Origin of the sequence: Streptomyces sp. ADMS, assembly GCF_033441795.1 — a bacterium.
GTDB lineage: Bacteria > Actinomycetota > Actinomycetes > Streptomycetales > Streptomycetaceae > Streptomyces.
In genome coordinates this window covers 1-42,513 of sequence record NZ_JAVFVX010000069.1, presented here as the reverse complement: position 1 = coordinate 42,513, position 42,513 = coordinate 1, and the positions used below count along the sequence as shown (strand labels likewise).

Sequence of the window (42,513 nt, the reverse complement as noted above, 5' to 3'; positions counted from 1 at the left end):
TGGACTGCACTCCGCGACCTGCGGCGACGCGGCCGTGCTCGGTGCTCCGGGCGGCGGTTCCAGCGGATCCAGCGAATTGCGCAGCAGAGTCACCGCGCGGACCAAAGAACCGCGAGAGCAACAGGACCCCGAGAGCAACAGGACCCTCAGAGCTACGAGTGTCCGAGCTCCGCCGTGTCCTCGTCGGCCCCGCCCACCGACACCGACCCGGAGTCCGCCGCGGGTCGCAGCGGGAACGGGTCCACGATCGTCTCGTCGATCACGTGCGGCGGCGGAACCGGCGGCTTCGGCATCACCGCTGCCTCCGAGTGCCCTCCGCAGCCGTACGCCAGGGACACCACACGACCGTCCGCCGGGGCGAACTCGTTCGTACACACGCCGAACGCCTGCCCGAGCGACCCTCCGATCGCCACGAGGAACCCGCAGCTCACGCAGGCCGCCGGTGCGGCCTGGGCCATGGGCGTCTTGGGGCCGTAGGCGTCCTCCCAGCGGTCGGCGGCGCTGTGGAGGCCGTACCGGGACAGGACGCGCGCCCGGCGCATGCCCAGTTCCTCGGCCACCGCCGCGATCGAACCGCGGGCCGGTACGACCGTGAAGTCGGCCGGTGAGCCCGCCGTGATGTCCGCGTCCTCGGCGTCCGCCAGATCCGCGGCCAGCGCCACCGTCTCCGAAGCCGCCACGGACGACGCGAGCACCGAATTCGGCAGCGGCTCGTCCTCGCCCGAGTAGCCGGGCTCCAGACGCAGGTCCTCCGCGTCCGTCGGCAGCAGATCCCCGGGTCCCATGTCCCCGGGGCGCAGGCGCTCGCTCCACGGCACCCATTCCGGCGCCTGGAGGGCGTCGGGGCCCGGGAGGAGCACCACCTCGTCCAGGGTGACCAGCTTGGCCCGGGACGCCCGGGCGACCGTCACCGCCCAGCGCCAGCCCCGGTAGCCGAACTCCTTGCACTCGAAGAAGTGCGTGACGACGCGGTCCCCTTCTGAGACCACGCCCGCGTGTTCACCCACCACTCCTGGTGCCGCCGCCTCCTCCGCCGCGGAAAGGGCGAGGTCGACGGCCTCGGCGCACAGGCGGTCGGGGGTGCGGCTTCGCGTTGTCGCTGCGCTCACAGGTATCGCTTCTCTCCTACGCCGTCTCACGAGTGCGCCCGTCCCGACGGGGTGCGAACGGTTGCGAACGGAGCGGACCAGAGGGCCGCGTCAACGTCCGCGCCCGATCACGCTCGGGCGCACCTACGTCATCCATTCTGCGGGATGGCCGAGAGGCGCGCGGCCGAGAACAACCGCCACTGCGCGCTACGCACGCTACCTTCTCCAGCGCCCGGGGCCCACACCGACGGGACGGTTCGCGACGACCGACATCCAACTGTGCCAACTCCGACCCCCCTCCCGCTCGCCCCTCACCCCACTCTTCCCAGCCCTCGATGGCCGGAAAACACCCCGCCCGAACCGTCCGCGAGACCCGCCCGGCTCCCTCCCCCCGGCCCCTCCCCACGCCACTCGGCCCCATACGCGCGGTAACCGCACTACGTACGTCCTTCTCGGGGCACTATTGCGGGGTGGCAACCGAGAGGTCGCCCCACGGCACCACCGGGGCCGGTGGGGCCCAGGGGAACAACCGGAGCGGCACCGGCACCAAGAGCGGCCGGCGCGGCGTACGGGACCGGGTGAACGGGTCCGTGCGCGCGGTCGGGCGTGCCCTGCACTTTCCTGTGACCGGTACCGCCCGGGGCATCCGCAAGGCCACCCACGCGCACGGGGCCGGTGAGTCCGGGCTCGGAAAGCTCATCGAACTGCACGCGGTGAACGGCGCCGGCGACGTCATGATCACCATCGCCCTCGCCTCCACCGTCTTCTTCTCCGTCCCCACCGACGAGGCACGCGGGCGCGTGGCCATCTACCTCGGCATCACCATGGCGCCCTTCACCCTCCTCGCCCCCGTGATCGGCCCCCTCCTCGACCGCCTCCCGCACGGCCGGCGCGCCGCGATGGCCGGCGCGATGCTCGCCCGCGCCCTCCTCGCCCTGCTTCTCGCCGGAGCGGTCACCACCGGCAGCATCGAGCTGTACCCGGCCGCGCTGGGCGTCCTGGTCGCCTCCAAGGCGTACGGCGTGGTCCGCAGCGCCGTCGTACCCCGCCTCCTGCCACCCCGCTTCTCCCTGGTGAAGGCCAATTCGCGGGTCACGCTCAGCGGGCTGCTCGCCACCGGTGTGGCCGCGCCCATCGGCGCCGGGCTCCAGGTCCTCGGTCCGCGCTGGCCGCTCTACGGCGCCTTCGTGATCTTCATCGCTGGTACGTTCCTGTCCTTCTCGCTCCCGCCCAAGGTGGACTCCGCCAAGGGCGAGAGCACGGCCCTGCTGGCGGCGGACGCGGAGCATCTGCACGGCCCGCACCGTCGCGAGACCCTGCGCCGCCCGGGCCTGCGCACGGTCGGCACGGCCGTCACCCACGCCCTCGCCGCCAACGCCGCCCTGCGCTGCCTGTCGGGCTTCCTGACCTTCTTCCTCGCCTTCCTGCTGCGCGAGCATCCGCTGACAGGCGAGAGCGCCGCGTGGTCGCTGGGCATGGTCGCCGTCGCGGCGGGCGTCGGCAACGCGCTCGGTACGGCGGTCGGGGCGGCCCTGAAGCAACGCGCGCCGGAACTGATCGTCGTGACGGTCGTCGCCGTGGTCCTCGGCGCGTCGATCGTCGCCGCGATCTTCTTCGGAGCCGCCCTCGTCGCGGGTCTCGCGGCGGTCGCCGGGTTCTGCCAGGCCCTCGCCAAGCTGTCCCTGGACGCGCTGATCCAGCGGGACGTCCCCGAACTCGTCCGCTCCTCCGCGTTCGCCCGCTCGGAGACGCTGCTCCAGATGGCGTGGGTGCTCGGCGGAGCTGTCGGTATCGCGCTGCCGCTGGTCGGCGGGCTGGGCCTCGGGGTGGCCGCCGCGATCGTCGCCACGGGCTGGCTGACCACCGTCAAGGGCTTGATCGGCTCGGCACGGCACGGGGGCCGAGCCCACCCCCGGGCCGCCTGACACCACTCAGCGGGGCCTACCGGGGCCCGGCACGCCGTACCCGCGTGACGACCGTGCCGCGGGTGCCCGATAGCCTTCGGCCATGACCTCGTTGCGTTCCGCTTCCACTGCGCGCCGTCGCCGCGCTGTTGCCGCCGTCGGCGCCTTTGGTGCCGGACTGCTCGTCCTGTCCGCCTGCGACAAGCCGACACCGATCGCCACGATCACCGTCGGCAGTTCCTCGGTGAACTCGGAGGCCTCCTGCTACGACGGCGGCAAGGAGCTCAAGACCGCCGCCGTGGCCGAGTGCCTCAAGGACACGGACATCAAGAGCATCACGGTCGACCCGGACGAGACCGTGCGTTTCGGTGTCGACCCGGAGATCGCCGACAAGGGCTGGACGATCCTGATGAACGGTCAGCCGCTGACCGACGCCAGCACCAAGACGTACCGCACGATCCCGGGCAGTGTCTTCTTCAACGCCCAGTACGGCGCCCAGGGGAACTCAACGCTCGTCTCCATCAAGGAGGGCGAGAACGAGGTCAACGGCCTGTGGTCGTTCCGGCTGAAGAAGGACTCCTGACGACGTCAGGGGTACGAGTCCTCGTAGCCACCGCGGTCCCCGTCGAGCGGGACGCGGTGGCACAGGCGTTCGATGCCGCTGACGGCGCCGGCAGCGGACCCGTCGACATCATCGCCGTGGGAGTCGGCCCCGCCGCCTCCGCCGCGTCCGTCGCCTCGGCGCTCACCACCGCCGCCCTGCGCGGCATCCCCTACGGCCTGGTCGTCTCGGCGGGCATCGCCGGCGGTTTCCAGCCTCAGGCACCCGTCGGCTCGCTGGTCGTCGCCGACGAGATCACCGTCGCGGACCTGGGCGCCGAGACGCCGGACGGGTTCGTGCCGGTCACCGCACTCGGCTTCGGCACCGTCACCCACCGTCCGCCGGAAACACTCGTACGAGACGTCACTGCCGTGACAGGCGCCCGCGCCGGCGCCGTACTGACCGTCTCCACCGTCACCGGCAGTGCCCGACGCGCCGCCGAACTGCGCGCCCGGCACCCGAGTGCGCTGGCCGAGGCGATGGAGGGCTTCGGCGTCGCCGAGGCCGCCGCCGCGCACGGTGTGCCGGTGCTGGAGATCCGGGCCGTGTCCAACCCCGTCGGGCCCCGCGACCGCGCCGCCTGGCGCATCGGCGACGCACTCACGGCCCTGACGGAGGCCTTCGGGAAGCTCGCGCCGGTACTGGAGAGTTGGAACCCCCATGAGCACCCACATGAACCCGCAGACTGAGCGGACCGGACAGCCACTGCGGATCGCGTACTCGCCCTGCCCGAACGACACCTTCGTCTTCGACGCCTGGGCCCATGGCCGGGTGCCGGGCGCGCCCGCGCTCGACGTGACCTTCGCGGACATCGACATCACCAACGGCATGGCCGAGCGCGGCGAGTTCGACGTGCTGAAGGTGTCGTACGCCGTGCTGCCCTACGTCCTCGACGAGTACGCGCTGCTGCCCTGCGGGGGCGCGCTGGGCCGGGGCTGCGGGCCGCTGGTGCTCACGCGGGAGGCCGGGGCCGACCTGACCGGCCGTACGGTCGCGGTGCCGAGCGAGCGGTCGACGGCGTACCTGCTGTTCCGCCTCTGGGCGGCCGAGACGGTTCCGGGCGGGGTCGGCGGAATCGTCGTGATGCCGTTCCACGAGATCATGCCCGCCGTGCGGGACGGGAAGGTCGACGCCGGGCTGGTCATCCACGAGGCACGCTTCACGTACCGGGACTACGGGCTGCACAAGCTCGCGGACATGGGCGAACACTGGGAGCAGACGACCGGGCTGCCGATCCCGCTCGGCGCGATCATCGCCAAACGGTCGCTGGGAACCGGCACGCTGGAACTGCTGGCCGAGGCCGCCCGGACCTCCGTACGCGCCGCCTGGGACGACCCCGAGGCCTCCAGGGCCTATGTCCTGGAGCACGCGCAGGAGATGGACCCCAAGGTCGCCGACCAGCACATCGGGCTGTACGTCAACGAGTTCACCGCCGACCTCGGCGAGGACGGCTATGCGGCGGTCCGGGGGCTGCTGACACGCGCGGCAGCCGAGGGGCTGGTGCCGGCGCTCGGCCCTGAAGCCCTCTCGTTTCCCTGATCCGGCCCACCCCGCAGCCGCCGGACCGAGTCCGGCGCAGCCGCCAGCCGCCCGCGAAGCGGTGCGAGGACGGCAGAAAAAGATGCCGCGGCGGCCAGGGGGGCTGCTCACACGCGCTGCGGCCGAGGGGCTGGTGCCGCCCCTCGGCCCGATCGCACTCAATTTCCCCTGGACATCTCCGGAAACCCCTACACGTCCAACTGGTCGGCGACCGCCCGCAGGAGGCCCGCGATCTTCGCGCCGGAGGCCTTCTCGGGGTAACGGCCCCTTTCCAGCATCGGCGTGATGTTCTCCAGGACGGTCGTCAAGTCCTGGACGATGGATGCCAGTTCGTCGGGCTTCTTGCGCTGCGCCGCCGCGACCGACGGAGTCGGGTCCAGGATCACGACCGAAAGTGCCTGGTCACCGCGTTGCCCGGCGACAACTCCGAACTCCACGCGCTGGCCCGGCTTGAGGGCATCGACTCCGGCGGGCAGGACCGAGGAATGGACGAAGACGTCACCGCCGTCGTCGCGGGAGAGAAAGCCGAAGCCCTTCTCACTGTTGAACCACTTGACCTTGCCGGTGGGCACGTCTGTTCCTCGTCCTCATACTCGTCGGAAATTGCTTCGGGCGGTTGGGAACTGCTGCGAACGGCTACGAACTGCTGGCAGGAAAACGGGTCTTGATAGCACGTGGGCGGGTCGCTGGACCCGCCGGTACCAAGGCTAATGGTCCGTAGGCAGGTGACAAGACGTCGCCGGGTTGTTCCTTCGGGCAGGGAACTACCCTGGTCGAGTGCGTGACAAAACCCAAACGAATTCCGCCGCGGCCGGAGATCGGCTGATCCGCGTCGGTGCCGTCGTGTTCTTCGTCGGCGCGGTGGCCACTTTGGTCACCGTGGCCCCTTTCCTCCTCGGTACGACGCCATTCCCGACGTACATGTTCGGCTTGAGCATGCTGATGGGCGTCGGCTTCCTCGTCGCCGGCGCCGGTGTGCTCCAGTCGGTCGCCGAGGGCCGGCGTCAGGCGCGGGCGGCCGTCGCCCCCGAGCAGCCCGAGTAGGAGGCCAGCCAGGCCGGGAAGTGGGTGAGGTCGTCGAGGACGACGTCCGCGCCGGCCGCGCGCAGCTCAGCGGCGTCGCAGGGCCCGGTGGGCACGGCCACGGACAGGGCACCGGCGGTGCGGGCGCCGCGTACGTCTCCGACGTGGTCGCCGACGTACACGCTCGCGCCGTGCTCGCGCAGCGCCAGCGCCTTCTGCTCGGCCCACAGGTCGCCGATGAGCTCGTCGGGCTCGATGCCGAGATGCGCGAGGTGGAGCCCGGCGTTCGGCTCGTACTTGGCGGTGACGACGATCGCCCGCCCGCCGGACTCCCGTACGGCCGCCATCGCCTCGCGGGCACCGGTCATCGCGGGGGTCGCGGTGATGGCTATGGCCGGATACATCGCACGGTAGAGGTCGCTCATGGCCTCGATCTGATGGGCCGGAAACCAGTGCACCAGTTCCTCCGCGAGGGGCGGCCCGAGCCGGGTGACGGCGAGATCGGCGTCGATGAACGTGCCCGTCCGCTCCGCGAGCGCCAGATAGCAGGCGTGGATGCCGGGGCGGGAGTCGATGAGGGTCATGTCGAGGTCGAACCCGACGGTGAGCGCGCCGGAGGCCATGGATGTCATATGCACCATTGTGCGGGAGCGGGCGGCGGAGGCGGGGGACAGTGCTCAGCGCGGACGCTGGGAGCGCCAGACCAGGAACAGGGCCGAGGCGATCGCGGCGCCCCGTACGACCCACGGCCAGGTCTCGCTGAGGGCCTCGTTCATGTGCCCCTCGGCGATGGGGTCGCCCCAGCGGCCCTGGGTACGCCCCCACAGCCACCCGGCACCGGCCGCGACCGCCGCTCCCGGCAGATACACGACCGCCCACTTCGTCTCGCCCTGGGAGAGCCGGCGCGAGGCGTAGGCGATGGCCCAGCCGACGAGGAGGGCGTACAGGTTGCCGAGGGCCGCTCCCGAGACGAGGAGTCCGGCGGCGAGGAGGAGGAGCGGGTTGATCCAGCGGCCGGAGGGGAGGGGGAGCCGCAGGCGGGGGCGCCGGCGCGGGGCGGATTCCGCCCCGGCGGCTCCTTCATCGCCTTCATCGCCTTCGGCGGTCTCGGCGGCCTCGGCGGCGGGTTTCTCCTTCTCCCTGGCCTTCTCCCTGGCCTTCTCCGGCCTGGGCGGCGGCTTGAGCAGGTCGGGGATCTCCACACCGCCGACGAACCCGGCGGGGAGGCTGTCCGTGTCGGTGAGCACGCCCCTGCGGCCGGCCAGCCACCAGTCCGCGTCCCCGAGTTCGTCCGTACCCGCGAGATGGGGCGGGGCGGGGTCGCCGTCCGAGGGAAACGGAGCGAACGCCTCCGGCGCCCTCACCGCCTTCGCGGTGTCCGTCTCCGCCGGACGCGGGCGCGGTACGAGGCGACCGAGGCCCTTGCCCTTGCGCTGCGGCTCCTCGCGGTCACGCTGTACGGGTACTGCGGCGCGCGGCGCCTCGGGCGCACCGGCCTCGGCGCCCGCGCCGGCCACGACCTCGTCCGGGGTGCCGATGCGGTCGAGGATGCGGCGTACGGAGGCGGGGCTGTCGACCGGGGTCCTGGCGCGGCGGCGGTCGATCTCCTCGCGCAGCCCGGAGACGAGGCGCATCCGGGCGCCGGACGGCAACTGCCGCTGCTGGGCCAGGTCTCCGACCCTGCTCAGATACTCGTAGACGACCTGGTCGCTCTCGATACCCACGAAGTCAGACGTTACCGGCATCTCCATCAAGCACGGGCGGTACCTCCTCAGCACCGGCGGTACCCCTCCAGCACCGGCCCGCACCCTCAGCCCGTCCGGCGATTGAGGACAAGGCCCGTTCAGGGCCGGAGCGGGGGTCTGGGGGCGCAGCCCCCCGTGACGCCCGCGCCGACTCCCCGCGCCGACGGAAGACACCTCACCGCACCCACCCGCTACCGTGGGCGGGATGAGCACCGAGGAGACACCGGCGCCGCGTTCTCTCGCGGAAGCGCTTCGTACGCGGGACGACGCGTCGCTCGCCGCGCTGCTGCGCAGCCGTCCGGACCTCATCACCCCCGTCCCCACCGACCTCACCCAGCTGGCCACCCGTGCCGGCACGCGCGCGTCGGTCGTGCGCGCCCTGGAGCGCCTGGACCGGTTCACGCTCCAGACGGCACAGGCGCTGGCCGTGGCCCCGGACCCGGCGGGGTACGAGGATCTGCTGGCCCTTCTCGCGGGTGACGACGCCGATCCCGCGGTCGTCGCCGCCCTCCCCCGTGCCCTCACCGTGCTGCGCGAGCAGGCGCTGGTGTGGGGCGGGACGGACCGGCTGCGTCTCGTCCGTACCGCCCGTGAGCTGCTCGCGCCCTCGCCGCAGCATCCGTCTCCGACGGGGCTCGGTCCGACGGTCGCGGAGGCGACGGCGGGGATGTCGCCGGGGCGCGTCCAGGAGATCGTGGCGGCTGCGGGGCTCACGTCGACGCACGACGCCGTGAGCGCGGTGGCCTCACTGACCGCCCTGTTCACGGACCGGAAGCGGATGGCCGCGCTGCTCGACAGTGCCCCCGCGGACTCCGTCGACGTACTGCGGCGCCTGGTCTGGGGCCCGCCGTACGGCCAGGTCACCGCCGACCCGGCCGCCCATCTGCGCTGGCTGCTGGACCGGGGCCTGCTCCTGCCCACGGCGCCCGGGACCGTCGTGCTGCCGCGTGAGGTGGCCCTGCATCTGCGCGACGGCCGGGCGCACCGCACGACGGAGCCGTTGCCGCCTGGTGTCGAGTCGACGGCGTCCCATCGTCCACAGGTTGTGGACAACGCGGCGGCCGGACAGGCGTACACGGCTCTCGCGACCGTCGAGGAGCTGCTGAAGGACTGGGACGAGGGCGGCCCCGTGGTGCTGCGGGCCGGCGGGCTGAGTGTCCGTGACCTCAAGCGGACCGCCGTCGCCCTGGACCTGTCCGAGCCGGTGGCCGCCTTCTGGGTCGAACTCGCCTACGCGGCAGGCCTGCTGGCGCCGGACGGGGAGGCCGACGAGCGGTACGCGGCGACCCCGGCGTACGACGAGTGGCTGGAGCAGCCCGCCGCCACGCGCTGGGCGCGGCTCGCGGAGGCGTGGCTGACGGCGACCCGGACGGCCGGAGTGATCGGCGGCCGGGACGCCAAGGACCGTACGCTGTCCGCCCTCGGCCCGGGCCTGGACCGGTCGGCCGCGCCGGAGGTACGGCACCGGGTGCTGACCCTGCTGGCCGCCCTCCCGGAGGGCACGTCGCCGACCGTCGAGTCCGTGCTGGCCCGCCTGCACTGGGAGCGTCCGACGCGCGGCCCGCAGCAGGACCGCGTCGGCGACGAGGACCTGCGCACCAGGCTCGCCCGCTGGACCCTGTCCGAGGCCGAGTCGCTGGGCGTCACCGGCCGGGGCGCACTCTCCGCCCAGGGCCGGGCCCTGCTCGGCGCCCCCGCCGCGCCGGCGAAGGCGCCCGAGCCGACCGGCCCCGGTGACAAGCTCCCGGTCCACCACCGCGAGCACCCCGCCCCCGAACCCCTCAGCGCCCCCGAGCAGGCCACCGCCTCGGCCACCGCCGCCCGTCTGCTCACCCCGCTCCTGCCCGAGCCGCTCGACCACGTCCTCCTCCAGGCGGACCTGACTGCGGTGGCCCCGGGCCCCCTCAGGCGCCCCCTGGCCGACATGCTCGGCGTGCTCGCGGACGTCGAGTCGAAGGGCGGCGCGACGGTCTACCGCTTCACCCCGGGCTCCGTGCGCCGCGCCCTGGACGCCGGCCGCTCCGCCTCCGACCTGCACGACTTCCTCACCGCCCACTCCCGTACGCCGGTCCCGCAGCCCCTCACCTACCTCATCGACGACGTGGCGCGCAGACACGGCCACCTGCGGATCGGCGCGGCCTCGGCGTACGTGCGCTGCGACGACGACTCGGTGCTCAGCGAGATCCTCGCCGACAAACGGTCCGCGAACCTCCGCCTGCGGCGCCTGGCGCCCACGGTGCTGGCCGCGCAGGCCGACCCGGCGACGCTTCTCGACGGTCTGCGCACGATGGGTTTCGCGCCGGCCGCCGAGTCCGCCGAGGGCGACGTCGTGATCACCCGCGCCCACTCCCACCGCACCCCGCCCCGCACGGCCCCGGACCCGGTGCCGGACGGCCCGCCGGCCCCCGACGCCACGCTGCTCTCGGCGGCGATCCGGGCGATCAGGGCGGGTGATCTGGCCTCGACGGCCCCGCGCAAGCCCACGGAGACCCCGGCCGCGCACGGCGACCTCCCGCGCACCGGTTCCGCCGAGACCCTGGCCACCATGCAGGCCGCCGTGATGACCGGCGAGCCCGTGTGGATCGGGTACGTCAACGCCGAGGGCGCCGCCAGTCAGCGCGTCATCGCCCCGATCCGGGTGGAGGGCGGCTTCGTGACGGCGTACGACCACACGGCGGACGAGGTACGGACGTATCCGCTGCACAGGGTCACGGGCGTGGCGGAACTGGCGGACGACCAGCCGTAGGCGAGCCCCCGGAAAGTCATGGGCAAGTCATGGGCAAGCCACGGGCACCTGGGTCACTCGCACGAGTGGCGGCCCGCGTTCATGCGCGCCACGCCGGAGACTTCCCACGCACGAGGGAGCCTCGGGCCGGCTCCGCATTCCGGAACGGGCCGCTGGGCAGCCACGGGACGTCCTGATCAAGCGCGGTGAAAGGAAGTCCCCTCCCATGCGTGCCGCCCGTCGTGTCGCCACCCTTCTGGCCGCCACCGCCCTGCTGCTCGGCGCCTTCACCACCCAGGCCGCGGCCATCGGCATCGCCGGCGTCGTCATCAAGACCCCGCCGATCTGACCCGCCCCGCGCACACCACACGACGCGACACCTCGGACCGCGCCCGGCGCCCCCCGGGTCCGGCCCGCCCCGGATCACTTCCGTCTCATCCCCGTCTCATGCTCATCACAGCCCGGACACACCACAGCCCGAAAGGCCCCCGGCGTCCCCATGCGTGCCAAGTTCCCCGCCCGCACCCGTTCCGTCGTCGCCCTGTCCGCCGCCGTACTGCTCTCCGCGGCCGCCCTCGTCGTCGTACTCACGCCCGAGTCCTCGGCCTCTCCGTCGGCGCTGCCGCTGCCTCTGCCGCTGCCCGTGAGCGGCGTCGAGTCCCTCGTCACGGAGGGCGTCACCGTCGAAGGACCGCTGGTCAACAACCTGAATCTGCCGCAGCTGAGGTAGCCGGCCGGTCAGCAGGCCGCGACCCGGGCGTCCTCGGGCAGGCCGAAGTGGGAGCGGGCGGCGGCCTCCAGGACGGTGGACGACATGGTGTCGTCGGCGTCGGACTCGGCGAAGCGGCCGAAGTGGTCCTCCGTCCACTCCCCGTAGCCCGCGCCGTCCGGCGGCTCCTCCTGCGACAGGACGCGGTAGCCGCCGTCCGCCGCTCGCTCCAGCCGCACGACCTGCGGATACCGGGCGCCGCCGCACTCCACCAGAGCGCCCCCGCGAACCCCGTACTCCATGCACAGGGTGTTGACGCCGGCCCGTACGACGCCGTCGTCCCCGCGACCGAGCTCCAGAGCCTCAGCCCGGCAGAACCACCGCGCCCTGAGGCCGGCCACCGTCTCCCCGTACCCGCTCCCCCGCGATTCGGCCACGAGCCGGGTCTCGATCACCGGCCGCACCTCACTCCACAGACGGGCATCCACGCCCGTCGGCCACAGCACCCACGCACCCGTCGCCATCAGCACCGCCACGGCCCCAAGCCCCGACGCGTATCTCCCCACCGACTGCACCGCGAGCTCCTCACCGCGCCGCGCCACCGCGCCGCTCCCGCAGGTTCAGACAGGGATCGAGGGCCCGGGGTTGCCCCCCGAGGCCCGTCGACCGGGATCCGCTGTGACCCGCACCCCGCCGTGACCATCCGCCGGTAAGGCACACTGGACGTTTGGCCGTAGGCCGTACGGAAGGGATGTGTACGTACGTGAATGGTCCACTTATCGTCCAGTCGGACAAGACCCTGCTCCTTGAAGTCGATCACGAGCAGGCGGGCGAATGCCGTCGGGCCATCGCGCCGTTCGCGGAGCTGGAGCGGGCGCCGGAGCACATCCACACCTACCGGGTGACCCCGCTGGGCCTGTGGAACGCGCGGGCGGCGGGACACGACGCCGAGCAGGTCGTCGACGCGCTCGTGCAGTACAGCCGCTATCCCGTCCCGCACGCGCTGCTCGTCGACATCGCCGAGACGATGGACCGCTACGGACGGCTGACCCTCTCCAAGCACCCGGCGCACGGCCTGGTCCTCACGAGCACCGACCGTCCCGTCCTCGAAGAGATCCTGCGCTCGAAGCGGATCACTCCGCTGGTCGGCGCCCGGCTCGACCCGGACACCGTGGCCGTGCACCCCTCCGAGCGCGGGCAGATCAAGCAGGTGCTGCTGAAGCTGGGCTGGCCGGCCGAGGACCTCGCCGGGTACGTCGACGGCGAGGCGCACGAGATCGAGCTGGCCGAGGACGGGTGGGCGCTGCGCCCGTACCAGCAGCAGGCCGTGGAGAACTTCTGGCACGGCGGGAGCGGAGTGGTCGTCCTGCCGTGCGGGGCGGGGAAGACGCTGGTCGGGGCCGGGTCCATGGCCCAGGCGAAGGCCACCACCCTCATCCTCGTCACGAACACCGTCTCGGCCCGGCAGTGGAAGCACGAGCTGGTGAAGCGGACGTCGCTGACCGAGGAGGAGATCGGCGAGTACAGCGGGACGCGCAAGGAGATCCGGCCGGTCACCATCGCGACGTACCAGGTGCTCACGACCAGGCGTAAGGGCGTCTATCCGCACCTGGAGCTGTTCGACTCCCGCGACTGGGGACTCATCATCTACGACGAGGTGCATCTGCTGCCCGCGCCCGTCTTCAAGTTCACCGCCGATCTGCAGGCCAGGCGGCGCCTCGGTCTGACCGCGACCCTCGTGCGGGAGGACGGGCGCGAGTCGGACGTGTTCTCGCTGATCGGGCCGAAGCGGTTCGACGCGCCCTGGAAGGAGATCGAGGCGCAGGGCTACATCGCGCCCGCCGACTGTGTCGAGGTGCGCGTCAACCTGACCGGGTCGGAGCGGCTCGCCTACGCCACCGCCGAGACCGAGGAGAAGTACCGCTTCTGCGCGACCACCGCGACCAAGCGCAAGGTGACCGAGGCGATCGTGCGGCGCTTCGCCGGGCAGCAGATCCTCGTCATCGGCCAGTACATCGACCAGCTCGACGAACTGGGCGAGCACCTGAACGCGCCCGTCATCAAGGGTGAGACGCCCAACTCGCAGCGCGAGAAGCTCTTCGACGCGTTCCGCCAGGGCGAGATCAGCGTGCTGGTCGTGTCCAAGGTGGCGAACTTCTCGATCGACCTGCCGGAGGCCACCGTCGCCATCCAGGTGTCGGGCACGTTCGGGTCGCGTCAGGAGGAGGCGCAGCGGCTGGGACGGGTGCTGCGGCCCAAGGCCGACGGCCACAAGGCCCACTTCTACTCGGTGGTCGCCCGGGACACCATCGACCAGGACTTCGCCGCGCACCGGCAGCGGTTCCTGGCGGAACAGGGATACGCGTACCGGATCATGGACGCGGACGAGCTGCTGGCGGAGGGCGTCGAGGGCACCGAGGGCTGACCGGGACGCCGCTCATTTGCGACGCACGCCTGCCTCCTCGCCGTACTCACCGAGGAGTACGACGCTCAGGGCGGCACCCGCGAACACCTTGACGGCGCGCACGGCGTCGCCGAAGGGGTGGCGGTGGCCGCCCCGCAAGGGGGTGGCGCCTGAGCGGACGGAAGCCACGGAGGCCACGGACGCGGGGATGAAGGCTGCTGCGCTCATGTATCCATGGTCGCGCCCGGGGCCGCCGATGCCATCGGCCTGCGGGTCGAACCTCCGTCGTCTCCCCGTACGACTCCGGGTGGACGTCTCCCCCACAGGAAGGTGGAGCCCGCCCCCTAGGGGACTACGGACGCCGTACGTGCTGCCGTGCGTGCTGGCGTACGTGCTGCCGTGCGCCGGAATTGATTGGCCTCCGCCTCCTCCCGTCCCCTAGGATCTCCGCTCTTGCCCGCCTCCCGTCGTGGAGCGCCGCCGCCCGGACGGAAACCGGTCGGCTCTCGACGTCACACCCGAGCAGCAGACCCGCGCATCTGCGCGCAGGTATCCGGAGGCACTCCCTTGTCCAGCCCCATCTCCGACCCCGTTTCCGACGACCCCCTCGGCCGTGAGCGCTCCCATCTCTCCGCCTCCCGGGCGGCCCTCCGCGCGATGCGTGAGGACGCGGAGTCCCTCGACATCACGGACGTCACCGCGAACTGGGTCAACGCGGAGGTCCTCTCCCGCCAGATCGGGGAGCGGATCAAGGCCCTCGCCGACCTCAGCCACACCCCGCTGTTCTTCGGCCGCCTCGACTACCTGCACGCTCCCGGCGTCGAGCAGGCCGAGGGCGCGGAGGGGGAGCAGTTCTACATCGGGCGCCGGCACGTCCACGACGCCGACGGGGACCCCATGGTCATCGACTGGCGCGCCCCGGTGTCCCAGCCGTTCTACCGGGCGTCCAAGAAGGACCCGCTGGATGTCGGCCTGCGCCGCCGGTTCGGATACACCGGCGGGGACCTCACGGCGTACGAGGACGAGCACCTCTCCGACCCCGCCGAGGCCGCGGCCACCAGCAAGCTGCTCCAGCAGGAGATCGAGCGCCCGCGCGTGGGCCCGATGCGCGACATCGTGGCGACCATCCAGCCCGAGCAGGACGAGATCGTACGCAGCGGGCTGGGCGGCTCGGTGTGTGTGCAGGGGGGTCCCGGCACCGGAAAGACGGCCGTCGGTCTGCACCGGGTCGCGTATCTCCTCTACGCCCACCGCGACCGGCTGGCCCGAACCGGCACCCTCGTCATCGGGCCGAACAGGTCCTTCCTCCATTACATCGAGCAAGTGCTGCCCGCCCTCGGTGAGTTGGAGGTCAAGCAGGCCACCGTGGACGACCTGGTCGCCCATGTCGAGGTGCGCGGCACGGACGACGCGGCGGCAGCGGTCGTCAAGGGTGACGCAAGGATGGCGGACGTCCTCCGGAGTGCCGTCTACTCCCACGTGACCCTGCCCACCGAGCCCGTGATGGTCGTACGAGGATCACGGCGCTGGCGCGTCCCGGCGTACGAACTGGAGCGCATCGTCCGGGAGTTGCTGGACCGGGGCATCCGGTACGGCGCCGCCCGCGAGGCCCTGCCGCAGCGCATCGCGCACGCGGTGCTGGTGCAGATGGAACGGTCGGGCGAGGCGCCGGACGACCGTGTGCAGGACGCCGTCGCACGCAACGCGGCGGTGAAGGCGGCCGTGAAGACGGTCTGGCCGCCCGTCGACCCCGCGAAACTCGTCCTGCGCCTCCTCACCGACGCCGACTTCCTCGCCGCGCACGCGGCCGGAATCCTGGACGCGGACGAGCAGAAGGAGATCCTCTGGGCGAAGCCGGTACGGTCGGTGAAGTCGGCCAAGTGGTCAGCGGCGGACGCCGTGTTGATCGACGAGACGACCGACCTGGTCCAGCGCACGCACTCGCTCGGGCATGTCGTCCTGGACGAGGCGCAGGACCTCTCGCCGATGCAGTACCGGGCGGTGGGCCGGCGCTGCACGACCGGCTCGGCGACCGTCCTCGGCGACCTCGCGCAGGGCACCACGCCCTGGGCGACGCGGAGTTGGGACGAGGCGCTCGGCCACCTGGGCAAGTCGGACGCCGTGATCGAGGAGCTGACGGCCGGTTTCCGCGTCCCGACGGACGTCATCACCTACGCCTCCCGGCTGCTCCCGCACATCGCCCCGGGCCTGACTCCGGTGGCGTCGGTCCGCGAGAACCCGGGGTTCTTCGACGTACGGAAGATCACCGAGACGGATTCTCCGGACTCTCCGGATGCTCAAGTGGTCGCCGCCTGCGAGGAGTTGCTGCGCAACGAGGGGTCGACGGGTCTGATCGCGGCGGACGCCCGCATCCCCGCCCTCGCGGAGGCGCTGACGGCGGCGGGGATCGGCTACCTCTCCCCGGGTGAGGAGACGACGCACGAGACCCGGCTGACCCTGGTCCCCGCCTCCCTGGCGAAGGGTCTGGAGTACGACTACGTGGTCCTGGACGAACCCCGGGCCGTCGTGGACGGCGAACCCGACGAACGCACCGGCCTGCGGCGCCTGTACGTGGCGCTGACGCGGGCGGTGTCGGGGCTGATCGTGACCCACGCGGCGCCGCTGCCGGGGGAACTGGACTGACAGGACGTTTCCAGGGCGACGCGGGTGCGGATCAGGCCCCGGTTTCCTACCCACCCACCCGTTTGCCGCATCCGTCCAGCGCGGGCCGAGGCGTCCCAGCGCGTCCGGCGGTCGAGGAGAAGGCCCGTTCAGCCAAGCTTCGTTCCCACCCACCCGCCCGCACAGCTTCTCCAGCCACGCCGAACCCCTGCAGCACCCGCCCACCCCCAGCCCGTCCGGCGTCTGAGGACAAGACCCCGTCCAGCGCCAGCATCTCTCCCACCAGCACCGGCCCGCGCCGCCAGCCCGTCCGGCGCCTGAGGGAAGCCCGTCCAGGGCCGTAGGGGGGCTGGGGGCGCAGCCCCCAGGGATGGGACGGGTAGGGGCGGCGGGGGCGAGAAACGCCTGCCCTCAGCCCGCGTCCAACGCCCCCCGCCACTCCGCCACCGCCGCAACCGACACCGGCCTCCCCCACCCCTCCGGCCTGGCCGCACCCCCGATATGGAACGCGTCCACTCCAGCCGCACGCAGCCGCGGCACATGCTCCAGCCGCAACCCACCCCCCACAAGAAGCCGCTGCTCGTACCCGGGCTCCCCCCGCCGCGCCGCCTCGGCGAGGAGCGTGGGAAGCCCGTCGTCGACGCCCGCCGCCGAGCCGGCGGTGAGGTAGGTGTCGAGGCCGGGGAGCCCGTCGAGCTGCTTGCGCAGGGCGTCCCGGTCGACGGCATGGTCGATCGCGCGGTGGAACGTCCAACGGCAACCGTCGAGTTCGGCGACGATCCGCTCGACGGCGACGAGATCGACGCCACCGTCGGCCCCCAGGAACCCGAGCACGAACTCATCGGCGCCCACGCCCCGCAGTCTCCGCGCGAACCGGACCAGCCGATCGACGTCACCGACGGCGAACCCGTCCGCCAGCCGCAGCATCACCCGCAGCGGAATGTCGACGGCGGCACGGATCCCGGCGAAGGCCGCCACTGTCGGAGTGAGCCCGTCGGCGGCCATGTCGGTGACCAGTTCCAGCCGGTCCGCCCCTCCGTCCCGGGCGGCGACGGCGTCCTCGACACCGAGGGCGATCACCTCCAGGACTGCGCGCTCACTCATGGGTCCCCATTCATCGACGCCGACACACGGCTACAGGTCTAGTCCAATTCTAGAGTACGCCCGCGAGCCCCGGCCCCGCCCCTCACCCGCCGAACATGTTCAGCTCCCCCTCCTCGACCCCCGCCAGCTCGTACGCCCTCGCCCCTGCCACCGACCGCCCCGCGTACAGCCGTACGAGGGTGGCGGCATCCCCGATGTACCGCCCCGGCGTCCGCTCCCCCGACACGTCCCCGAGCTTCAGCGGCTCGTCCAGTTCGTCGACGTCGGCGTGCAGCGGCACCAGCCCGCGTTCGCGGCTCAGCCGCGCGAGCAGGGGCAGCGCGTACGGCAGCCCGGCTCCCGCGTAGGCCCCCGGCTCCCCGAGGGCCTCCCGTACGTCACCGGCATGCACCCACTCCCCGAGCGCGGCCCCGTCCAGCCTCCCGCCGGCCCTGGCGATCACACCCCCGGCCTCACCCATCACCTTCTCCAGCTCGTCGACGACCTGCGCGTTCGTCAGGTCGCCCCGCTCGGTGATGTCCCGGTTGTTCGACTCGGGCGAGAACGCCCCCTTCTCCAACCTCCCCTCCACCACCCTCAGCAGCACGGCCGAACAGTGCGCGAGCACGTCCCGCACGGTCCACTCCGGACACCCGGCGGTCACGATCCCGAAGTCGGCCTCGGACCTGACCCGCAGCATCGGTATGAGCGCGTCACGCTCGATGGCGAGGAGCCGCCCGGGCAGCTCGGGGTCCCGTACGCCGTTCACTTCAGCAGGAGTAGTCATGCTTCCCACGCTAGGGGCCGACGCGACCGGACGGGAGAATGCCCGCATGCCCGACCGAGCCGACCTCGACGCCCTCCGCACCCGCTGGACCCAGGCCCTGGAAGCAGCCCGGCCCGGCGACGCCAAGAATCTCCCCGACCCCACCCCCTACGCCGACAACCTCCTGACCCGCTACCAGGAACCCCACCGCCGCTACCACACCCTCACCCACCTCTCCGCGGTCCTCGACCACATCGACGTGCTGGAGCGGGCCGGAACACCCGCCCCCGACCCTGCCCTCGTCCGCCTCGCCGCCTGGTTCCACGACGCGGTGTACGCCCCCGACCGCTCCGAGAACGAGGAGCGCTCCGCGCGTCTCGCCGAGCGCGCGCTTCCCGAGGCCGGAGTCTCAGCGGCGGGCACGGCGGAGGTGGCCCGCCTGGTCCGCCTCACCGTCACCCACGCACCCGCGCCCGGCGACCGCAACGGCGAGGTCCTGTGCGACGCGGACCTCGCGATCCTGGCCGCCCCCTCGGACACGTACGCCGCCTACACGGCCGCCGTCCGCGAGGAGTACGCCTTCGTGCCCGAGGACGCCTTCAGGGCGGGCCGGGCAGCGGTACTGCGCCAACTCCTCGCCCTGCCAAAGCTGTTCAGGACGCCGTACGGGACGGAGTGGTGGGAGGAGACGGCGCGCGCCAACATCACGTCGGAGCTGGAGCGACTCCAGTCAGACCCGGGGCCGCTTTAATCCCTGTCCGCCCCCGCACCTCACCCCCTATCCTCGCCGCATGCTGAGCATGGGCGGGAACGAAGTGGACGAGGCTGTCGCGAGCGTGGTGGCGCTGCTGCGGCCGGCGGTCGACCGGGACTGGGCGGAGATCAACGCGGGTCGGCTGGAGTGGAGTTGCCGACGGACGGCCGAGCACGTGGCCAGCGACCTCATCGCGTACGCCGGCCAGCTGGCGGGGCGGGCGAAGAGCGCGTACGTCCCCTTCCAGATCACCATCGACGGCCGTGAGAACGGTCTGGGCCCCGCCGACAACGAGGGCATCCTCGACGTCATCACGGCGACCGGCGCCCTGCTCACCGCCGCCGTCCGCACCGCTCCCCGCGACGCACGCGGCTTCCACCCGTACCCGTTCCGCAGCGCGAACCGCGAGGGTTTCGCCGCGATGGGCATCGCCGAAGTGCTGCTGCACGCCGACGACATGGCCGAGGGCCTGGGGCTGTCGTACGAACCGCCCGCGCACCTGGCCGAGTTCGTACTCACCCGGATCTTCCCGCACGTCCAGCCCGGCCCCGACCACTGGCAGACCCTCCTCTGGGCGACCGGCCGCGCCAACCTCCCCGGCCGCGCACCCATCGCCGAGTGGCGCTGGAGCAACAACCACGTCCTCGACACCGAACGTCTCCGGCTGGAGGGCGTCAACCCGGCCGCCGCCGCCGACCTGAGCGCGGGCGGCACGGGCGGCTTCGACTGGATCGAGGGCGGCCCGTTCGAGGGAACGCGCGAGGCCGCCGGGCTGGTGACCAAGGCGTACGAGGCGGGCGTACACCGCCCGGAGTTCGGCCTGTACGTCCTCGTGCGCCGGGAGGACGACCGCGCGGTCGGCGGCATGGGCTTCCACGGCGCCCCCGACGAGGAGGGCAAGGCCGAGGTCGGCTACGACCTCGTGGAAGGCGCCCGCGGCAACGGTTACGCGACGGAGGCCCTGCGCGTGCTGTCGGAGTGGGCGCTGGTCCGGGACGACGTACGGTCCCTGTACGCGACCATCGAGCCGGACAACGCCCCGTCCCAGGCGGTGATCGCCCGCGCCGGATTCGTGCCGGTGAGCGAGGAACTCGACGACGAGGGGCTCCAGGCCTACGAGTTGCGCGGCTGACGATCCCCCGACCTGCTCGCCCCGCCCGACCGATCCGCCCTGTCCGCCCGGCCCGGTTCCTTGCGCCTGCGCAACCCTGCCCCGTGCAGCAGCCGCACCACCTCGCGGCTGCTGACCTCCACCGCCCCGGCCGCCACCACATCCCCGTACCGATGCGACGGAATGTCGTAGTGGTCGCGCTCGAAGGCCCGCCGGGGCACCCCCAGCCCATCGGCGAACGCGTGCAGTTCGTCGTACGAGACATCGCTCACGAGGTGGGACCACACGTGGCCGTGGCCGGGCCAGACGGGCGGGTCAATGTAGATGGTCACGAGGACGACGTCCCGCCGTGCGCCGCGTCCAGTGAGCCCACCGCCGCCACCCGCACCCCCGCCTTGTGGCACACCCACTGCGGGTCGGGCCCCAACTCCGGTTCCACCTCCAGGGCGTGCGGATCGCCGACGCCGCAGACCGGGCAGATCGGCCAGCGGCCGTACTTCTCCAGCAGCGCGTCCTGCACGTCCTGTGCCACCAGCCCGGCCACGAAGTCCACGCCGTCCGGCCACTGCTCGACCCACCACCGCCGCTGTACGACGGACTCCTCGACCATCGAGACGACATCCGCCTCGGCGACCTCGCCCGCGACCAGGTCGGCGAGCACGAGGGCGCGTGCCGCGTGCAACGCCTGCTCCAAGGGGGTGATGGGGGCGCTTGGGTCGCCGGTGGGGGTCATGCACCCATTGTGCGCACTCTTGACCGTACGCCCGAACGGAAAATATCTTTCATCATGTGACCCAAGACGTGAAGGAAAGTTTCGGAGCAGCGGGCGCGACCGCCACGCCCAGCGGCATCTCGGGTGTCACCCCGCCCGCGCCCGCCGCCCTCGCGGCCAAGGTGCGGACGCTGGCGCCCTCCATGACCCGCTCCATGCAGCGCGTCGCCGAGGCGGTCGCCGCGGACCCGGCCGGCTGCGCGGCCCTCACTGTCACCGGCCTCGCCGAACTCACCGGCACCAGTGAGGCGACGGTCGTCCGTACCGCCCGCCTCCTCGGCTACCCCGGCTATCGCGACCTGCGCCTCGCGCTCGCGGGCCTGGCCGCCCAGCAGCAGTCGGGGCGCTCCCCCGCCGTGACCGCCGACATCGCGGTCGACGACCCGATCGCCGACGTCGTGGCGAAGCTGGCGTACGACGAGCAGCAGACCCTCGCCGACACCGCCGCCGGGCTGGACATGGCCCAGCTGTCCGCGGCCGTCAGCGCGCTGGCCGCCGCCCGTCGCATCGACATCTACGGCGTCGGCGCCTCCGGGCTGGTCGCCCAGGACCTCACCCAGAAGCTGTTGCGCATAGGGCTGATAGCGCACGCCCACAGCGACCCGCACCTCGCCGTCACCAACGCCGTGCAGCTGCGTGCGAAGGACGTCGCCGTCGCGATCACGCACTCGGGGTCGACCGGGGACGTCATCGAGCCGCTCCGCGTCGCCTTCGAGCACGGGGCCACGACCGTCGCGATCACCGGGCGGCCCGACGGGCCCGTCTCGCAGTACGCCGACCACATCCTCACCACCTCCACGGCCCGCGAGAGCGAACTGCGCCCGGCGGCCATGTCCTCGCGCACCAGCCAACTCCTCGTCGTGGACTGCCTGTTCATAGGTGTGGCCCAACGGACGTACGAGACCGCCGCACCCGCGCTCTCCGCCTCCTACGAGGCCCTGGCCCACCGCCACACCCCGCGCAACAACACGACATCACGCCGCTAGGCCCGCGCGCGCCCGGATCCTTCCCTGTCCGGGCCGCACACCGGCAGCCATGACGCCGAACAGGCGTGACACCGGACAGCCGTGACCCGAACGGCCGTGACACCGATGGACGCAACACCGGTAGGCACAGCCGTACCGGAAGATCGGAAAGAGCCGCACGCCATGACCTCCACCGCTGACGCCTCCTCCAACTACCGTGCACTGAAAGAGGAGTTGGAGACGCTGACGACCGAGGCGTTCCGCCCGGAGCTGGCCGAGATCGACCAGCTTCCCACCCTCGACATCGCCAGACTGATGAACGCCGAGGACACGACCGTCCCGGCCGCCGTCGCCGAACGGCTCCCGGAGATCGCCGCCGCGATCGACGCCCTGGCGGCCCGGATGGCCCGCGGGGGCAGACTGGTCTACGCGGGCGCGGGTACACCGGGCCGCCTCGGCGTGCTGGACGCCTCCGAGTGCCCGCCCACCTTCAACACCGACCCCGCGCAGGTCACGGGCGTGATCGCGGGCGGCCCCGAGGCCATGGTCACCTCGGTCGAGGGTGCCGAGGACTCCAGGGAGCTGGCGGCCGGCGACCTCGACGCGCTCGGCGTCACCGCCCTGGACACGGTGGTCGGCATCTCGGCGTCCGGCCGTACGCCGTACGCGATCGGTGCCGTCGAACACGCGCGCACGCTGGGCGCGTTGACGATCGGCCTGTCCTGCAACGCGCACAGCGCGCTCGCGGCGGCGGCCGAGCACGGCATCGAGATCGTCGTCGGCCCCGAGCTGCTGACCGGCTCGACGCGTCTCAAGGCGGGCACGGCCCAGAAGCTCGTCCTCAACATGCTGTCGACGATCACGATGATCCGGCTCGGCAAGACGTACGGGAACCTGATGGTCGACGTAAGGGCGTCGAACGAGAAACTCCGGGCCCGCTCCCGCCGGATCGTCGCCCTGGCGACCGGTGCGAGCGACGAGGAGATCGAGGCGGCGCTCACGGCGACGGACGGGGAGACGAAGAACGCCATCCTCGTCGTCCTCGGCTCGGTCGACGGCCCGACGGCCGCCCGCCTCCTCGCGGACAACGACGGCCACCTGCGCGCAGCGCTGGCAGCGGCACCCCACTGATTCATCCACGGGTCCGGCCGTCGGGACTGATTCATCCATGGGTCCGGCCGTCGGGCAGGATGGGCCCCATGACCGAGATCCACACCCCCCGCCTCCTCCTCCGCCGCTGGACCGACGACGACCTCGTGCCCCTGTCGGAGATCCACGCGGACTCCCAGGTCATGCGCTGGATCGACGACGGCTCGGTGCGCGACCTGGAGTACACGGCGGAGGCCATCGAGCGGTGGGAGGAGGAGTGGGACGAGGAGGGCTTCGGCCTCTTCGCCGTCGAACTGCTCGCCTCGGGCGAACTGGCGGGCGCGGTGGGCCTGTCCGTGCCCGGGTTCCTGCCGGAGGTCGCGTCCGACGTGGCGATCAGCTGGCTGCTCGGCTCCCAGTTCTGGGGCCAGGGGTACGCCTCCGAGGCCGCCCACGCCACCCTGGAGTTCGCACTCCAGGACCGCGGCCTCGACCGTGTGGTCAGCGTCAGCAGGGCGGGCGACGACGCCTCCGAGAACATCATCCGCAAGCTGGGCATGACGGAGGAGCGGGTGACGACACACCCTGTGTACGGCCACCAGCTGTTCGTGCACGCCATCGACCTGACGGAGTTCGAGGCGTAGGCCCCACCTGGGGTCGGCATACGCGCACTCGCGCCCGCGTTGTCAGTGGCGTGTGCGACGGTTGAGACCGCTGAGCGCTCAGCGCAACGCACGCACGTATGTACGCACGCACGCCGAAGGGACGACCACCGTGAACCACGCCCAGCTGACCGCCCTCGGGCGAGCCCTGCGCGTCCTCGGCGAGCACGGGGACGCGCTGAGCGGCGACACCGCCGACACGAAACTGCACGAGATCAAGGCCGACCTGAAGCGGGCCCTGGCGATCCTGGACGACACGGTGACCGGGTCGGCGCCCACGACCCGCTGTGCCGAGCACCCCAACGGCCCGGTGGACGAGAGCGCCAGTGACCTGTGCCTGCTCTGCGAGACCCGCCGCCGCAGCGCCCGCCGCTCCCAGCAGAACGGCACCTACCCGCGGGCCCGCCCCGCCGACCCGGAATCGGCGGCCCCGGAGCGCACGATGTCCCGCTACGGCGTGCGCGCCGACCGCCCCCAGCCCCAGCAGCGCTGGCTCCCCGAGGTCTGGACCGGCCAGGTCTGGCAGCTGTGCGGCACCCCGCGCCGCGACCGCCTGGAGGCCGAGCGCTACCTCTCCGCCGAGCGCCGCGCCCCCCGCCCCGGAATCGCCTACCGCCTGGTCCACGAGTTCACCGACTACGAGGTCCTGCGAATCTGGGGCACGCCGGTGAAGGTGGACATCGCGCCGATGGGTGACCTGTAGCCCTCCCTGGCAACCTCACCAGAGGGAGTTGCCATGGCAGGACCAAAGGACCTCGACCCGGCCTCCTCACCGCATCGACGAGCCCATCGGCTACGCGGACGCCGACATCCCCGTCCACCTCCTCGTCGACCGCGACACCAGCACCGTCACCGTGTTCAGCGAGCCGAAGGACGGCCGGTATCAGCAGGTCCCGTCCTACCCCTGGGGGGCCACCGTGGCTATCCCGCGCCCCGTGGGCATCACTCTGCACACCGGGAAACTCAAGGAGTATGCCGACTGATCCGGAGGAAGTCGTCTCCTTCGGGCACTCGGCACTCTGAGGCCATCGGGCTGCTGACCCGCCCCGCGCGTCCACAGGGCGGGGCGGTCGCTGGTGGGCTGTCTCAACTCGTCCCGGCGCCCCGCGACTTCGAGTACCCCGACACCTCACCGATCCACTTCAGGAACTCCCCGGGGTCCTGGTCCGCTCCGTGGCCCGCGTCCCAGTAGTACTTGGTGCTGACCTCGTCGCCCAGCTGCTTCAGGCGGGCGTGGAGGTTGCCCGTGACCGAGTACGAGGTGGCGGTGTCCGTGGCACCGTTGCGGATCCACCAGTGCTTCGCCCGGTGCCGGTTGACGTTCTCGACGAGGTGGTACATCGGGTTCATCAGGTTGAGCTTGCCCGGGAGGTCCTCGTCGAGGCGCGCGCTGCTGCCGCTCTCGTGCCGCAGGCTGAAGAGGGTGAAGTGACGGGCCGCGGTGGTCCCCGTCCCGTACAGGTTGTTCTCCGGCGTGGACAGGTCGAAGGCGTCGAACGCCGGCGTGTTCTTGCTGCGGGCGCCCAGGTGGGTGAGGAACTCGTCCCATGTGAAGGACGCCTTGCCGTCGGCCCACTTGATGGACGTGTTCGCGGCCAGGTAGGTCGCGCGGTCCGCGTCCGACAGCGCCGCGAGATAGGTGGTGGCCGACGGCTCCAGGATGGTCTTCACCAGGTACTCGTCGAGGTTGCGGGTGGTGAGGCTGCCGAAGCCCTTCGCGCGCAGGCCGAGAGTGGCCACGTAGTCCCCGTAGGCGGTGCTCAGCTCCTTCGAGATCGTCTGGTCGACCAGGGAGCCACTGGGCAGCTTGTTGCTGCCGTAGCACCACTCGTACGCCATGTCGGCGTGCTCCAGGTCGGTGATCGGGCACCATGCGCCGACGGCGAAGATGGCGTCGCTCGCGTCGGCTGCGCCGATCGCCTCCAGGTAGGAGTCGTACAGCGGGCTGTCGCCGGACGCGCCGAGCAGGGTGGACAGGGCGCCGCCCGCGCTCGTGCCGGAGGAGACGATCCGGTTGACGTTGCCCGGGATACGGCCCTTGTTGAACCTGACGTACCGTACGGCCGCCTTCAGGTCCACGATGGCCGCCGGCGCCGTGCCGTAGTACTCGCCGCTGGCGTTGACGAGGCTGCGACCCCGCGCGCCCGGCTCGACGACGACGTACCCGGCGGCGAGCGCCAGCTGCCCACGGCTGGTACCGCCGCCGAACGCGGCCCCGCCGATCCCGGTGTTGTTCGCCACGGACGACGGCATGTAACCGCCGACGGCGTTGGGGAGGAAGATGGGCGCGGCGGAGGCGTCCACGGCCGTGCCGTCGATCTTCACGGGGACACTGACGTTCAGGCACTGGTAGGTGGCGTCCACCGGCTTCGCCACGTAGGTGATGGCCTTGTAGAAGCGGTAGACCACCTCGTGGGCGGTGCCGGTGGTGTCGGTGATCTCGGTCGTCTGCTCGGTGTAGGCGGCCGGGTCGAAGACCAGGGACGCGTCTGCGTCTGCCGCGGTCCCGGTCGCGGCCCCGCTCGCCGCCCGGGCGCTGGAGGCGAATCCGACTGCGGGCATCGCGGCGGCTGCGGCGGTGAGTCCTATGACCACTGACCTGCGCTTCACTGCTGTCTCCTGTCGACTGTCTTCACGGCTCGTTCTTCGGACGCCGCACAGTCCAACAGCCGTTCCTGAAGGCTTTCTTTGTGATTCCAGTGACAACAACAGGGATGGCCGACAAGCGGCCGGCAAATGGAGCAATCGCCCGCAAAATTGTCAGCAATTTTGGCGAAATCCTGCGGGCGATCGGTTTCACCATGTTCTCAGGCCGGATCCGACCGGATCCGGCCCGATCTAGCTCAACGACCCCAGCGCCGCCGCGTCGAACGCCTTCAGCTCGCCGGTCCGGCCCTCCAGCACCTTCGCCGCCCACTCCGGGTCCTGGAGCAGCGCGCGGCCGACCGCCACGAGGTCGAACTCCTCGTTCTCCAGGCGGTCCAGGAGCTCGTCGATGCTCCTGAGCGGCGCGCCCTCGCCCGCGAAGCCCCGGATGAAGTCGCCGTCGAGGCCGATCGAGCCGACGGTGACGGTGGGCCTGCCGGTCAGCTTCTTCGTCCAGCCGGCCAGGTTGAGGTCCGAGCCTTCGAACTCCGGGAGCCAGTAGCGGCGCGTGGAGGCGTGGAAGGCGTCGACTCCGGCCGCCGCGAGCGGCGTCAGGATCGACTCCAGTTCCTCGGGGGTCTCGGCGAGACGGGCGTCGTAGTTGTCCGACTTCCACTGCGAGTACCGGAAGATGATCGGGAAGGACGCGGACACCGCCTCGCGCACGGCGGCCACGATCTCCGTCGCGAACCTCGTACGGGCGAGCAGGTCACCCCCGTACGCGTCCGTGCGGCGGTTGGTGCCGGCCCACAGGAACTGGTCGATCAGGTATCCGTGCGCGCCGTGCAGTTCGACTCCGTCGAAGCCGATGCGCTCGGCGGCCACCGCGGCCTCGGCGAACGCGTCGATGACGTCGGCCAGGTCCTCCTGCGTCATCTCCCTGCCGCTGCCCGCGGTGCCGTCCAGACGCAGCCCGGACGGACCGACCGCCGGGGCGTCGGCGTACGGGGGCTGCCCGGCCTCCCTGACCATGCCGATGTGCCACAGCTGCGGCACGATCCTCCCGCCGGCCGCGTGCACGGCGTCGGCGACCTTCGCCCACCCCGCGAGTTGCTCCTCACCGTGGAAACGGGGGACGCGGTCGCTCTGCCCGGCGGAGTCGTGTCCGACGTAGGTGCCCTCGGTGACGATCAGGCCCACACCCGCCGCGGCTCGACGCGAGTAGTACGACGCCACGTCCTCGCCGGGGACGCCACCGGGCGAGTGGGCGCGCGTCATCGGCGCCATCACGATGCGGTTCGGCACGGTCAGGCCGTTGATCGCGAGGGGGCGGGACAGGATCCGGGCCGCGCGGGAGGGCGCTGCGGCGGGAGTGGTGGCCGTGTCGGTCACGTGGGGGGCTCCTCGGCGAGGTGGCGGGTCGACCGCACGTCGAACGACGGTCAAGTGGATGCGGACACAGGTGCGGACACGGGGTGCGTCCACAGGTGTGTGCATGTGCATCAACTGTCACCGGCCGTCCGCGCATTCCGGTGCCCGCGCCCTGCTCGCTGTGATCCCGGCCACTGGCCGGGGACCGGGGAGGATCAGCCGGCCGGCCGCTCCCGAACGCCCGAAGGGCGGCACCCTCCTCGTCAGGAGAAGGGTGCCGCCCTCGGTACGAAGGACGGTGATCAACCAGAGGTCGATCAGAAGTCCATGTCACCGCCCGGCATACCGCCACCGGCGCCGGCGCCGGCGCCGGCCTTCTCCGGCTTGTCGGCGATGACGGCCTCGGTGGTGAGGAAGAGCGCAGCGATCGACGCGGCGTTCTGCAGCGCGGAGCGCGTCACCTTCGCCGGGTCGATGATGCCCTCGGCGATCATGTCGACGTACTCACCGGTCGCGGCGTTGAGGCCGTGACCGACGGGAAGGTTGCGCACCTTCTCGACGATGACGCCGCCCTCAAGACCACCGTTGACGGCGATCTGCTTGAGCGGGGCTTCCAGAGCGAGACGCACGATGTTGGCGCCGGTCGCCTCGTCACCCGTCAGCTCCAGCTTCTCGAAGACCGAGGTGGCCTGGAGCAGGGCCACGCCACCACCGGCGACGATGCCCTCCTCGACGGCCGCCTTCGCGTTGCGAACGGCGTCCTCGATGCGGTGCTTGCGCTCCTTGAGCTCGACCTCGGTCGCGGCACCGGCCTTGATGACCGCGACGCCACCCGCGAGCTTCGCCAGACGCTCCTGGAGCTTCTCGCGGTCGTAGTCCGAGTCCGAGTTCTCGATCTCGGCGCGGATCTGGTTCACGCGGCCCGCGACCTGCTCGGCGGTGCCGGCACCGTCGACGATCGTGGTCTCGTCCTTGGTGATGACGATCTTGCGCGCACGGCCCAGGAGGTCCAGGGAGGTGTTCTCGAGCTTGAGACCGACCTCCTCGGAGATGACCTCGCCACCCGTGAGGATCGCGATGTCGTTCAGCATCGCCTTGCGGCGGTCGCCGAAGCCCGGAGCCTTGACCGCGACGGACTTGAAGGTCCCGCGGATCTTGTTGACGACCAGGGTCGAGAGGGCCTCGCCCTCCACGTCCTCGGCGATGATCAGCAGCGGCTTGCCCGACTGCATGACCTTCTCCAGGAGCGGGAGCAGGTCCTTGACCGAGGAGATCTTGGAGTTGGCGATGAGGATGTAGGGGTCTTCGAGCGACGCCTCCATGCGCTCCATGTCGGTCGCGAAGTACGCCGAGATGTAGCCCTTGTCGAAGCGCATACCCTCGGTGAGCTCAAGCTCCAGACCGAAGGTCTGGGACTCCTCGACGGTGATGACGCCTTCCTTGCCGACCTTGTCCATCGCCTCGGCGATGAGCTCGCCGATCTGGGTGTCGGCGGCGGAGATGGAGGCCGTCGAAGCGATCTGCTCCTTGGTCTCGACCTCCTTGGCCTGGTCGAGCAGCGCACCGGAGACGGCCTCGACGGCCTTCTCGATGCCGCGCTTGAGGGCCATCGGGTTGGCACCCGCGGCCACGTTGCGCAGACCTTCCCGGACCAGCGCCTGGGCCAGGACAGTCGCGGTCGTCGTGCCGTCACCGGCGACGTCGTCCGTCTTCTTCGCGACTTCCTTGACCAGCTCGGCGCCGATCTTCTCGTACGGGTCCTCGAGCTCGATCTCCTTGGCGATGGATACACCATCGTTGGTGATCGTGGGGGCGCCCCACTTCTTCTCGAGGACGACGTTGCGGCCCTTGGGGCCCAGCGTCACCTTGACGGCGTCCGCGAGCTGGTTCATGCCGCGCTCGAGGCCGCGCCGTGCCTCCTCGTCGAACGCGATGATCTTGGCCATGTGAAGTGGTCCTCCCGGACTGGGGTGGATTGCTCCGGACCGCGCTGGCGCCCGCGACGGACGGCCTGCCTGCCCCGATGGTTCCTTGCACCAACGTGGCCTGCGGGCCTCACCGACCCGGTCCTTCGTTATCACTCTCGCCTTCAGAGTGCTAACGCCAATGATTAGCACTCGCCCCTGCCGAGTGCAAGCGGCTCTCGAAGATCCGCAGGTGAACAGGGGGTCGCCTACGGGCCGGTAGGCACGACCCGGGCGCGCCGGAGCCATGCTCTGGGACATGCCCGGGACATGCCGAAGGGCCCGCACCCCGTGAGGTCCCACGAGGTACGAGCCCTTCGAATCCTTCAATGAAGGAAGAAGAACGTCGCTGCGGTGCGCCGGCGCGTTGCTTCAGCTGGTCGCCAGACGGACCATGTCCGCCTGCGGCCCCTTCTGGCCCTGCGAGATCTCGAAATCGACCCGCTGACCTTCCTCGAGGGTGCGGTAGCCGTCCATCTGAATCGCGCTGTAGTGGACGAAAACATCCGCACCACCGTCGACCGCGATGAAGCCGTACCCCTTCTCCGCGTTGAACCACTTGACGGTGCCCTGAGCCATGCCTAACTCCCCTATTACTGGCCCTTGCACGGATCCGCACTTCGCGGATCCGGGTCAGACCTCACCCCCCCAACCGGTGGGAGTGTGCGCCGGAACGCGTCGACCGCGGCCGAATGTATCTGCCCAACTGCCCTCTGCAACAGGTCAATTGGACGAGAAATCCGGGCACACCAGGTCGTGGAATATGCGGAGAATTCACGCGACTTCAGGGCAAGTCGGGCCCCACATAGGGAACAAAAAACGCAAAAGGCCTGCACACTTTGGCTACTTCTCGCTGGGTGCGCGGCAAGAACTCATACGCGTGCGACTCGCGAAGTGGTGCGGGTTCCCCAACTGTACCGCGCTCAACCATAGAGAATTGCCCCCTCCGCTTCTCTCACGGAGGGGGCAATTCGATGAACTCTCGGTAACCGATGTTACCGACGGTTACTACTGGCGGGTATCAACCGCCGGCGACGGCCGGGATGATCGACACGCCCGCACCGTCCGGCGTCGCCGTCTCCAGCCCCTGCTCGAAGCGGACGTCGTCGTCGTTGACGTACACGTTGACGAACCGGCGCAGCTTGCCCTGGTCGTCGAGCACCCGGGCGGCGATCCCCGTGTGGTTCCTCTCCAGGTCGGCGATGACCTCGGCGAGGGTCCCGCCCTCGGCGGTCACCTCGGCCTGCCCGCCGGTGTAGGTGCGCAGGATGGTGGGGATGCGGACGGAAACGCTCATGACTTTCGACCTCCGGTCGGGTGGCGCGCCCCACAGGGGCGCGGGGGGACTGCGCGACCAGCCCCTACCGGCCCGCAGACGAACAACTACCTCTTACGCGAGTCCGGCCTCGTGGAACGAATCGAGGTTGGGACGAATGGTCGCGGTGAGCCCCGTCCCGGCCACCGCGTCCAGCGTCTTGAGGCCGTCCCCGGTGTTCAGCACGACGGTCGTGAGGGCCGGGTCGAGCAGACCGTTCTCGATCAGCTTCTTCGTGACACCCACGGTCACGCCACCGGCCGTCTCCGCGAAAATGCCTTCCGTACGCGCGAGCAGCTTGATCGCGTCGACCACCTGCTCGTCGGTCACGTCCTCCACGGCCCCACCGGTGCGCCGGGCGATGTCCAGCACGTACGGCCCGTCCGCCGGGTTGCCGATCGCCAGCGACTTGGCGATGGTGTCGGGCTTCTGCGGCCGTACGACGTCGTGGCCGGCCTTGTAGGCCACGGACACCGGCGAGCAGCCCTCCGCCTGGGCGCCGAAGATCTTGTACGGCTTGTCCTCGACGAGCCCGAGCTTGATCAGCTCCTGGAGGCCCTTGTCGATCTTCGTGAGCTGCGACCCGGAGGCGATGGGCACGACGAGCTGGTCGGGGAGCTGCCAGCCGAGCTGCTCGCAGATCTCGTACGCCAGGGTCTTGCTGCCCTCCGCGTAGTACGGGCGCAGGTTGACGTTGACGAAGCCCCAGCCCTCGCCGGCCGGGTCGCCGATCAGCTCGGAGCAGAAGCGGTTCACGTCGTCGTAGTTTCCCTCGATGCCGACGAGGTCTCCGCCGTACACCGCGGCCATGACGACCTTGCCCTGCTCCAGGTCGTGCGGGATGAACACGCAGGAGCGGAAACCGGCCCGGGCGGCGGCGGCGCCGACGGCACCGGCCAGGTTGCCCGTGGAGGAGCAGGAGAGAGTGGTGAAGTCGAAGGCGCGGGCGGCCTCGATGGCCTGGGCGACGACCCGGTCCTTGAAGGAGTGCGTCGGGTTGCCGGAGTCGTCCTTGACGAAGAGCTTGCCGACGTCGACACCCAGCTCGCGGGCGAGGTTGTCGGCCTGGACGAGCTTGGTCCAGCCGGGGTTGATGTTCGGCTTCTCGGCGACGTTCGCGGGGACGGGCAGGAGGGGCGCGTAGCGCCAGATGTTCGCGGGTCCCGCTTCGATGCGCTTGCGGAGTTCCTCGGTGTCGTACGAGGAGAAGTCGTAGGCGATCTCCAGCGGGCCGAAACACTCCTCGCAGGCGAACACCGGACCGAGAGGGACACGGTGACCGCATTCGCGGCAGGAGAGCGCGGCGGCGGGGCCGAGATCGACAGGGGTGACGGAGCCGGTAGTGGTGCTCTCGACAGTTTGCGCAGCCATGGAGGCGAGGCCCTTTCTCCTCATCTTCCTCACGACGCATCTCGCCGTGAGACGGATTTGGCACCTTCCCGAGCCGGCAGCCTCGCCACATGACATGCGACAAGACCGGCTGGAGGGTTGCCGGGGCTTCATCGGGCCGTATCCCTCTGCCCCTCTGGATGAGCGGTATGAAGTTGTGAACGCTGACGGCCTCGGACATGTGATGGTCATCCGCGTTGTTCAAGACTGTAACCGAAGGCTTGGATGGTGGAGGAAGCCGTCCGAACCGCGAGATGCAGATCACGCGCTTCCCATGAGAAAGCAAGGGAGAGCCGCACGTGCTGGAAGACGTCGAGCGCTGGCTGAGCACGCGCTCCTGGTCCGTTGACGACCGCCCGCTGAAGAAGATCGTCGCCGCGAAGCGTTCCTCGAACGCCACGGTGAGTGTCGTCCTGCCCGCGCTCAACGAGGAGGAGACGGTCGGCGAGATCGTCGCCGTCATCCGCCGTGACCTGATGCTGAAGGTCCCGCTCGTCGACGAGATCGTCGTCATCGACTCGGGATCGACCGACCGCACCTCCGAGGTGGCCGCCGCGGCGGGCGCCCGGGTCGTGCACCGCGACGACATACTGCCGCGCATCCCGGCCGCGCCGGGCAAGGGCGAGGTGCTGTGGCGCTCGCTCCTGGTCACCAGCGGGGACATCGTCTGTTTCATCGACGCCGACCTGAAGGAGTTCTCGTCGGACTTCGTCTCCGGGATCGTGGGCCCCCTGCTCACGGACCCGGGTGTCGACCTCGTCAAGGCGATGTACGACCGCCCGCTCGGTCAGGCGGCCGGCCAGGGCGGCCGGGTCACCGAACTGATGGCCCGCCCCCTCCTCAACATGCACTGGCCGCAGCTGGCCGGCTTCGTCCAGCCGCTCGGCGGCGAGTACGCGGCCCGCCGCTCGCTCCTCGAACAGCTCCCGTTCCCCGTCGGCTACGGCGTGGAGCTGGGCATGCTGATCGACGCCCTGCACCTGGTGGGCCTGGACGCGCTGGCCCAGGTCGACGTGGGCGTGCGCAGGCACCGCCACCAGGACGGCCAGGCCCTGGGCCGGATGTCCGCCGCGATCTACCGCACCGCCCAGCTCAGGCTGGCCCGGGGCCATCTGATCCGCCCCTCGCTCACCCAGTTCGAGCGCGGAGAGGACGGTTTCGAGCCGCGCACGTACTCGGTGGACACGGAGGAACGCCCGCCGATGGCGGACATCGCGGAGTACGCGACACGCCGGGTCGCTTGAGCACGTTCGCCGCGCGGCAAGGACTTCTGCCACGCGGCGTCAACGTGTGCGCCACGCCGTATGGGCGCGTGACGCCAGAGCACCTCGTATACCGTCGCATCGTACGTTTGAGCGCAGCGGCGACGGGCTAGGTTGAGGCTTGTGACTCCGCTCCCTGCCCGAAGGAAGGGGCTTCCAATCCGAGGATTGCGGTCCAGCCCGAACCGATCCCGTATGGGACAAAAGGAAAAATAGCGCGGGCAAGGGAATCGGGTGAGGTGTATGGCTTCCACGATGGGCGACTACCGGGTACTGGTCGCGTCCAACCGCGGTCCGGTCACGTACGAGGTTCGCGAGGACGGCTCGCTGCACGCCCGGCGCGGCGGCGGCGGGCTGGTCTCCGGCCTGTCGGCGATCGGACCCGACGCGGACGCCCTGTGGGTCTGCTCGGCCCTCGGCGACGGCGACCGCGAGGCGGTACGGCGCGGGGTGGCCGAGGACGGCGTACGGATGCTCGCCATCCCGGCGGACGTGCACGAGGACGCGTACAACGGCATCGCCAACTCGGTGCTGTGGTTCGTGAACCACATGCTGTACCAGACCCCGCTGGAGCCGGTCTTCGACACGGAGTTCCGGCGCCAGTGGGCGTCGTACGAAACCTACAACCGCGCGTTCGCGGCGGCGCTCGCCCAGGAGGCGGCCGAGGGCGCGTCGGTGGTCGTCCAGGACTACCACCTGTGCCTGGTCCCGGGAATGCTGCGCGAACTCCGCCCCGACCTGCGGATCGGACACTTCTCGCACACGCCGTGGGCACCGGCGGACTACTTCCGCATGCTGCCGTACGACATCTCCGAACAGCTTCTGCGCGGCATGCTCGGCGCGGACCGGCTGGGCTTCCTCACCCGCCGCTGGGCGGACGCGTTCACCGCCTGCTGTACGGACCTGGTCGACGGCGTCGGCGACACGCGGATCGGGGTGCACGGGCTGGGCGCGGACGCGGACTTCCTGCGCAGGCGCGCGCACGCGGCGGACGTCGAGGAGCGGATGACCGCCCTGCGGGCGGAGATCGGCGGGGGCGACCGGAAGACGATCGTGCGGGTGGACCGTACCGAGCTGTCGAAGAACATCGTGAGGGGCCTGCTGGCGTACCGGCAGCTGCTGGAGGACCGTCCCCAGTGGCGGGAGCAGGTGGTGCACGTGGCGTTCGCGTACCCCTCCCGGCAGGATCTCGCCGTGTACCGCGACTACACGGCCGAGGTGCGGCGCGTTGCGGACGACATCAACTCTGCCTACGGGACCCCGGGCTGGACCCCGGTCGTCCTGCACGTCAAGGACGACTTCGCCCGCTCCCTGGCCGCCTACCGGCTCGCCGACGTGGCCCTCGTCAACCCCATCCGCGACGGCATGAACCTCGTCGCCAAGGAGATCCCGGTGGTCTCCGACGAGGGGTGCGCGCTGGTGCTGTCGCGGGAGGCGGGAGCGTACGAGGAGCTGGGCGAGGACGCGATCGTGGTGAACCCGTACGACGTGACTCAGACGGCGCGCGCGCTGGAGGAGGCGCTGAACATGGGGGCCGGGGAACGGGCGGAGCGCACGAAGCGGCTGGCCGCGGCGGCGACCGCGCTGCCCCCGGCCCAGTGGTTCCTGGACCAGCTGAACGCGCTCAGCGACTGACGACCCGCTGCCCGAGCGTCCGCAGCAGGTGTACGACGCCTGCGGGGCCGTCGACGACCAGGTCGGCGCGTTCCGCCAGTTCCGTCACCGCCTCGCTGCTGTTGCCGCTGCACACCAGCAGGCCCGGGATGCCGTTCCGGCGGAGTTTCTCCACCGCCGCGAACGCCGGGAGGTCGCCGAGGTCGTCGCCGGCGTAGAGGACCGAGGTGGCGCCGCTCTCGCGGACGTACTTCTGAAGGGCGACGCCCTTGTCCATGCCGGGTGGGCGCAGCTCCAGCACGAGGCGCCCGGGTTCGACGATCAGGCCGTGGCGGGTCGCCAGGTCGGCGAGGGGCTCGCGGAGGGCCTCGAACGCGGCCTGCGGGTCCGCGGCGCGCCGCGTGTGGACGGCGACGGCCCGGCCCTTCTCCTCGATCCACGTGCCCTGCCAGGCACTGAACCGTTCGAGCAACCCGGGCAGTTCGGCGCGGACGGCGGCGACGCCGGGGTGCGGGACAGGGGCGCTGACCGTGCCGGTCACGGCGTCCCAGCGTTCCGTGCCGTAGTGGCCCAGGACCACGAGGTGTTCCAGTCCGGGCACGCCCGCGAAACCGCCGTGCCGGACCGCGACACCGGCGGGGCGGCCGGTGAGAACGGCCACGGAGGCGACGCTGGGGGCGAGGGCGGAGAGGGCGGGGAGTGTGTCGGGGTGGGCGCGGGCCTGCTCGGGGTCGGGCACGATCGGAGCGAGGGTGCCGTCGAAGTCGAGGACGACGGCGGCGCCGCCGGGCTGAGCGAGGATGGCGTCCAGCCCGTCACGGCCGGCCTGCGTCAGGGGCGTAGGCAGGGAGTCCATGGGCCCGACCCTATCCGCCCTCCTTCCCCCCACCCGCCCGTCTCCTCCCGTTCGCCACGCGCCCTCGAACCTCTCGACGCCGGTCGGCGTCTCCACCCCACCCGCCCTCACCGCTCCCCCCGCCGCGCCTCCCGCACCCTCCGCAGCCTGTTCACCGTCACCGGGTCGGACGCCAGCGCCCGCTCGTCGTCCAGGAGCGCGTTGAGCAGCTGGTAGTAGCGCACCGGCGCCAACCCCAGCTCCTCGCGTATCGCCCGTTCCTTCGCGCCCGGCCCCGCGAACCCCCGGCGCTCCAGCGCGAGAACGTCCTGTTCCCGTCGCCCCAGCTGCTCCCCGTCCATGGAAGGAACCGTAGCCCCCACCACTGACACCGGAAGTCACTCCGCTTCCGCTTCCGCCGCCTCCGCCGCCGCGGCCCCCCGCTGTATCGCCCCCAGCACCTTGGCCGGGCTCCCCCGTTCCAGCACCGCCCCGCCGATCGTCTCCTGGATGTCGCGGCTGGTGGCCGTCCACGTCGGCTTGCCTATCGGGTACAACTGGGCGGCGCCGAGCGCGTCCAGGCCGTCCCACAGGGACTCGTACGTCTTGTTCGCGCGCATCGACGTGGCCGCCGACGACGTCACCGGCAGCAGCTGATACGTGCCCGCGAGATCCACCATGTTCTTGTCCTCGTACAGGAAGTTCAGATACGTACCGATCTCCTCGGCATGGCCGCGGTGCTTGAAGGCGGCGATCCAGTCCGACGTGCCGACGGTCGCTGTCGTCACGCCCGCCGTGCGGCCCGGCATCGGGACCGCCTCGTACGCCACCGGTTCGACCGACCGCCCGATCTCCCGCACCAGCGCCCCCGGCGCGCTGACCATGCCCGCCTCGCCGTCCACGAAGGCCCGGAGCGCGGCCTTGCGGTTGAGGCGGTCCGGGGACACCGGGCCGGTCAGGCCGTCTCCGACCATGCGGTCGCGCAGCCAGGTGAGCGTGGAGATGTTGCGGGGGGAGGCGATGTCGTACTCGCCGGTGTCGCCCGTGTAGCCGCCGCCTCCGCCGAGCAGCCACTGAAGGGTCTCGGCCTGCGCCTCCTCGGGCCCGAGCGGAAGCGCGTACGGGTACTTCACGCCCCGCTCGTCGAGGACCTGCGCCGCGTTCCGCAACTCGGCCCAGGTGGTGGGGGGTTCGAGGCCGGCCTCGGCGAAGAGGGTCTTGTTGACGTAGAGGAGACGGGTCGAGGCGAGGAACGGCAGGCCGTACTGGGTGTGGCCCGCGCTGCCGGCGTCGACGAGGTTGGGCAGGAAGTTGGCCTGGACGCGGATGGAGAGCAGGTCGTCGGCCTGGTACAGGTCGCCCTTGGCCGCGTAGTCGGCGTAGCCGCTGATCTGGGCGATGTCGGGCGGGTCGCCGGCGGCGACCATCTTGGCGACCTGCGCCTCGGCCTCGCCGGGGTCGTACACCCTGACGTCGAGGCTGATGCCGGGGTGGGCGGCCTCGAAGGCGGTGTCGATTCTGTTCCAGTACGACTCCGAGTTCTTGACGACGTCGTCGCCGTAGTTGGTGGCGACCACGGTGAGGGTGACCCCGCCGGACCCCTCGGCGCCCGTACCGCAGCCGCCCAGCGCCGGCACGAGCACCAGCACGGAACTCAGCCCCAGCGCGGCGGCGGACACCGGCCCCCGGCGCCGGTTTCGGCGCTCGCCCCGGCGCCCGCCCCGAATCCGGCCCATTTCTCGCACGGCAACCGCTCCCCTGGGAGACACACGCGTCACGTTTTGTGGACGCGCGTAGAGACTCCCGCATCAGGAGACTTGATCCAATGCCCCGGACGTTTCGGCCGTGCAACATTTCCCGGCCCGCACCCCGAGGTCTGGTCCTGGTCCTGCCCTCAAGGTCCTCCCTCCATGGCCCTGCCTCCCGTCCCCGGCGCCCCATGGCCCGTCGGCCTACTCGGCGTCTTCCTTTTCGTTGTCCGCCGAGTTGGCCTGCGTCTGGAGCTCCGTGAGGACTGTCGCCGGGTTGCCGTTCGCCGCGAACGCCGTACCGATCCGTTCCTTGATGTCCGCGCTGACCTGCGCCCAGGACGTCTTGCCGACCGGATAGAGCTGGGCGGACGGGAGTTCCTCCAGGAAGGGCGCGAGGTCCTTGTCCTGGGCGGCGGTGGACATCGTCCTGGAGGCGGACGTGGTGACCGGCAGCAGGTCGTACTCGCGGGAGAAGGCGAGCACGTTCTTCTCGTCGTAGACGAAGTCGAGGAACGCGCCGGCCTCGCTCCGGTGGCCGTTCTTCCTGAAGGCCATCATCCAGTCGGCGACACCCATCGCGGACCGTGTCGAGCTCTCCTTGCCCGGCATCGGCACCATGCCGACGTCCACCCCGTTGGCCACGGCCGTCTTCATCAGCGTGGGGTGCCCGTTGAGCATGCCGACCTCGCCGCGCGCGAACGCGGCGAAGGCGTCGGCCCGGTTCAGCTTGCCGGGGGCGACGGGGCCGGTGAGGCCCTTGTCGACGAGTTCGTCCTTGAGCCAGGTGAACGTCTGGATGTTCTGCGGGGAGTCGATGCCGTAGGTGCCGACGGCGCTGGTGTAGCCGTCGCCGCCGCTGAGCAGCCACTGCATGGCCTCGGCCTGCGCCTCCTCGGGCCCGAGCGGGAGGGCGTACGGGTACTTCACGCCCTCCTCCTTCAGCACGGCGGCGTCGGCGGCCAGCTCGCTCCAGGTGGTGGGCGGGGTGAGGCCGGCCTCGGTGAAGAGCTTCCTGTTGAAGAAGAGGAGGCGCGTGGAGGCGGCGAAGGGCATGCCGTACTGGGTGCGCCTGACCTCTCCGGCGTCGGCCAGCTGGGCGACGAAGTCGGCCTGCGTCGGGATGGAGAGCAGTTCGTCGGCCGGGTACAGCGCGTCCTTGGCCACGTAGTCGGCGTACGCGCCGATCTGCGCGATGTCGGGCGCGTCACCGGCGGCGACCATCTCCTTGACCTTGCGGTCGACGTCGTTCCAGGAGTAGACGCTGACGTCGACCTTCACGTCGGGGTTGGCCTTCTCGTACTCCTCGACCAGCTTGTCCCAGTACTTCTGGGAGCTGTTGGCATCGGAGTCGCCGTAGTCGGCGGCGACCAGCTTCAGGGTGACCTCACCCGAGCCGGCACCTCCGCAACCGCCGACTGCCGCCGTCATCCCGAGTGCGGACACCGCCGCGATCATTGCTGTCCTACGCCGCTGCACTGCAGTAACTCCACTGGTCGTTCACACATGTGTTCATTGGTACGTTCATCTTCCTACCCCTCACAAGGTCTACACCACACGAGTGGACTAGACCTCTTCCGGGTCGACGGGCCACACTGTCCCCGTGAGACATGTCATCGCCCTCGACGTGGGCGGCACCGCGATGAAAGCCGCCCTGATCGGGCCGGACGGCGCCCTGCTCCACCAGGCGCGCCGGCCGACCGGACGCGAGCGCGGCCCCGACGCCGTCGTGGCGGAGATCCTCGGCTTCGCCGCGGACCTGCGCGCGCACGGCATCGCCCACCTCGGCGAGAGCGCCGCCGCGGCCGGTGTCTCCGTCCCCGGCATCGTCGACGCCGACCACGGCCTCGCCGTCTACGCGGCGAACCTCGGCTGGCATGACGTGCCCCTGCGGGCGCTGCTCACCGAACGGCTCGGCCTGCCCGTCGCCCTCGGCCACGACGTACGGACGGGCGGCCTCGCGGAGGGACGGATCGGGGCCGGCCAGGGAGCCGACCGTTTCTTCTTCGTCTCCCTCGGCACCGGGATCGCGGGCGCGATCGGCATCGACGGCCGGGTGGAGGCGGGCGCGCACGGCTTCGCGGGCGAGATCGGCCACATCGTCGTACGGCCCGGCGGGACCCCGTGCCCGTGCGGCCGACGCGGCTGTCTGGAGCGGTACGCCTCGGCATCGGCGGTGAGCGAGGCATGGGCCGCGGCCTCCGGCGACCCCGGCGCGGACGCGGCGGACTGCGCCAGGGCCGTCGACTCCGGCGACCCGAAAGCCCGCCAGGTCTGGCAGCACGCCATCGACGCCCTCGCCGACGGCCTGGTCACCGCCCTCACCCTGCTGGACCCCCGCACCCTGATCATCGGCGGCGGCCTGGCGGAGGCGGGCGACACGTTGTTCACCCCGCTGCGCACCGCGGTGCAACAGCGGATCACGTTCCAGAAGCTCCCGGAAATCGTCCCCGCAGCCCTGGGAGACACGGCAGGCTGCCTGGGCGCGGGCCTGCTCGCCTGGGACCTCCTGACCACTACCGACCCCGACCTCGACCCCACGGAGGTATCCGCCTGATGGCAACGAACCCAGGGGCAGCGGACGCAGGGGCGCGGAGCCCTGACATGTGCGGCTCCGCCGCGCGGGCGCGAACAGCCCCCACCGGCCCGCGGCCTCCCCACAGCCTGGTACTCAGGGGCGCCCGAGCGGTACTCCCCACAGGAATCGACGACGGCGGTCAAGTGGTCGTCGAGGGCACCCGAATCGCCCGGCACGCCCCGGAGAACACCGAAGTCATCGACGTACGCGACCACTGGCTCGTCCCCGGTTTCGTGGACATCCACAACCACGGCGGCGGCGGCGCCTCCTTCACGTCCGGCACCGCCGACGACGTCCTCAAGGGCATCCACACCCACAGAACCCACGGCACCACCACCCTCGTGGCCAGCACGGTCACCGGCGACATGCACACCCTCACCGCCCAGGCCGGCCTCCTCTCCGAGCTCGCCGAGCAGGGCGACATCGCCGGCGTGCACTTCGAGGGCCCCTTCATCTCACCGTGCCGCAAAGGCGCCCACTCCGAGGCACTGCTGCGCGACCCGGACCCGGCGGAGGTACGGAAACTGATCGACGCGGCGCGCGGCCACGCCAGGATGGTCACCCTCGCCACCGAACTCCCCGGCGGCCTCGACTCCGTCCGGCTGCTCGCCGAGCACGGCGTCCTCGCGGCGATCGGGCACACGGACGCGACGTACGAGCAGACGGTGGAGGCCATCGACGCGGGCGCCACCGTCGCCACGCACCTCTTCAACGCGATGCCCGCCCTGGGCCACCGTGCCCCCGGCCCGATCGCCGCCCTCCTCGAAGACGAGCGCGTGACCGTCGAACTCATCAACGACGGCACGCACCTGCACCCCGCGGCCCTCCAACTCGCGTTCCATCACGCGGGCACGGACCGCGTGACGTTCATCACCGACGCCATGGACGCCGCCGGCTTCGGCGACGGCCGCTATCTGCTCGGCCCGCTGGAGGTCGAGGTCAGCGGGGGCGTGGCGCGGCTGGTCGAGGGCGGGTCGATCGCCGGGTCGACGCTCACCCTGGACCGTGCGTTTTGGCGGGCGGTCACCGTCGACCGTATCCCGGTCGTCGACGCGGTGGCCGCCCTGTCCGCCAACCCGGCCCGGCTGCTGGGGATGTACGACCGGGTGGGCTCCCTGGAACCGGGCAAGGACGCGGACCTGGTACTGCTGGACGCGGACTTCGCCGTCAAGGGAGTGATGCGCAAGGGGAGTTGGGTAGTGAAGCCCCAACTCCCCTGACCCGTGAGGGCGGGTAAGGGCGAGAAAGAGGGAGGTGGGCCGGGTTGATCCTCACGGTCACACTGAACACCGCTCTCGACATCACGTACCGCGTACGGGAGTTACGCCCGTACACCTCCCACCGGGTCACCTCGGTGACCGAACACCCGGGCGGCAAGGGCCTGAACGTGGCCCGCGTACTGGCCGCCCTCGGTCACGAGGTGACGGCGACCGGCTTCACGGGCGGCCCGACCGGACGGGCCGTACAGGACCAACTGACTGCCACATTGGGTGTGTTGGACGCCCTGGTCCCGGTCTCGGGTTCGACTCGCCGCACGATAGCGGTACTCGACGGCACGGCCTCAGGCATGACGTCGGACGCGACCCACCTCAACGAGCCCGGCCCGCAGATCACCCCGGCCGAGTGGTCCGCCTTCCAGGACGTGTACGAGGGGCTGCTGCCGTCCGTCTCCGCGGTGGCCCTGTGCGGCAGCCTGCCGCCGGGGGTGCCGGTGGGCGCGTACGCCGGCCTCATCCGCACCGCCCGCGCAGCCGCCGTACCCGTGCTGCTCGACACCAGCGGTGAGCCGCTCAGGCGAGGGGTCGCGGCCCGCCCCGACCTGGTCAAGCCGAACGCCGGTGAACTCGCCGAACTCACCGGCTCCCACGAGCCGTCGAAAGCCACCCGGGACGCCCGCAGGCGCGGTGCACGGGCCGTGGTGGCCTCACTGGGCGCGGACGGCCTGCTCGCGGTGACCCCGGAGGGTTGCTGGCGAGCGACCCCGCCGACCCGTGTCCGGGGCAATCCGACGGGCGCCGGCGACTCGGTGGTCGCGGGCCTGCTGTCGGGCCTGGTCGACCGGCTCCCGTGGCCCGCCCGCCTGACCCGGGCGGTGGCCCTGTCGACGGCGACCGTACTGGCGCCGGTGGCGGGCGAGTTCGACCGGGCGACGTACGAGAAGCTGCTGGACCGGGTGACAGTGGCGGGCGAGGCGACGGCGGCCCAGTGTCCTGCGCCGTAATTTCCTGGGCAGTTCCGACTGAGCCGCCGACGGTCAACGCGCCTGGTCGGCGGCGGGAATCCGACCGC

General features: G+C 71.3%; 42 protein-coding genes and 1 riboswitch. Of the genes, 22 read left to right on the top strand and 20 right to left on the bottom strand.

All coding sequences use genetic code 11. The features are described from left to right. Positions 1–152: 152 nt before the first annotated feature. Positions 153–1,109 carry a DUF3027 domain-containing protein gene (locus RB628_RS26650; RefSeq protein ID WP_318323054.1) on the bottom strand — a complete coding sequence of 319 codons (957 nt, stop codon included), beginning with the start codon at positions 1,107–1,109 and terminating at the stop codon, positions 153–155. A 449-nt stretch (positions 1,110–1,558) separates the two neighbouring features. On the opposite strand from RB628_RS26650, the gene RB628_RS26645 reads away from it, so the two are divergent. The 4 genes from RB628_RS26645 (at position 1,559) to RB628_RS26630 (ending at position 5,132) form a co-directional block, all read left to right on the top strand. Beyond that, positions 1,559–3,013: an MFS transporter gene (locus RB628_RS26645; RefSeq protein ID WP_318323053.1), complete on the top strand. Its 1,455-nt coding sequence runs from the start codon at positions 1,559–1,561 to the stop codon at positions 3,011–3,013. 82 nt (positions 3,014–3,095) lie between these two features. Beyond that, positions 3,096–3,575, top strand: coding sequence for a DUF2771 domain-containing protein (locus tag RB628_RS26640; protein WP_318323052.1), 480 nt, complete (start codon positions 3,096–3,098; stop codon positions 3,573–3,575). Continuing rightward, positions 3,545–4,282, top strand: a complete 738-nt coding sequence (locus tag RB628_RS26635) for a futalosine hydrolase (RefSeq protein WP_318323051.1) — start codon at positions 3,545–3,547, stop codon at positions 4,280–4,282. Before RB628_RS26640 ends, RB628_RS26635 begins: the two co-directional genes overlap by 31 nt. Then, on the top strand, positions 4,266–5,132 hold the full coding sequence (locus tag RB628_RS26630; RefSeq protein ID WP_318323050.1) for a 1,4-dihydroxy-6-naphthoate synthase: 867 nt from the start codon (positions 4,266–4,268) through the stop codon (positions 5,130–5,132). The genes RB628_RS26635 and RB628_RS26630 overlap by 17 nt, the downstream gene beginning before the upstream one ends. Before the next feature lie 188 nt (positions 5,133–5,320). Here RB628_RS26630 and RB628_RS26625 read toward each other — a convergent pair whose 3' ends face one another. Then, positions 5,321–5,704: a cold-shock protein gene (locus RB628_RS26625; RefSeq protein WP_318323049.1), complete on the bottom strand. Its 384-nt coding sequence runs from the start codon at positions 5,702–5,704 to the stop codon at positions 5,321–5,323. Between the two features lie 205 nt (positions 5,705–5,909). On the opposite strand from RB628_RS26625, the gene RB628_RS26620 reads away from it, so the two are divergent. Next, entirely contained in the window at positions 5,910–6,176 is a 267-nt protein-coding gene (locus RB628_RS26620) for a hypothetical protein (RefSeq protein WP_318323048.1), read from the top strand. Here RB628_RS26620 and RB628_RS26615 read toward each other — a convergent pair. After that, positions 6,137–6,787: an HAD family hydrolase gene (locus tag RB628_RS26615; RefSeq protein ID WP_318323047.1), complete on the bottom strand. Its 651-nt coding sequence runs from the start codon at positions 6,785–6,787 to the stop codon at positions 6,137–6,139. The two genes, RB628_RS26620 and RB628_RS26615, sit on opposite strands and share 40 nt — an antisense overlap. A 45-nt stretch (positions 6,788–6,832) precedes the next feature. Next, on the bottom strand, positions 6,833–7,879 hold the full coding sequence (locus RB628_RS26610) for a hypothetical protein (RefSeq protein WP_318323046.1): 1,047 nt from the start codon (positions 7,877–7,879) through the stop codon (positions 6,833–6,835). A gap of 226 nt (positions 7,880–8,105) precedes the next feature. On the opposite strand from RB628_RS26610, the gene RB628_RS26605 reads away from it, so the two are divergent. From RB628_RS26605 to RB628_RS26595, 3 genes are all read left to right on the top strand, one after another. Next, positions 8,106–10,646: a helicase C-terminal domain-containing protein gene (locus RB628_RS26605; RefSeq protein WP_318323045.1), complete on the top strand. Its 2,541-nt coding sequence runs from the start codon at positions 8,106–8,108 to the stop codon at positions 10,644–10,646. Between the two features lie 205 nt (positions 10,647–10,851). Continuing rightward, on the top strand, positions 10,852–10,974 hold the full coding sequence (locus RB628_RS26600; protein ID WP_318323044.1) for a hypothetical protein: 123 nt from the start codon (positions 10,852–10,854) through the stop codon (positions 10,972–10,974). A gap of 150 nt (positions 10,975–11,124) precedes the next feature. Next, positions 11,125–11,355, top strand: coding sequence for a hypothetical protein (locus tag RB628_RS26595; protein ID WP_318323043.1), 231 nt, complete (start codon positions 11,125–11,127; stop codon positions 11,353–11,355). A gap of 8 nt (positions 11,356–11,363) precedes the next feature. On the opposite strand, the gene RB628_RS26590 is transcribed toward RB628_RS26595, so the two are convergent. Further along, positions 11,364–11,936: a hypothetical protein gene (locus RB628_RS26590; protein ID WP_318323042.1), complete on the bottom strand. Its 573-nt coding sequence runs from the start codon at positions 11,934–11,936 to the stop codon at positions 11,364–11,366. A 161-nt stretch (positions 11,937–12,097) separates the two neighbouring features. Between RB628_RS26590 and RB628_RS26585 the strand changes: the two genes are divergently transcribed. Beyond that, a complete protein-coding gene (locus RB628_RS26585; RefSeq protein ID WP_318323041.1) occupies positions 12,098–13,759 on the top strand; it encodes a DNA repair helicase XPB in 1,662 nt (553 codons plus the stop codon). Positions 13,760–13,771: 12 nt separating this feature from the next. Here RB628_RS26585 and RB628_RS26580 read toward each other — a convergent pair whose 3' ends face one another. Further along, positions 13,772–13,966, bottom strand: coding sequence for a hypothetical protein (locus RB628_RS26580; protein ID WP_318323040.1), 195 nt, complete (start codon positions 13,964–13,966; stop codon positions 13,772–13,774). A 339-nt stretch (positions 13,967–14,305) separates the two neighbouring features. Here RB628_RS26580 and RB628_RS26575 point away from each other — a divergent pair, with 339 nt between their 5' ends. Next, positions 14,306–16,381, top strand: a complete 2,076-nt coding sequence (locus RB628_RS26575; RefSeq protein ID WP_318323039.1) for a HelD family protein — start codon at positions 14,306–14,308, stop codon at positions 16,379–16,381. Between the two features lie 390 nt (positions 16,382–16,771). On the opposite strand, the gene RB628_RS26570 is transcribed toward RB628_RS26575, so the two are convergent. Continuing rightward, positions 16,772–17,464 (bottom strand): copper homeostasis protein CutC, encoded by a 693-nt coding sequence (locus RB628_RS26570; RefSeq protein WP_318323038.1) that lies wholly within the window; start codon positions 17,462–17,464, stop codon positions 16,772–16,774. Positions 17,465–17,546: 82 nt separating this feature from the next. Continuing rightward, entirely contained in the window at positions 17,547–18,230 is a 684-nt protein-coding gene (locus RB628_RS26565) for a maleylpyruvate isomerase family mycothiol-dependent enzyme (RefSeq protein ID WP_318323037.1), read from the bottom strand. Positions 18,231–18,276: 46 nt separating this feature from the next. Here RB628_RS26565 and RB628_RS26560 point away from each other — a divergent pair, with 46 nt between their 5' ends. Beyond that, on the top strand, positions 18,277–18,960 hold the full coding sequence (locus RB628_RS26560; protein WP_318323036.1) for a hypothetical protein: 684 nt from the start codon (positions 18,277–18,279) through the stop codon (positions 18,958–18,960). A gap of 40 nt (positions 18,961–19,000) precedes the next feature. Next, positions 19,001–20,095 carry a GNAT family N-acetyltransferase gene (locus tag RB628_RS26555; RefSeq protein ID WP_318323035.1) on the top strand — a complete coding sequence of 365 codons (1,095 nt, stop codon included), beginning with the start codon at positions 19,001–19,003 and terminating at the stop codon, positions 20,093–20,095. Here RB628_RS26555 and RB628_RS26550 read toward each other — a convergent pair. After that, positions 20,077–20,406, bottom strand: a complete 330-nt coding sequence (locus RB628_RS26550; RefSeq protein WP_318323034.1) for a DUF4031 domain-containing protein — start codon at positions 20,404–20,406, stop codon at positions 20,077–20,079. The two genes, RB628_RS26555 and RB628_RS26550, sit on opposite strands and share 19 nt — an antisense overlap. Next, the gene (locus tag RB628_RS26545) at positions 20,403–20,807 is read right to left on the bottom strand and encodes a hypothetical protein (RefSeq protein ID WP_318323033.1); all 405 of its coding nucleotides are present in this window, start codon (positions 20,805–20,807) and stop codon (positions 20,403–20,405) included. The genes RB628_RS26550 and RB628_RS26545 overlap by 4 nt, the downstream gene beginning before the upstream one ends. A gap of 56 nt (positions 20,808–20,863) precedes the next feature. Here RB628_RS26545 and RB628_RS26540 point away from each other — a divergent pair, with 56 nt between their 5' ends. From RB628_RS26540 to RB628_RS26520, 5 genes are all read left to right on the top strand, one after another. Next, a complete protein-coding gene (locus RB628_RS26540; protein WP_318323032.1) occupies positions 20,864–21,832 on the top strand; it encodes a MurR/RpiR family transcriptional regulator in 969 nt (322 codons plus the stop codon). Positions 21,833–21,994: 162 nt separating this feature from the next. Further along, positions 21,995–22,942, top strand: a complete 948-nt coding sequence (gene murQ / locus RB628_RS26535) for an N-acetylmuramic acid 6-phosphate etherase (protein WP_318323031.1) — start codon at positions 21,995–21,997, stop codon at positions 22,940–22,942. A gap of 68 nt (positions 22,943–23,010) precedes the next feature. Then, on the top strand, positions 23,011–23,544 hold the full coding sequence (locus RB628_RS26530; RefSeq protein WP_318323030.1) for a GNAT family N-acetyltransferase: 534 nt from the start codon (positions 23,011–23,013) through the stop codon (positions 23,542–23,544). A gap of 130 nt (positions 23,545–23,674) precedes the next feature. After that, complete coding sequence (locus tag RB628_RS26525) at positions 23,675–24,265, top strand: hypothetical protein (protein ID WP_318323029.1); 591 nt, start codon at positions 23,675–23,677, stop codon at positions 24,263–24,265. 28 nt (positions 24,266–24,293) lie between these two features. Continuing rightward, positions 24,294–24,545, top strand: a complete 252-nt coding sequence (locus RB628_RS26520) for a hypothetical protein (protein ID WP_318323028.1) — start codon at positions 24,294–24,296, stop codon at positions 24,543–24,545. A 103-nt stretch (positions 24,546–24,648) separates the two neighbouring features. Here RB628_RS26520 and RB628_RS26515 read toward each other — a convergent pair whose 3' ends face one another. The 6 genes from RB628_RS26515 to thrC all read right to left on the bottom strand — a co-directional run bounded on the left by RB628_RS26515 (position 24,649) and on the right by thrC (position 32,169). Continuing rightward, complete coding sequence (locus RB628_RS26515; protein WP_412180726.1) at positions 24,649–26,172, bottom strand: subtype B tannase; 1,524 nt, start codon at positions 26,170–26,172, stop codon at positions 24,649–24,651. A gap of 228 nt (positions 26,173–26,400) precedes the next feature. Beyond that, complete coding sequence (locus RB628_RS26510; protein WP_318323027.1) at positions 26,401–27,540, bottom strand: NADH:flavin oxidoreductase; 1,140 nt, start codon at positions 27,538–27,540, stop codon at positions 26,401–26,403. Positions 27,541–27,836: 296 nt separating this feature from the next. Further along, complete coding sequence (groL, locus tag RB628_RS26505) at positions 27,837–29,465, bottom strand: chaperonin GroEL (protein ID WP_318323026.1); 1,629 nt, start codon at positions 29,463–29,465, stop codon at positions 27,837–27,839. A 390-nt stretch (positions 29,466–29,855) separates the two neighbouring features. Next, the gene (locus RB628_RS26500; RefSeq protein ID WP_019057200.1) at positions 29,856–30,062 is read right to left on the bottom strand and encodes a cold-shock protein; all 207 of its coding nucleotides are present in this window, start codon (positions 30,060–30,062) and stop codon (positions 29,856–29,858) included. Between the two features lie 442 nt (positions 30,063–30,504). Further along, entirely contained in the window at positions 30,505–30,780 is a 276-nt protein-coding gene (locus RB628_RS26495; RefSeq protein WP_318323025.1) for a MoaD/ThiS family protein, read from the bottom strand. Between the two features lie 93 nt (positions 30,781–30,873). Further along, complete coding sequence (gene thrC, locus RB628_RS26490) at positions 30,874–32,169, bottom strand: threonine synthase (protein WP_318323024.1); 1,296 nt, start codon at positions 32,167–32,169, stop codon at positions 30,874–30,876. A 17-nt stretch (positions 32,170–32,186) separates the two neighbouring features. Next, a riboswitch (SAM riboswitch) is annotated at positions 32,187–32,334 on the bottom strand. 152 nt (positions 32,335–32,486) lie between these two features. Between thrC and RB628_RS26485 the strand changes: the two genes are divergently transcribed. Together RB628_RS26485 and RB628_RS26480 are read left to right on the top strand one after the other, a co-directional pair. Next, entirely contained in the window at positions 32,487–33,431 is a 945-nt protein-coding gene (locus RB628_RS26485) for a glucosyl-3-phosphoglycerate synthase (protein ID WP_318323023.1), read from the top strand. Between the two features lie 261 nt (positions 33,432–33,692). After that, positions 33,693–35,084 (top strand): trehalose-6-phosphate synthase, encoded by a 1,392-nt coding sequence (locus RB628_RS26480; RefSeq protein ID WP_318323022.1) that lies wholly within the window; start codon positions 33,693–33,695, stop codon positions 35,082–35,084. Here RB628_RS26480 and otsB read toward each other — a convergent pair. From otsB to RB628_RS26460, 4 genes are all read right to left on the bottom strand, one after another. After that, the gene (gene otsB, locus RB628_RS26475) at positions 35,074–35,919 is read right to left on the bottom strand and encodes a trehalose-phosphatase (protein WP_318323021.1); all 846 of its coding nucleotides are present in this window, start codon (positions 35,917–35,919) and stop codon (positions 35,074–35,076) included. The genes RB628_RS26480 and otsB overlap by 11 nt on opposite strands. 107 nt (positions 35,920–36,026) lie before the next feature. Further along, positions 36,027–36,260, bottom strand: a complete 234-nt coding sequence (locus RB628_RS26470) for a DUF3263 domain-containing protein (protein ID WP_318323020.1) — start codon at positions 36,258–36,260, stop codon at positions 36,027–36,029. Between the two features lie 36 nt (positions 36,261–36,296). Then, positions 36,297–37,634: an extracellular solute-binding protein gene (locus RB628_RS26465; protein ID WP_318323055.1), complete on the bottom strand. Its 1,338-nt coding sequence runs from the start codon at positions 37,632–37,634 to the stop codon at positions 36,297–36,299. A 216-nt stretch (positions 37,635–37,850) separates the two neighbouring features. After that, positions 37,851–39,104 (bottom strand): extracellular solute-binding protein, encoded by a 1,254-nt coding sequence (locus RB628_RS26460; protein ID WP_318323019.1) that lies wholly within the window; start codon positions 39,102–39,104, stop codon positions 37,851–37,853. A gap of 145 nt (positions 39,105–39,249) precedes the next feature. Between RB628_RS26460 and RB628_RS26455 the strand changes: the two genes are divergently transcribed. From RB628_RS26455 to RB628_RS26445, 3 genes are read left to right on the top strand one after another with little or no spacing between them, the layout of a single operon-like run. Beyond that, positions 39,250–40,203: an ROK family protein gene (locus tag RB628_RS26455; protein ID WP_318323018.1), complete on the top strand. Its 954-nt coding sequence runs from the start codon at positions 39,250–39,252 to the stop codon at positions 40,201–40,203. A 47-nt stretch (positions 40,204–40,250) separates the two neighbouring features. Next, positions 40,251–41,444, top strand: a complete 1,194-nt coding sequence (gene nagA / locus RB628_RS26450) for an N-acetylglucosamine-6-phosphate deacetylase (protein ID WP_318323017.1) — start codon at positions 40,251–40,253, stop codon at positions 41,442–41,444. 44 nt (positions 41,445–41,488) lie between these two features. Continuing rightward, positions 41,489–42,445 carry a 1-phosphofructokinase family hexose kinase gene (locus tag RB628_RS26445; protein WP_318323016.1) on the top strand — a complete coding sequence of 319 codons (957 nt, stop codon included), beginning with the start codon at positions 41,489–41,491 and terminating at the stop codon, positions 42,443–42,445. The last annotated feature ends 68 nt before the right edge of the window (positions 42,446–42,513 follow it).

Coding starts and splice junctions, on each gene's coding strand:
- nagA (WP_318323017.1), top strand. CDS start 40,251: ATGTGCGGCTCCGCCGCGCGGGCGCGAACAGCCCCCACCGGCCCGCGG.
- RB628_RS26565 (WP_318323037.1), bottom strand. CDS start 18,230: ATGACTACTCCTGCTGAAGTGAACGGCGTACGGGACCCCGAGCTGCCC.
- RB628_RS26465 (WP_318323055.1), bottom strand. CDS start 37,634: ATGGGCCGGATTCGGGGCGGGCGCCGGGGCGAGCGCCGAAACCGGCGC.
- RB628_RS26530 (WP_318323030.1), top strand. CDS start 23,011: ATGACCGAGATCCACACCCCCCGCCTCCTCCTCCGCCGCTGGACCGAC.
- otsB (WP_318323021.1), bottom strand. CDS start 35,919: ATGGACTCCCTGCCTACGCCCCTGACGCAGGCCGGCCGTGACGGGCTG.
- RB628_RS26580 (WP_318323040.1), bottom strand. CDS start 13,966: ATGAGCGCAGCAGCCTTCATCCCCGCGTCCGTGGCCTCCGTGGCTTCC.
- RB628_RS26495 (WP_318323025.1), bottom strand. CDS start 30,780: ATGAGCGTTTCCGTCCGCATCCCCACCATCCTGCGCACCTACACCGGC.
- thrC (WP_318323024.1), bottom strand. CDS start 32,169: ATGGCTGCGCAAACTGTCGAGAGCACCACTACCGGCTCCGTCACCCCT.
- groL (WP_318323026.1), bottom strand. CDS start 29,465: ATGGCCAAGATCATCGCGTTCGACGAGGAGGCACGGCGCGGCCTCGAG.
- RB628_RS26560 (WP_318323036.1), top strand. CDS start 18,277: ATGCCCGACCGAGCCGACCTCGACGCCCTCCGCACCCGCTGGACCCAG.
- RB628_RS26500 (WP_019057200.1), bottom strand. CDS start 30,062: ATGGCTCAGGGCACCGTCAAGTGGTTCAACGCGGAGAAGGGGTACGGC.
- RB628_RS26615 (WP_318323047.1), bottom strand. CDS start 6,787: ATGACATCCATGGCCTCCGGCGCGCTCACCGTCGGGTTCGACCTCGAC.
- RB628_RS26605 (WP_318323045.1), top strand. CDS start 8,106: ATGAGCACCGAGGAGACACCGGCGCCGCGTTCTCTCGCGGAAGCGCTT.
- RB628_RS26460 (WP_318323019.1), bottom strand. CDS start 39,104: ATGATCGCGGCGGTGTCCGCACTCGGGATGACGGCGGCAGTCGGCGGT.
- murQ (WP_318323031.1), top strand. CDS start 21,995: ATGACCTCCACCGCTGACGCCTCCTCCAACTACCGTGCACTGAAAGAG.
- RB628_RS26545 (WP_318323033.1), bottom strand. CDS start 20,807: ATGACCCCCACCGGCGACCCAAGCGCCCCCATCACCCCCTTGGAGCAG.
- RB628_RS26470 (WP_318323020.1), bottom strand. CDS start 36,260: ATGGACGGGGAGCAGCTGGGGCGACGGGAACAGGACGTTCTCGCGCTG.
- RB628_RS26595 (WP_318323043.1), top strand. CDS start 11,125: ATGCGTGCCAAGTTCCCCGCCCGCACCCGTTCCGTCGTCGCCCTGTCC.
- RB628_RS26630 (WP_318323050.1), top strand. CDS start 4,266: ATGAACCCGCAGACTGAGCGGACCGGACAGCCACTGCGGATCGCGTAC.
- RB628_RS26640 (WP_318323052.1), top strand. CDS start 3,096: ATGACCTCGTTGCGTTCCGCTTCCACTGCGCGCCGTCGCCGCGCTGTT.
- RB628_RS26480 (WP_318323022.1), top strand. CDS start 33,693: ATGGCTTCCACGATGGGCGACTACCGGGTACTGGTCGCGTCCAACCGC.
- RB628_RS26570 (WP_318323038.1), bottom strand. CDS start 17,464: ATGAGTGAGCGCGCAGTCCTGGAGGTGATCGCCCTCGGTGTCGAGGAC.
- RB628_RS26555 (WP_318323035.1), top strand. CDS start 19,001: ATGCTGAGCATGGGCGGGAACGAAGTGGACGAGGCTGTCGCGAGCGTG.
- RB628_RS26600 (WP_318323044.1), top strand. CDS start 10,852: ATGCGTGCCGCCCGTCGTGTCGCCACCCTTCTGGCCGCCACCGCCCTG.